This window comes from Streptomyces sp. NPDC048644 (assembly GCF_043199105.1).
GTDB lineage: Bacteria > Actinomycetota > Actinomycetes > Streptomycetales > Streptomycetaceae > Streptomyces.
The window spans coordinates 581,843-637,037 of sequence record NZ_JBICVO010000001.1; the positions used below are offsets into that span (position 1 = coordinate 581,843).

Annotated in this window: 56 protein-coding genes, 1 tRNA gene and 1 riboswitch (2 of these 58 cut by a window edge); of the genes, 27 read left to right on the forward strand and 30 right to left on the reverse strand. The window is 70.8% G+C overall.

All coding sequences use genetic code 11. The annotated features are described in order from the left end of the window. On the forward strand, positions 1–1,293 hold the 3' portion of the coding sequence (locus tag ACGFNI_RS02595; protein WP_393679876.1) for an ABC transporter permease. The gene continues 1,245 nt to the left of window position 1, outside the view; only the last 1,293 of its 2,538 coding nucleotides appear in the window; its start codon lies beyond the left edge, outside the window; the stop codon is at positions 1,291–1,293. 114 nt (positions 1,294–1,407) lie between these two features. Further along, positions 1,408–2,124, forward strand: a complete 717-nt coding sequence (locus ACGFNI_RS02600; RefSeq protein WP_393679878.1) for a hypothetical protein — start codon at positions 1,408–1,410, stop codon at positions 2,122–2,124. 780 nt (positions 2,125–2,904) lie between these two features. Here the strand turns inward: ACGFNI_RS02600 and ACGFNI_RS02605 are convergent. The 3 genes from ACGFNI_RS02605 to ACGFNI_RS02615 are packed head-to-tail and all read right to left on the reverse strand — an operon-like array spanning position 2,905 to position 4,434. Further along, positions 2,905–3,738 carry a helix-turn-helix domain-containing protein gene (locus ACGFNI_RS02605; protein ID WP_393679880.1) on the reverse strand — a complete coding sequence of 278 codons (834 nt, stop codon included), beginning with the start codon at positions 3,736–3,738 and terminating at the stop codon, positions 2,905–2,907. Continuing rightward, positions 3,735–4,259 (reverse strand): DUF6879 family protein, encoded by a 525-nt coding sequence (locus ACGFNI_RS02610; protein WP_393679881.1) that lies wholly within the window; start codon positions 4,257–4,259, stop codon positions 3,735–3,737. The genes ACGFNI_RS02605 and ACGFNI_RS02610 overlap by 4 nt, the downstream gene beginning before the upstream one ends. Continuing rightward, entirely contained in the window at positions 4,243–4,434 is a 192-nt protein-coding gene (locus ACGFNI_RS02615; protein ID WP_393679883.1) for a hypothetical protein, read from the reverse strand. Before ACGFNI_RS02615 ends, ACGFNI_RS02610 begins: the two co-directional genes overlap by 17 nt. A 238-nt stretch (positions 4,435–4,672) precedes the next feature. On the opposite strand from ACGFNI_RS02615, the gene ACGFNI_RS02620 reads away from it, so the two are divergent. After that, on the forward strand, positions 4,673–4,999 hold the full coding sequence (locus ACGFNI_RS02620; RefSeq protein WP_227045611.1) for an antibiotic biosynthesis monooxygenase: 327 nt from the start codon (positions 4,673–4,675) through the stop codon (positions 4,997–4,999). A gap of 47 nt (positions 5,000–5,046) precedes the next feature. Here ACGFNI_RS02620 and ACGFNI_RS02625 read toward each other — a convergent pair whose 3' ends face one another. Beyond that, positions 5,047–5,412, reverse strand: a complete 366-nt coding sequence (locus tag ACGFNI_RS02625) for a hypothetical protein (protein WP_393679884.1) — start codon at positions 5,410–5,412, stop codon at positions 5,047–5,049. Then, positions 5,402–5,575: a hypothetical protein gene (locus ACGFNI_RS02630; RefSeq protein ID WP_393679885.1), complete on the reverse strand. Its 174-nt coding sequence runs from the start codon at positions 5,573–5,575 to the stop codon at positions 5,402–5,404. The genes ACGFNI_RS02625 and ACGFNI_RS02630 overlap by 11 nt, the downstream gene beginning before the upstream one ends. A 367-nt stretch (positions 5,576–5,942) precedes the next feature. Here ACGFNI_RS02630 and ACGFNI_RS02635 point away from each other — a divergent pair, with 367 nt between their 5' ends. From ACGFNI_RS02635 to ACGFNI_RS02655, 5 genes are all read left to right on the forward strand, one after another. Beyond that, positions 5,943–6,782, forward strand: a complete 840-nt coding sequence (locus ACGFNI_RS02635; protein WP_393679887.1) for a helix-turn-helix domain-containing protein — start codon at positions 5,943–5,945, stop codon at positions 6,780–6,782. Beyond that, positions 6,779–6,994 carry a DUF397 domain-containing protein gene (locus tag ACGFNI_RS02640; RefSeq protein ID WP_393679888.1) on the forward strand — a complete coding sequence of 72 codons (216 nt, stop codon included), beginning with the start codon at positions 6,779–6,781 and terminating at the stop codon, positions 6,992–6,994. The genes ACGFNI_RS02635 and ACGFNI_RS02640 overlap by 4 nt, the downstream gene beginning before the upstream one ends. Before the next feature lie 109 nt (positions 6,995–7,103). Continuing rightward, positions 7,104–7,313, forward strand: a complete 210-nt coding sequence (locus tag ACGFNI_RS02645) for a DUF397 domain-containing protein (protein WP_393679889.1) — start codon at positions 7,104–7,106, stop codon at positions 7,311–7,313. A gap of 116 nt (positions 7,314–7,429) precedes the next feature. Continuing rightward, complete coding sequence (locus ACGFNI_RS02650) at positions 7,430–7,960, forward strand: GNAT family N-acetyltransferase (RefSeq protein WP_393679891.1); 531 nt, start codon at positions 7,430–7,432, stop codon at positions 7,958–7,960. A gap of 229 nt (positions 7,961–8,189) precedes the next feature. Then, complete coding sequence (locus tag ACGFNI_RS02655) at positions 8,190–8,720, forward strand: GNAT family N-acetyltransferase (RefSeq protein WP_393679892.1); 531 nt, start codon at positions 8,190–8,192, stop codon at positions 8,718–8,720. On the opposite strand, the gene ACGFNI_RS02660 is transcribed toward ACGFNI_RS02655, so the two are convergent. Beyond that, entirely contained in the window at positions 8,721–10,787 is a 2,067-nt protein-coding gene (locus ACGFNI_RS02660; protein ID WP_393679894.1) for a DHA2 family efflux MFS transporter permease subunit, read from the reverse strand. Between the two features lie 994 nt (positions 10,788–11,781). On the opposite strand from ACGFNI_RS02660, the gene ACGFNI_RS02665 reads away from it, so the two are divergent. Continuing rightward, positions 11,782–12,237 (forward strand): peptidoglycan-binding protein, encoded by a 456-nt coding sequence (locus ACGFNI_RS02665; protein WP_393679896.1) that lies wholly within the window; start codon positions 11,782–11,784, stop codon positions 12,235–12,237. 639 nt (positions 12,238–12,876) lie between these two features. After that, entirely contained in the window at positions 12,877–13,539 is a 663-nt protein-coding gene (locus ACGFNI_RS02670) for an HAD-IA family hydrolase (RefSeq protein WP_393679898.1), read from the forward strand. A gap of 61 nt (positions 13,540–13,600) precedes the next feature. Here the strand turns inward: ACGFNI_RS02670 and ACGFNI_RS02675 are convergent, their stop codons facing one another. Continuing rightward, a complete protein-coding gene (locus tag ACGFNI_RS02675) occupies positions 13,601–14,182 on the reverse strand; it encodes a TMEM165/GDT1 family protein (RefSeq protein ID WP_393679900.1) in 582 nt (193 codons plus the stop codon). A 175-nt stretch (positions 14,183–14,357) separates the two neighbouring features. After that, complete coding sequence (locus ACGFNI_RS02680) at positions 14,358–15,116, reverse strand: ABC transporter permease (protein WP_393679901.1); 759 nt, start codon at positions 15,114–15,116, stop codon at positions 14,358–14,360. A gap of 196 nt (positions 15,117–15,312) precedes the next feature. Here ACGFNI_RS02680 and ACGFNI_RS02685 point away from each other — a divergent pair, with 196 nt between their 5' ends. The 3 genes from ACGFNI_RS02685 to ACGFNI_RS02695 all read left to right on the forward strand — a co-directional run bounded on the left by ACGFNI_RS02685 (position 15,313) and on the right by ACGFNI_RS02695 (position 17,736). After that, positions 15,313–15,957 (forward strand): HNH endonuclease family protein, encoded by a 645-nt coding sequence (locus ACGFNI_RS02685; protein WP_393679903.1) that lies wholly within the window; start codon positions 15,313–15,315, stop codon positions 15,955–15,957. A gap of 324 nt (positions 15,958–16,281) precedes the next feature. After that, a complete protein-coding gene (locus ACGFNI_RS02690; RefSeq protein ID WP_393679904.1) occupies positions 16,282–16,788 on the forward strand; it encodes a DoxX family protein in 507 nt (168 codons plus the stop codon). Positions 16,789–17,088: 300 nt separating this feature from the next. Continuing rightward, positions 17,089–17,736: a DedA family protein gene (locus tag ACGFNI_RS02695; RefSeq protein WP_393679906.1), complete on the forward strand. Its 648-nt coding sequence runs from the start codon at positions 17,089–17,091 to the stop codon at positions 17,734–17,736. 50 nt (positions 17,737–17,786) lie between these two features. On the opposite strand, the gene ACGFNI_RS02700 is transcribed toward ACGFNI_RS02695, so the two are convergent. Further along, positions 17,787–18,701 carry a universal stress protein gene (locus tag ACGFNI_RS02700; protein ID WP_393679907.1) on the reverse strand — a complete coding sequence of 305 codons (915 nt, stop codon included), beginning with the start codon at positions 18,699–18,701 and terminating at the stop codon, positions 17,787–17,789. A 375-nt stretch (positions 18,702–19,076) separates the two neighbouring features. Between ACGFNI_RS02700 and ACGFNI_RS02705 the strand changes: the two genes are divergently transcribed. The 4 genes from ACGFNI_RS02705 to ACGFNI_RS02720 all read left to right on the forward strand — a co-directional run bounded on the left by ACGFNI_RS02705 (position 19,077) and on the right by ACGFNI_RS02720 (position 23,471). Further along, entirely contained in the window at positions 19,077–20,258 is a 1,182-nt protein-coding gene (locus ACGFNI_RS02705; protein ID WP_393679908.1) for a methyltransferase, read from the forward strand. A 63-nt stretch (positions 20,259–20,321) separates the two neighbouring features. Beyond that, positions 20,322–20,984 carry a nucleoside/nucleotide kinase family protein gene (locus ACGFNI_RS02710; protein WP_393679910.1) on the forward strand — a complete coding sequence of 221 codons (663 nt, stop codon included), beginning with the start codon at positions 20,322–20,324 and terminating at the stop codon, positions 20,982–20,984. Between the two features lie 182 nt (positions 20,985–21,166). Then, positions 21,167–22,015 carry an alpha/beta fold hydrolase gene (locus tag ACGFNI_RS02715; protein ID WP_393679911.1) on the forward strand — a complete coding sequence of 283 codons (849 nt, stop codon included), beginning with the start codon at positions 21,167–21,169 and terminating at the stop codon, positions 22,013–22,015. 94 nt (positions 22,016–22,109) lie between these two features. Next, a riboswitch (cobalamin riboswitch) is annotated at positions 22,110–22,328 on the forward strand. Next, on the forward strand, positions 22,326–23,471 hold the full coding sequence (locus ACGFNI_RS02720) for a HoxN/HupN/NixA family nickel/cobalt transporter (RefSeq protein WP_393679913.1): 1,146 nt from the start codon (positions 22,326–22,328) through the stop codon (positions 23,469–23,471). It overlaps the preceding riboswitch by 3 nt. Positions 23,472–23,563: 92 nt before the next feature. Here the strand turns inward: ACGFNI_RS02720 and ACGFNI_RS02725 are convergent, their stop codons facing one another. From ACGFNI_RS02725 to ACGFNI_RS02750, 6 genes are all read right to left on the reverse strand, one after another. After that, positions 23,564–24,064, reverse strand: a complete 501-nt coding sequence (locus ACGFNI_RS02725; RefSeq protein WP_393679914.1) for a VOC family protein — start codon at positions 24,062–24,064, stop codon at positions 23,564–23,566. Between the two features lie 66 nt (positions 24,065–24,130). Continuing rightward, complete coding sequence (locus ACGFNI_RS02730) at positions 24,131–24,682, reverse strand: DoxX family protein (protein WP_393679916.1); 552 nt, start codon at positions 24,680–24,682, stop codon at positions 24,131–24,133. 221 nt (positions 24,683–24,903) lie between these two features. Next, complete coding sequence (locus ACGFNI_RS02735) at positions 24,904–25,494, reverse strand: hypothetical protein (RefSeq protein ID WP_393679917.1); 591 nt, start codon at positions 25,492–25,494, stop codon at positions 24,904–24,906. An 89-nt stretch (positions 25,495–25,583) separates the two neighbouring features. Beyond that, positions 25,584–26,612, reverse strand: a complete 1,029-nt coding sequence (locus ACGFNI_RS02740; RefSeq protein WP_393679919.1) for a hypothetical protein — start codon at positions 26,610–26,612, stop codon at positions 25,584–25,586. A 216-nt stretch (positions 26,613–26,828) separates the two neighbouring features. Beyond that, positions 26,829–27,212: a WXG100 family type VII secretion target gene (locus tag ACGFNI_RS02745; RefSeq protein ID WP_393679920.1), complete on the reverse strand. Its 384-nt coding sequence runs from the start codon at positions 27,210–27,212 to the stop codon at positions 26,829–26,831. A 177-nt stretch (positions 27,213–27,389) separates the two neighbouring features. After that, the gene (locus tag ACGFNI_RS02750; RefSeq protein WP_393679922.1) at positions 27,390–28,073 is read right to left on the reverse strand and encodes a histone deacetylase; all 684 of its coding nucleotides are present in this window, start codon (positions 28,071–28,073) and stop codon (positions 27,390–27,392) included. Positions 28,074–28,414: 341 nt separating this feature from the next. Here ACGFNI_RS02750 and ACGFNI_RS02755 point away from each other — a divergent pair, with 341 nt between their 5' ends. Then, positions 28,415–29,254: an SDR family oxidoreductase gene (locus ACGFNI_RS02755; RefSeq protein ID WP_393679923.1), complete on the forward strand. Its 840-nt coding sequence runs from the start codon at positions 28,415–28,417 to the stop codon at positions 29,252–29,254. A gap of 50 nt (positions 29,255–29,304) precedes the next feature. Here ACGFNI_RS02755 and ACGFNI_RS02760 read toward each other — a convergent pair whose 3' ends face one another. The 5 genes from ACGFNI_RS02760 to ACGFNI_RS02780 all read right to left on the reverse strand — a co-directional run bounded on the left by ACGFNI_RS02760 (position 29,305) and on the right by ACGFNI_RS02780 (position 34,756). Further along, positions 29,305–31,125, reverse strand: coding sequence for a glycoside hydrolase family 15 protein (locus ACGFNI_RS02760; protein ID WP_393679924.1), 1,821 nt, complete (start codon positions 31,123–31,125; stop codon positions 29,305–29,307). Positions 31,126–31,221: 96 nt separating this feature from the next. Further along, positions 31,222–32,436: a cytochrome P450 gene (locus ACGFNI_RS02765; RefSeq protein ID WP_393679926.1), complete on the reverse strand. Its 1,215-nt coding sequence runs from the start codon at positions 32,434–32,436 to the stop codon at positions 31,222–31,224. A 12-nt stretch (positions 32,437–32,448) separates the two neighbouring features. Then, positions 32,449–33,840 (reverse strand): NAD(P)/FAD-dependent oxidoreductase, encoded by a 1,392-nt coding sequence (locus tag ACGFNI_RS02770; RefSeq protein ID WP_393679927.1) that lies wholly within the window; start codon positions 33,838–33,840, stop codon positions 32,449–32,451. Then, positions 33,837–34,064, reverse strand: coding sequence for a ferredoxin (locus ACGFNI_RS02775; RefSeq protein ID WP_393679928.1), 228 nt, complete (start codon positions 34,062–34,064; stop codon positions 33,837–33,839). Before ACGFNI_RS02775 ends, ACGFNI_RS02770 begins: the two co-directional genes overlap by 4 nt. Positions 34,065–34,684: 620 nt before the next feature. Next, positions 34,685–34,756 (reverse strand) — tRNA-Val (locus ACGFNI_RS02780). A gap of 142 nt (positions 34,757–34,898) precedes the next feature. On the opposite strand from ACGFNI_RS02780, the gene ACGFNI_RS02785 reads away from it, so the two are divergent. The 7 genes from ACGFNI_RS02785 (at position 34,899) to ACGFNI_RS02815 (ending at position 41,405) form a co-directional block, all read left to right on the forward strand. Continuing rightward, on the forward strand, positions 34,899–36,278 hold the full coding sequence (locus ACGFNI_RS02785; protein WP_393679929.1) for a hypothetical protein: 1,380 nt from the start codon (positions 34,899–34,901) through the stop codon (positions 36,276–36,278). A gap of 123 nt (positions 36,279–36,401) precedes the next feature. Beyond that, positions 36,402–37,169, forward strand: a complete 768-nt coding sequence (locus ACGFNI_RS02790) for a DUF4383 domain-containing protein (RefSeq protein ID WP_393679930.1) — start codon at positions 36,402–36,404, stop codon at positions 37,167–37,169. Positions 37,170–37,394: 225 nt separating this feature from the next. Continuing rightward, positions 37,395–38,093 (forward strand): FadR/GntR family transcriptional regulator, encoded by a 699-nt coding sequence (locus ACGFNI_RS02795; RefSeq protein ID WP_393679931.1) that lies wholly within the window; start codon positions 37,395–37,397, stop codon positions 38,091–38,093. Positions 38,094–38,273: 180 nt separating this feature from the next. After that, entirely contained in the window at positions 38,274–39,419 is a 1,146-nt protein-coding gene (dgoD, locus tag ACGFNI_RS02800; protein ID WP_393679932.1) for a galactonate dehydratase, read from the forward strand. A 140-nt stretch (positions 39,420–39,559) separates the two neighbouring features. Continuing rightward, positions 39,560–40,180 (forward strand): bifunctional 4-hydroxy-2-oxoglutarate aldolase/2-dehydro-3-deoxy-phosphogluconate aldolase, encoded by a 621-nt coding sequence (locus ACGFNI_RS02805; RefSeq protein WP_393679933.1) that lies wholly within the window; start codon positions 39,560–39,562, stop codon positions 40,178–40,180. Beyond that, entirely contained in the window at positions 40,177–41,169 is a 993-nt protein-coding gene (locus tag ACGFNI_RS02810) for a sugar kinase (protein WP_393679935.1), read from the forward strand. The genes ACGFNI_RS02805 and ACGFNI_RS02810 overlap by 4 nt, the downstream gene beginning before the upstream one ends. Positions 41,170–41,192: 23 nt before the next feature. Continuing rightward, complete coding sequence (locus tag ACGFNI_RS02815) at positions 41,193–41,405, forward strand: zinc ribbon domain-containing protein (RefSeq protein ID WP_393679937.1); 213 nt, start codon at positions 41,193–41,195, stop codon at positions 41,403–41,405. Positions 41,406–41,626: 221 nt separating this feature from the next. Here the strand turns inward: ACGFNI_RS02815 and ACGFNI_RS02820 are convergent, their stop codons facing one another. The 4 genes from ACGFNI_RS02820 to ACGFNI_RS02835 all read right to left on the reverse strand — a co-directional run bounded on the left by ACGFNI_RS02820 (position 41,627) and on the right by ACGFNI_RS02835 (position 46,978). Beyond that, the gene (locus ACGFNI_RS02820; RefSeq protein ID WP_393679939.1) at positions 41,627–42,085 is read right to left on the reverse strand and encodes a hypothetical protein; all 459 of its coding nucleotides are present in this window, start codon (positions 42,083–42,085) and stop codon (positions 41,627–41,629) included. Positions 42,086–42,323: 238 nt separating this feature from the next. Further along, complete coding sequence (locus ACGFNI_RS02825; protein WP_393679940.1) at positions 42,324–43,139, reverse strand: HAD family hydrolase; 816 nt, start codon at positions 43,137–43,139, stop codon at positions 42,324–42,326. Beyond that, positions 43,139–45,706, reverse strand: coding sequence for a phosphoribosyltransferase (locus tag ACGFNI_RS02830; RefSeq protein WP_393680341.1), 2,568 nt, complete (start codon positions 45,704–45,706; stop codon positions 43,139–43,141). The genes ACGFNI_RS02825 and ACGFNI_RS02830 overlap by 1 nt, the downstream gene beginning before the upstream one ends. 99 nt (positions 45,707–45,805) lie before the next feature. Continuing rightward, positions 45,806–46,978 carry an HpcH/HpaI aldolase/citrate lyase family protein gene (locus tag ACGFNI_RS02835; protein ID WP_393679942.1) on the reverse strand — a complete coding sequence of 391 codons (1,173 nt, stop codon included), beginning with the start codon at positions 46,976–46,978 and terminating at the stop codon, positions 45,806–45,808. Between the two features lie 218 nt (positions 46,979–47,196). On the opposite strand from ACGFNI_RS02835, the gene ACGFNI_RS02840 reads away from it, so the two are divergent. Beyond that, on the forward strand, positions 47,197–48,303 hold the full coding sequence (locus ACGFNI_RS02840; protein ID WP_393679944.1) for a TerD family protein: 1,107 nt from the start codon (positions 47,197–47,199) through the stop codon (positions 48,301–48,303). Between the two features lie 19 nt (positions 48,304–48,322). On the opposite strand, the gene ACGFNI_RS02845 is transcribed toward ACGFNI_RS02840, so the two are convergent. The 6 genes from ACGFNI_RS02845 to ACGFNI_RS02870 form a co-directional block, all read right to left on the reverse strand. Then, complete coding sequence (locus ACGFNI_RS02845; RefSeq protein ID WP_393679945.1) at positions 48,323–49,060, reverse strand: Tellurium resistance; 738 nt, start codon at positions 49,058–49,060, stop codon at positions 48,323–48,325. Positions 49,061–49,158: 98 nt separating this feature from the next. Continuing rightward, a complete protein-coding gene (locus ACGFNI_RS02850) occupies positions 49,159–50,298 on the reverse strand; it encodes a DUF475 domain-containing protein (protein WP_393679946.1) in 1,140 nt (379 codons plus the stop codon). Between the two features lie 53 nt (positions 50,299–50,351). After that, positions 50,352–50,927, reverse strand: coding sequence for a TerD family protein (locus ACGFNI_RS02855; protein WP_393679948.1), 576 nt, complete (start codon positions 50,925–50,927; stop codon positions 50,352–50,354). A 158-nt stretch (positions 50,928–51,085) separates the two neighbouring features. Then, complete coding sequence (locus ACGFNI_RS02860) at positions 51,086–51,661, reverse strand: TerD family protein (protein WP_393679949.1); 576 nt, start codon at positions 51,659–51,661, stop codon at positions 51,086–51,088. Between the two features lie 168 nt (positions 51,662–51,829). Continuing rightward, positions 51,830–52,288, reverse strand: coding sequence for a peroxiredoxin (locus ACGFNI_RS02865; protein WP_393679951.1), 459 nt, complete (start codon positions 52,286–52,288; stop codon positions 51,830–51,832). Positions 52,289–52,426: 138 nt separating this feature from the next. After that, on the reverse strand, positions 52,427–52,867 hold the full coding sequence (locus ACGFNI_RS02870; protein ID WP_393679953.1) for a DUF3052 domain-containing protein: 441 nt from the start codon (positions 52,865–52,867) through the stop codon (positions 52,427–52,429). Positions 52,868–53,396: 529 nt separating this feature from the next. Between ACGFNI_RS02870 and aceE the strand changes: the two genes are divergently transcribed. Further along, positions 53,397–55,195, forward strand: partial view of a pyruvate dehydrogenase (acetyl-transferring), homodimeric type gene (gene aceE / locus ACGFNI_RS02875; protein WP_393679954.1) — the 5' portion only. 934 nt of this gene lie beyond the right edge of the window; the window shows 1,799 of its 2,733 coding nt (coding positions 1–1,799); its start codon is at positions 53,397–53,399; the stop codon falls past the right edge of the window.

Genomic DNA, 55,195 nt, shown 5'->3' on the forward strand with positions numbered 1-55,195 from the left:
ACCGGCACCGCCGCCGTGGTGTACGGGGCCCTCACCACGGGCAAGGACGCCAGGACCGTCATCGGTATCGGCGCCGCCCTCACCCTGACCGGGACGAGCGGCTTCATCCCCCTGCTGTCCCGGCCGTTCACTGCCCTGTTCAAGCCGCTGCTGACCCGCCTCTCCCCGGTGCAGGGTGACCTTGCCGCCCGCAACACCGTGCGCGACCCGCGCCGCACCGGCGCCACCGCCGCCGCGCTCGCCATCGCCCTCACCCTCGCCTCGGGCCTGTCCGTCCTGGGGGCCTCCGCCACCCAGTACCTCGACCGCGCGACCACCCACGCCTTCACCGCCGACTACCAGGTCAAGCCCGCCGATGGCGGCCCGCAGCTGACTCGCGCCACCGCCGCGCCCCTCAAGAAGCTGTCGGGCGCCACCTTCAGCCCGCTCAACCAGTCCACCGGCTACCGCCTGGCCGGCACCGAATCCGTCCTGACCGGCGTCGACCCCGCCACCATCGGCCGGCTGCTGCGCTACGACGTGATCGACGGCTCCCTCGACCGCCTCGCCAAGGGCCAGATCGCCGTGGCCGACTTCAAGGCCGACAAGGCGGGCTGGCACGTCGGCCAGACCCTCCCCCTGGAGCGTCAGAACGGCCGGCGCGGCAGCGTCACCATCGGCGCCGTCTACCAGGCGGACGAGCAGAGCGACCTGATGCCCAGCATCACCGCACCCGACTCCCTCGTCGCCCGCTACGACTCCGCCCCGAGCACCTACGCGGTCCTCGTCGCCACGGACGGCGGGCCCAGCAGGGCAGCGCTCGCGGGTGTCACCCACGCTCTCGGCGACAACCCCGCCCTCGCCGTCCTCGACCAGGACGGCATCCGCGCCCAGGACAGCGGCGGCATCGGCGACCAACTCAACGTCTTCTACGCCCTGTTGAGCATGGCCCTGGCCATCGCCGCGCTGGGCATCGCCAACACCCTCGCGATGTCCGTCCTCGAACGCCGCAAGGAGATCGGCACACTGCGCGCCCTCGGCCTGGACCGCGCCGGAGTGACCCGGATGATCCGCCTGGAGGCCCTGCTCCTCGGCGCGCTCGGCGCGACCCTCGGCACAGCCATGGGCATCTTCCTGGGCTGGGCGCTCGGCCGCACCCTCCAGGAGAGCGTCGTGGGCTACGAGTTGGTCCTGCCCTGGGGGCGCCTCGCCATCGGCGTGCTCATCGCCCTGGCAGGCGCGCTGGCCGCCTCACTCTGGCCGGCTCGCAGGGCCGCCCACGTCAACATTCCCACCGCGCTCACGGCCCGGTAACCACCCGTGTTAGCCGGAAGTTAGGGGAGCGGCAGCCCGGCGATAGCGCCCCCGGTCAAAGTGGGTGACGTACCGAGGAAACAACGACACCGACCGCCCCGGGGGGAACCCGAAATGAGCTCCAGCACCACCGTCCGCTCCGCTCGCCGCCGCACCCTGCGTATCGCCGCCGCGGCCCTGACCGCAGTCGCCGGCCTCACCCTGACCGCCTGCTCCGGCTCGGACACCGCCGACGCGAAGTCCGCGGGCCACACGAGCACGAACTCGGCCGCCGCCAACTCCAGCGCCTCGGGCTGGTCCGGAATTCAGAGCGCCGATGACAAGGCGAGCGCCGATGCCAAGACCGGCACCAAGTCGGATGCCGCGGACAAGCCGTCGGGCAACGCGCCCGCCGCCGACGGTGGCAAGGAGGCGTCCCCGGTCCGCACCAAGACCCTGGTGGACGGCAGCAAGGCCGAGATCTACGACCTCGGCTCCCAGCGCTACCGCGCCAAGATCATCAGCGACGGTGCGGTCGTGGCCACGATGGAGACGACGGGGGAGGACGCCGACGCCGGGCTCGACGCCAACGGCATGTACGTCGTACTCACGATGGGCGGCGAGATCCACTCCTGGATGGGCGGCGAGCACCAGGGACCGGGCACCTTCAAGCTCGCGGGCGGCTGGAAGGCCAAGGTCACGAAGATCGGCGAACTGCGGTACCGCGCGCAGATCATCGGCTTCGATGGCGTGGCCGCCACGCTGGAGACGAAGGGGCACGACGTCGGGGTCGACGCCAACGGCGTGTACATCGTGCTCAGCAACGGCGGCGTGATCAGCGCCCACGAGTAAGGGCCCGCCCCTACGCCACGGGGGCAGCGCACGGACGGGGCCTCTGTCACTCAGCGGGCACGACGAGATGGGCTACTCCCCGTCGCCACCACTCGGTTCCGGGGCGCGCGGGGCCTCCGGGGGCATCGGACCTCCGTCGTGCCGACCGCCGTCAACCGCCATCACGTCAGGCATGTCAGCCGGGTACCGGAACGGGACACCGCGCCACCCTTCGGCATCGGGCGTGCGCGTCCCGTACACATCGACGCTCGCACCGCTCATCCACCAACCTCCTCTTTCGCGAGGGGCCATGTCGCCGTACCGTCAGCGGCATGGCCCATGGTCCGCAGGGGTTCCCTGCGGTGTCACCCGCCCCGGCTGCTCGACTGTCCAGGTTTCTGCGGCCGGGGCGGGGGTCTTAGACGCCGGTTATCGCTGCGCACACATGGCATAGCCACATGCCGGGCTCTTTCTCAGCCATCGTGTGGCCCTACCGGCAGAGCATTCACTGACGCCCCTTGGCGCGGCAGTCGAGGCACGGAAACGGGCACGGTGGCACCTTCGCGCCCTGCGGGATTGCCACCACGCCCGAGCGCATATCCAGCCGCCCACCCAACGGGGTCCACCAGGTCTCGACGGTGTCAGCAGCCGGCTTTGTAACCGAGGGCTGGTTCGCCCTCCAACAGCCGGCCGTCGAGTGACAGCTCAACGGCCGGCTGTACCGAAACGGGCTCGTCATTCCTCCGCTGCCTCCCCGGCTGGATTCGTCGAAGCGATGATCCTCCGGGGAGTTGTATGCGCCTAGCCTGTTTCCTGTTCCCTCAAGAGTGCGTCTCGGATGCCCTCAAGCGCGGCCCTCATACTGTCGCCGGAAAGAGCTTGTTCAGCGAATCCATCGAACTTGGCCGCATACAAGGCAACGTCTCTCGGCTCGGTCACCGTCACGTCAGCGTGCACCGTCTCCACTGACACGGCCCGGTCATCCCTGATAACGAAGGCATGGTTGGGGATGTCATTCTTGGGCCCTGCGAGAGGAACGATCCGAATATCGATGTTGGGCATCCGGGACAAGGTAATGAGCCGGTCTACCTGCCCAGCCATGACGAGCGGCGGAGTAATCAACCACCGAAGCACCGGTTCCGTGATCACGAAGCGAAGGGTTTTGCTCACTTCGTACAGCACTTCCTGCCGTTCAAGGCGGGCGCTGATAGTCCGCCGTACTGTCTCTCCGCTCAGGTCTTCGTGCCGGGACAGGATGGCTCGCATGTACTCCGGGGTCTGAAGCAAGCCAGGCACAAGAGCTGGCTGGAAGAGCCTCAGGAGGCTCATACGGCCCTCGATGGCCTGTAGCTGCTTCTGTGCTTTGTGGAGTCCAGCACGCTGGATGAGACGCCACGCCGTGGCCTCCGTGGCTACCGCCCGCGCGGCCTCCATGTACTCCGTCTTCACACCCTCTGAGACGCCGATGGCGGTCAGGATGCGGTCCACGTCATCGACGCTCGGGGCGAGCTTGCCGGTTTCGATCTTGCTAATTTTACTTGCGGACATGACAGAGCCGCGGGCCACAGCTTTTGCCTCCTTACCAGAGGCTTGCCGCAATACCCGCAGCGCTGCACCCAACTCCGAACGGTTCACTTGCCGTGTTCTGCCCACCAGTCCGCGAATGGCACCGCATACCCAAGTGCCCTGTCCCGGTAGGCGACGTACTCAGGGCCCCGGTCGTCGGGGAGTACGTCAGCTCCGAGATACTTCCCATCAGGGCCGTAGCTCATCGGCGCGGCCGTGGCTGAGTCAAAAAGCCAGAAGTCCCCGACGTCAGCTATGGGATTGGGTCGATCCGTGACGTCAAGGATGAAGAACTCTTCTCCTGCCGTCGCGTTCGTGACGTAGCCCCACCCAAGTTCGAATCGTAGGTACGGGGTCAGAGGCCGCGTCAGAATGTGGACGCGGTACAACCGCCGCCCGACGCCCACGTGCCCCTTGATCTCTTCCAGCCAGTCAGCGTTGTAGCCGTCGGGCCGATCCTGGCCGGCCAGGAAGGCTCGATATGCATCGACGCTGCCCAACTGGCTGTAGTCGTCCAGGGTCTCCAGTCGAAACGCTTCGCGGTCGAAGGTGTCGAAGAGGCTGCCTAGAGTCCTAGATGAGGTTGTCACGGATGGCCTTCTGGAACAGTTCGAGCGGGATCTCAACCAAGGTTTCGTGGGCGGGAATCTGAAGCCCGTGATCTACCGGAGTCCCGCCCTGTACCAGTAGGGCGCCCCGATCCGTCTTGTAGATCGTGGGGCAGTCCTTCTTGTCGCATGATGTCGCGAGCATGGTGACTTCCATAGCCTCCCCTTCTTCATGGTCCAGGCTCCTGGTCAATCGTTCCGGCGGTTCCTCGTGTGAGGCAAGGGGGCAGAGTTGCAGGAACGGGAAACCGGCGCTGGGCACCCCCGTACGAACGGAGGAAGTCCACCGGGGCGCACACCACTGTGTGCCCCGGGCCACACCATGAGTGCCGACCCCGTCCCGGCCCCGTGCCCTGCCCCCCGGTACGAAGGCCGCATGGGGCACGATGGGCGGTATGAGCATCGTGAAGATCAATGCACTGACCGTGCCCGCCGAGCAGCGTGAGGTGCTGGAGCAGCGTTTCGGCGCCCGCGCCGGGACCGTCGACTCGTCGGACGGCTTCGAGTGGTTCGAGCTGCTGCGGCCCGTCGAGGGCACCGACCAGTACCTCGTCTACACCCGCTGGCGGGACGAGGAGTCCTTCCAGGCGTGGATGGAGGGCCCGATGAAGGCCGCGCACCAGGGCGGCGGCGAGGGCGGCGAGCGTCCCAAGCCGGCCGCGTCCGGGTCGACCCTGTGGTCCTTCGAGGTCGTTCAGCAGGCCGGCCCGAAGCAGGGCTGACGAACTCCCGGGGCGGGGCGAGCGGATCGCCCCGCCCCGGGCTGCGCTCACCGGGAGCACCGCCCGGAGTGTCCGGCAAACAGCCCGCAGCCATCGGTACGGCGGCAGTCGGGCAGGACGACCAGCTCGGCGAGCGGGCCGAGCCATTTGATCCACACCACCAGACCGCACAGATCCCGCACGACGGCGTAGTGCGGACCGCCGTGGGCCGTGGGCAGGACGCACCACCCGAGATCGAGTTCCGGTTCGGCATGCCGCCCCCCTTCGACCGCCAGCGCGGCCCCCGCCAGGGCGGCGGTGAGGCGGTAGTCCCCTCTCCAGCACGTCGGCGGGACGGCCGCCACGGCTTCCTTGACGTCGAACAGTCGGGGCGGCGCGGGCGCCCCGGCGGCCGGTGCGTTCTCAGCGGTCATCGCTCTCCCGCAGCGCCACCGGGATCTCGTCGTGCTGCGGGTGCCGCCGGAGCAACACCCGGCAATCGACGGCCTTGCTCGCGTCTCCCGCACGTTCGGCGGCGGACAGCTCAGCGGTGAGCCGTGCGCACGTCGGGCAGCCCACCGCATCAAGGCAGCTCATTCCGGCCTCCCCAACGCGCGGAACTGCGCCCGCCGTTGACCGTCCGCACGGACCTGCGCACGGAGGCGGGCGAGAGCCGGACTGTCCGCCGCCCGGTCCCGCTGGACGTTCGGCGGCGCCTTGAGCGAGCAGCCCGGGTCGGGGCACTCGCACGGCCCGTAATCACACGGGTGGGGAGGCAGCGGCTCCCCCTCCGCCTCACCGGCTCCTCCCTCGCCGTGGGCCGGGACACGCGACGGTTCCTGCCCCTCCGGGAGACCGCTCTTTCCACGCACGGCCACTCCTCTCCGTAGTGGTACGACTACTCAGGCGGCTCAGCGTGGCCTAGGCTCGGGCTGTCTTCAAGGTTCCGGAAACGGAGGGCACTTTGGTAAACATCAAGGAGTTGAACCCGGACAGTTCGCCCCAGGCGGCCTTCGGTGCGCGCCTACGCAGCGCGCGCGAGGCACGTAGCTGGAAGCAGGACGAACTCGCCGCGCAGGTCGGCTACTCGGGCCGACACATCTCGGCAGTGGAAACTGGCCGTAAGCCGCCAACTCTTCGGTTTTCGCGGGCCTTAGACGTGATCTTCGGGTTCACCGGGACCGCAGACTCGTTCGAGCGCGCATGGGGAGAGATCCGCAACGGCAGTCTGCTGGAAGGTTTCCCGGAGTACCTGGGGCAGGAGGCGCGTGCGGCAGAGATCCGACTGTTTGACGTAGGGGTGATTCCTGGACTGCTCCAGACGCCGGAGTATGCAAGTGCCATTGAAGCGGGTCATGTAAAACGAGGCACGCTCACCCCCGAACAAGCCTCTGAGCGGGTGGAGTTCCTGGCGGAACGACAAACGGCTCTGGTGCGGCGCACCTCGCCCATCGTGATCGTGGTCCTGGATGAGAGCTGCATCCGGCGGCTGATCGGAGGGGCCGATGTCATGGAGCGCCAGTTGGCCCGTCTGATCGAGTTCGCTGACCAGCCGGACACCACGCTCCAGTTGGCCCCCTACGCCATAGGTGAGCGCCGCCCGTTCAATCGGCTGGTGAATCTGCTGACCCTGCCCGACCGCTCCGTCATGTCCTACGTGGAGTCCGAGACCAACGGGCAGCTGGACAGGGAGATCACTTCCGTACTGCCGCTGGTGAGGGCCTACCATCAGCTACAGGCCGAAGCGCTTTCCCAGGCGGAATCAGTGGCCGTGATCGAGCAGGTACGAAAGGGCACCCCGTGACGACCGACTCCCTCCCCCTCACCTGGTTCAAGTCCTCCTACAGCGGTAGCGGGGGTTCTTGCGTCGAGTGGGCCCCGGCGCAAGCGGCGGCCACCGGCACAGTTCCCGTCCGTGACTCCAAGGACCCGAGCGGCCCCATACTGGAATTCCCCGCCGCCGCCTTCTCCTCCTTCGTCACAGGCGTCAAGGACGGCGAGTTCGGGGCCGTCTGAGCTGGACGAAAGCCCCGCCGCGCCCCCGGACCGGGAGGCGCGGCGGGGCTTTGGTCTTGTCTTGATATGCCGTTCGTACAGCCTCTGTTGCCTACCTAGCATCGGCTACATGACGACCGAATCCCCCCGCTGGTTCAAGTCCTCCTACAGCGACAACGGCGGCCAGTGCATCGAGATTGCCGCCAACCTCCTCGCCCCGCACGGCGTGGTCCCCGTCCGCGACTCCAAGAACCCGAGCGGACCTGTCCTGAACGTCCCCGCCGCCGCCTTCTCCTCCTTCGTCACAGGCATCAAGGACGGCCGGTTCGGGGCCGTCTGACCCGGGTCCACCTCCCGTTCCAGGGACCGCCGACACGGCGAAAGCCCCCATCACGAAACCTAGATTTAAAGTCGGGGGATCTAGCTTTCAGGCCACAGGCTTATCAAAATCAAGCCATGATCACCTCAGCCGGCACGCTCCGGCTTCCCTGGGCCCTCGCCGCCGAGCCGTTCGACTCACCGGACGCCTTGGCCCTGCTGCGCGCGTACTACACCGAACTCGCCGACCGCTACTTCGAGCTGCATGAGCAGCGTCGTTCCACATCTGAGGAGATCGAAAAGGGACTGGCGGCGTACCCGAGCGACAGCCTGGCGCCGCCGGACGGCCTGCTGCTGGTCGCCCGGTACGACGGGACCGCGGCCGGCTGCCTGGGGGTGCGGCTGCTCGACGCGCGGACCGCCGAGCTGAAGCAGATGTTCGTGCGGCCCGATCACCGCGGTCTCGGCGCGGCCCCCCGTCTCCTGGCCGCCGCCGAACGGGCCGCGTCCGAACTGGGCGCCGAACGGATACGCCTGGACAGCCGGCTCGACCTGGTGGAAGCCGTCGCGCTCTACCGCCGGCACGGGTACACCGAGATCGCCCCGTACCACGACGGCCCGTACGTGGAGATCTTCTTCGAGAAGCGGATACCGCGGGCCGCGCCCTGAGCACTTCGTCAGGTCCGGCGGTCGTTGGTCCACCCGTCCGCCGGGCCGGGCGACGCCGAAGCCGTGGTCGAAGGCGGTGACGTACGGACCGCCGACGGCGCTCATGTCTCCAGGCCATGGCCGCTCGCTCCGATCAGGCCACGCCCGGCAGAGTCCGCACAGCGGCCCCCGGGCAGGCGCCGCCCGAAACCCTGGTGTACAGCCCCGCACCACCCGCCACAATGACGCCATGCCCGACCCCGCCGACACCCCCCGGCCCCCCTGGACCCTCGCCGCCGAGCCGCCCGGTTCCCCGGACGCCGCGGCCCTGCTGCGCGACTACTACACCGAAGTCGCCGATCGCTACTACGAGTTGCACGAGCGGCGGCGTTCCACGCCGGAGGAGATCGAGCAGGGGGTGGCGGATTACCCGAGCGGCTGCCTGACCCCGCCGCACGGCCTGCTGCTGGTCGCCCGCCACGGCGGTACCGCGGCCGGTTGCGCGGGGGTGCGGCTGCTCGACGCGCGGACCGCCGAGCTGAAGCAGATGTACGTACGGCCCGGCGGGCGCGGTCTCGGCGTCGCCGCCCGGCTGCTGGCCGCCGCCGAGCGGGCCGCGTCCGAACTGGGCGCCGAGCGGATCCGGTTGGACACCCGGCTCGACCTGGTGGAAGCCGTCGCCCTCTACCGCAGGCACGGATACGCCGAGATCGCCCCGTACCACGTCGACCCGTACGCGGAGATCTTCTTCGAGAAGCGGATACCGCGGGCCGCGCCCTGATCACTTCGCCAGATCCGGCGGGCGCGGGGTGCGCGGGACGCTCTGGCGGGCGTCGCCGTTGTGCGGTTCCTCGGCGTCCGATCCGCACATCTCGGACGTCAACTGCTGGACGAGTTCCGCGAGGTCGTGCGGGCGGTCGTCGGTCCACCAGTTGCCCAGCATCCGCGCCAGCGACTCCTCCCGGGCGGCAGCGAGCCGGGCGGCGACCGCGCGGCCCGAGTCGGTGAGCAGCAGGTCGAGGCCCTCGCGTACGGCGAGACCGCGTTCCTCGACCTGCCGGGTGGCCGCGGCTATCACCCCGAGCGGCACGGATGTGCGCTCGGCCAGCAACGCCGGTTCCACCGTTCCGTGCCGCTGGATGCGCAGCAACAGCCAGCTCGCGGCCGGTTTCAGGTCGAGACCGGCCTGTTCGGTGATCTTCTCGTAGATCCGTCTCCGCCCCTCCATGCTGCCGAGTTTGGACAGGGCGCGGGCGCATTCGTCGTACGAGGAACGCTCGACAGGGTTGGAGGACAGCACCTCGGTGGTGTCCGGCGCGGTGACGCTGCTGCGCAGCGGTTCCTCCCGGAGGAACCAGGCCAGCGCGAAGGCGACCAGGACGACAGGGACCGCGTAGAGGAACACGTCGGTGATCGAGACGGAGTAGGCGTCGAGCACGCCGGTCCGCAGGGATGCCGGGAGCTGGGAGACCACTCGCGGGTCCTCGGCGATGGTGGACGGGGTGACGCCGGGGGGCAGTTGGCGTCCCGCGACGGCGTCGGCGATCCGGGGGCCCAGGTTGTTGGCGAAGATCGTGCCGAAGATGGAGACGCCGAACGAGGCGCCGATGGAGCGGAAGAACGTGGCGCCGGAGGTGGCGACCCCCAGGTCCTTGTAGTCGACGGCGTTCTGCACGATGAGCACCAGCACCTGCATGACCAGGCCGAGCCCGAAGCCGAAGACGAAGAAGTAGACGCTCATGGCCGTGACACTGCTGACCGGGCCGAGTTGGTGCAGCAGCAGGAGGCCGATGGTGGTGACGGCGGTGCCGGCGATCGGGAAGAACTTGTACCTGCCGGTGCGGCTGACGATCTGCCCGGACGCGGTGGACGACACCAGCATGCCCAGCACCATCGGCAGCATGTGGACGCCGGACATGGTCGGCGAAACCCCCTGCACGACCTGGAGGAACGTCGGCAGGTACGTCATCGATCCGAACATCGCGAAGCCGATGACGAAGCCGATGACGGCGGTCAGCGTGAAGGTCCGCATGTGGAAGAGGCGCAGCGGCAGGACGGGCTCGGCGGCCCGCCGCTCCACGTGGATGAACACGGCCAGCAGGACGATGCCGAGCACGCCGAGCCCCACGATCTGCCAGGAGTCCCAGGGGTAACTGACGCCACCGAGCGAGGTCATCAGGACCAGACAGGCGGCGACGGCGGCGATCAGGCCGGTGCCCAGGTAGTCGATCCGGTGCGGGGTGCGGCGGACCGGGATGTGCAGCACGGCGGCGATGACGGCCAGCGCGATGATGCCGATGGGCACGTTGATGTAGAAGACCCAGCGCCAGCTCAGATGGTCCACGAACAGGCCGCCGAGCAGCGGCCCGAGGACGCTCGTGGCGCCGAAGACGGCACCGAACAGGCCCTGGTACTTGCCGCGCTCCCGGGGCGGCACGATGTCGCCGACGATCGCCATCGAGAGCACGATCAGACCGCCGCCGCCCAAGCCCTGAAGGGCACGGAACCCGATCAGCTCCGGCATGTTCTGCGCGATGCCGCACAGCACCGAGCCGATCAGGAAGATCACGATGGCGGTCTGGAAAAGCTTCTTGCGCCCGTACTGGTCGCCGAGCTTGCCCCACAGCGGCGTCGCGGCCGTCGACGCCAGGAGGTAGGCGGTGACCACCCAGGAGAGGTGGTCGAGACCGCCCAGGTCGCTGACGATCGTGGGCAGCGCGGTGGCGACGATGGTCTGGTCGAGTGCGGCGATGAGCATGCCGAGCAGCAGCGCGCCGATCGCGACGAGGACCGCCCGCTGGGAACGGCCATCGCCGGGCACCGCCGGTGCACCGGTGTCCTGCGCCATGAGCGCCTCCCTCTCTCCCGGCCTGCCGCCCGCCGCGCCGCCCACTCGGCCGCGGCCTGGCTCTCGCGGTCGGCCGTCCTTATCCATCCTGGTTGTTTCCTCCCGATATGGCCCGCTGAGTGGGCGGGGCCGCCGGCCGGTGCCGTGCCGCTGCCGTGCCGCTGCCGTCGCACCCTCGTGTCGCTGCCGTATCGATGCGGTATCGCCGGTGATGTCGCATACGAGCCCCCGGGCGCGGTGGGCGGCTGGGACGGATACCTCGCGGATGTCCGTGACTGCCTGCGCGAGGCGGTCCGGCGTCTGGATAATCGCTGCCGGTTCGACGGCTCCGGGGCCGCCGCCGAAACGGTCGTCCCCGGACTTCAGGGAAGGGGCCGCTGTGGCATCGGAGACCTGCCCGGACTGCTGCGCTCCGGTACGGGGCGACGGACGGCCGACGTGCCTGTGCGCCGCGGTCGCCGAGGACGACTTCGATCCGCTGCGGGTGCGGCCGTACGTGTCGTTACCCGATCCCGAGGGGCCGGAGAGCGCGGAGCGGGCGCGGTGGGCGGAGTGGTCGGAGTGGTCACAGCGGGTGGAGCGGGCGCAGGGGGCACAGCGGGCTCAGGGGGCGCAGCGGACGCAGGGGTTGCACCGGGCGCCTGATCCTCCCGGCTTCCCCGGTATCCCTGTCGCCTCTGTCGCCCCCGCCGTCCCCGCCGTCCCCAGCCTCCCGGATCTCCCGGACCTCCCGGATCCCCCGGATCCCCCCGCGTCACGAGAGCTTCACGACCTTCCCGACCTGCGGAATCTCCGCGGGGTCAGGCCCGTCGGCCGGGTCCGCGTACCGCGGGTGCCCCCGAGGTCGAACCGGGCCGCGGGGCCGACGTCCAGGACGGTCGATTCGTCGGAGCCCGGTCCGGCATCCGGTGGCGGTCCGGCCGGTGCCGACGGCGGCGGGGGAACTCACCGGAGCGGCCGGAAGCGCGCACTGCTGGCCGTCGCGGGTGCGGCGGTGGCGGCGAGCGCGGCGCTGGCAGGCGGCGACGCGCTGTTCGGCGGGGCCGAGGAGCGGGCGACCGAGCCCGGCCGGGGCCTGACGGCACCCCTGCCCGCCGCCGACGAGGACCGCCCCTCGGAGAGCGGCATCCCGACGTCCCGCTCCGCCACCCGCTCCCCCGCGCCCGCCCGCCCCCCGGACACGTCGGCGGCTGACGCGTGGGCCCCGGAGGCGCCGGACATCGGCCCTGCGGTGCTGCACCCGGGCTCGGGCGGCGGTGCGGTGGTGGAACTCCAGCACCGGCTGCGGCAGTTGGGGCTGTACTTCGGCGCCGATGACGGCCGGTACGACCCCGCCGTACGCGACGCGGTCACCCACTACCAGTGGCAGTACGGCGTCCAGGGCGACCCCGAGGGCGTCTACGGACCACGGACCCGCGTGTCACTGGAGTACCGCACGCACTCCTCGTGAACGCTGAGCGACCGGGGCGACCGGGGCGACCGGGGCGACCGGGGCGACCGGGGCGACCGGGCAGCATTCCGCCCTGAGCTGCCTTGAGGTGCCTGACGTGCCTTGAGGTGCCTTGAGGTGCCTTGAGGTGCCCGGAATGCCTGCGATGCCCGGGATGCCTGCGGTACCCGAGACGCCCGAGGTGCCATTTCCGTCAGGTCGGCATTTCCTCCCAGGGTGGTATTTCCCACTCTTTCCCCCGGCGCTCCACGAAAAGGCGCCCGCCCCGACGACGGCACGGCCGACGCTCCCGCACCCCGCACAGCGCCACACCCCACCCCATTTCCGCAGGTCACACGGCTACGCCCACCAAACCCCCGGCCCCGCACACCCCGCCGCCCGGCGTCTCCCGCGACGGATCCGGCGACCACGACGGGCCGCCCCACCGACCCCCGTCACCGGGGGCCGGTTGTCGGCGCCCCGACGCGCTTTGTATCGTGTAGGAACAAAGTGGTTCCGCCCGCACTCCCTGACCGGCGGGCGGAGCCACTTGTTTTTCTTCACCTGCGGGCACGGACGCGTCGGCCGCACTCGGCCCCGCACCGCCGCACGCAGATCCGCGTACGCCACCTTCTGCCCGTAGCGCCCAGGAGCCCGCCGATGACGGCAACCACCACGCTCACCGCCCGCGCACTGCTGCTCGACATGGACAGCACGATCGTGAACTCCGAGGCCGTGGTCGAGCGCTGCTGGCGCCGCTGGGCCGCCGAGCAGGGGCTGCCCGCCGCCGACGTCCTTCAGGTCGTGCACGGCAGGCAGGGCTGGGCCACCATGGCCGCGCTGCTGCCGGACCGCCCCATGGAGCTGAACATGGCGGACAACCGGCGGATGCTGGCGCAGGAGACCGCCGACACCGACGGTGTGGTGCCGGTCCCGGGCGCCCCGGCCTTCATGGACGCAATCGCCGCACTGCCGCACGCCCTGGTGACCTCCGCGGACATCGCGCTCTCCGACGCCCGGATGGCCGCCGCCGGGCTGGCCGTGCCCGACGTCCGGATCACCGCCGAGAGCGTCAGCGCCAGCAAGCCCGACCCCGAGGGCTTCCTCAAGGGCGCGGCCGAACTGGGCCACGCACCCGATGACTGCCTCGTGTTCGAGGACTCGGAGGCGGGCATCAACGCGGGCCTTGCGGCCGGTATGCGAGTGGTCGGCGTCGGCGACCGCGCCGCGGCCTTCGCGCCGACGGTGCAGGTCAGCGACCTGACCGGAATCCGCGTCGAGGCCCTGGCCGACGGCCGGATCACCCTGCACTTCCCGGCCTGACGGTCGGCGGGCCGCTCCGTCGTGCACAGACGCCACGGCCCGCCCGCCTGCCGCCCCGGGCTCAGCCCGCAATCGCCTCGTACAGGCTGAAGCCCGCCAGAAGGATCATCACGCACGCCGCGACCTTGGTGATGAGCCGGAGCGGGACGTGCTTCATCAGGGTGCGGCCCCCGATGATGCCCAGGCCCGCCACCGCCCACAGGGCCAGGACGGCGCCGATGCCGACGGACAGCGGGTCGTCGTAACGCGCGGCGAGGTTCGCGGTCATGATCTGGGTCAGGTCGCCGAACTCGGCCACCAGAATCATCATGAAGCCCGCCCCTGAGACCTTCCAGAAGCTCTGGTCCGCGGGCTTCTTGACCTCTTCGTCGTCCTCGTCCTTCTTGAAGAGCAGGACCGCCGCACCGGCCAGGAAGAGCACGCCGACCACACCCTGCACGAGCCGGTGCGGCAGCAGCGTCAGCACGCTGCCCGCGGCGATTGCCAGGGCGACGTGGACGAGGAAGGCCGCGGCGACGCCGACGAAGACGTACGAGGCGCGGTAGCGGGTGCCGAGCATCAGGCCGGCCAATGCGGTCTTGTCGGGCAGCTCGGCAAGGAAGACGACGCCGAAGACGACGGCTGCGACGGTGAGACTGAACACGGGGCTGTATACCTCGATCGGTCGGGCCGCGCCTAGGGGCCCGCCAAGAGGGGTCGCTTCGGCACGGCAGCGTAGAACACTGCGGCCGAAGGTCTCGCTGGCACGGTACGGATACCGGCCTCCGGGCGCCGGCTCGCCACTGGGGCGGGCATTATGTCGACGGTCCGGCGAAGAGCTACTCCCCTTCTGCTGCCGTCAAGGGTACGCGGTGGATGCGCCCGCGCGCGACCAGTTCCAGCACCACCGAGACCGCAACCGCCTGCACCGCCATCAGCGCCACCAGCACGAACAGCTGCACCGCACCTGCCTGTACGGGCGATGCGCCGCCGAGCAGCATGCCGACGAACGCGCCGGGGAGTGTGACCAACCCCACCGTCCGCGTCTGGTCGAGCCCCGGAAGCTGCGCGTCCGCGGCGGCCGGCCTGGCGACCTCCATCCGCGCGTCCCGGTCCAGCAGGCCCAGCGCGAGCCCCGCCTCCACCTCCCCGTGCCGGGTCGCCAGCTCGTCCAGCGCGCGCCGCCCGCCGAGCACGGTGGCGGTCAGCGCTCCGCCGATCAGAATGCCGGCGACGGGGACGAGGGCGAGGCCGCGCGGCGGGACGAGCCCGGTGAGCAGCAGCAGGCCGACCACCGGGACGACGCCGGCGGCGATCGGCACCGCGGCCCACCACCACGTGCCGTTACCGGTGATCCGGCGCCCCGCCGTGCGTACCGCCACGGCGAACATCAGCACGAGGAAGCACAGCAGCCACGGGAGTGCGCCGACGACCCAGCCGATGAGGTAGGAAACGGCGGCGAGTTGGGCCGCGGCGCGCAGCCCCGCCACGGCGATCTGCCGGGCGTGACCGAGGCGCGCGACGGCCGTCACGGCCACGGCGGCGATCAGCAGGACGGCGAGGACGACCCCGAGGGTGGTATTGACCGGCAGGAGCACGCGCTCACTGTAGGGGCGCGTGCGCGGGAGCATCCCAACCCGACTGCCCCGACACGAAGATGGCGTGCCGTCAAGCCCTTGATCTGACGTGGGCATGTCGCCACTCTGTTACGCGGTGCCCATGTACCGGCAACCCCACGTCGCCAACATGGACCCCGCACCGCACCCAACTTCCCCCCACACCAAGGGAGTTCCGATGCCAAAGGTCTACGCGCGTCGCGTCACCGTCGCCGCGGGCTCGGCCGCAGCCCTGGTCTGCACGCTGATGCTGAGCGGCCAGACCGCGCAGGCGGCGCCACCCAGCCCGCCGGACGTGGCCACCGCAAAGACGTACCTCGCCGACATAAAGGAGCAGGCCGAGGGACCGCAGGACGGCTACAGCCGCGACAAGTTCCCGCACTGGATCGACCAGGGCGACGGCTGCAACACCCGCGAGGTGGTGCTCAAGCGCGACGGCACCGACGTACAGACGGACAACAAGTGCGCGGCGACCAGCGGCACTTGGAAGTCGGCCTACGACGACGGCGTGTGGACGAAGTCGTCCGACGTGGACATCGACCACGTCGTCCCGCTGTCCGAGGCGTGGAAGTCGGGCGCCGCGCAGTGGACCACCGCACGCCGCCAGGAACTGGCCAACGACCTGACGCACTCCCAGCTGATCGCCGTCACCGACAACGTCAACCAGGAGAAGGGCGACAAGGACCCGGCGAAGTGGCTGCCGCCGAAGACCTCGTACCACTGCGAGTACGCCCGGATGTGGGTGTGGGTGAAACACGAGTACGGCATGACGGCTGACTCCGCCGAGAAGGCGGCCCTGAAGAAGATCCTCGACGGCTGCTGAGGAGCCGCGGGCACCCGTGGGCCCGTCCGGCGCGACCGCGCGCCGATGCATCGATGCCGAGCGCCCGCCGGCCGGAGCCACCTCCGGCCGGCGGGCGCTCGGCGTTCCCGGGCACTCCCGGGTGCTCCCGGCACTCCAGAGGGCCCGCATGTCCGGTGACCGGTGTTCCGGGTACCGGTGAGCGTGCCTCGCACCCCATCTCGAAATTGGTTCAGACCAAAGGTCCCTTTTGGCCAGAGATTGAACTTGCAAGCATAGTTTAGGTATCCCTAACCTGTGCCTCCATCGGTTGCACGTCCCCCTCGGAACCGAAGGAGTCCCCACATGTCCGATGCAGTCAATCCACTCAATTCCCCACCGAACGCCTCATTCACGGAGAAAGCCGCGCCGCACGTGCTCGCGCTCTACCGGGTGGTCGTCGGGCTGCTCTTCGCCTGCCACGGCGCGTCCACGGTCTTCGGCGTGCTCGGCGGCGCGATGGGCAGCGGCGAGGCCCTCCCGGCTGGCACCTGGCCCGGCTGGTACGCCGGCGCCATCCAGCTCGTCGGCGGCATCCTGGTGCTGTGCGGCCTCGGCACCCGCGCCGCGGCCTTCGTCAGCTCCGGCTCGATGGCGTACGCGTACTTCTCCACCCATCAGGGCACCGCGCTGTGGCCGATCCAGAACGGCGGCGAGGCGTCCGTGATGTTCTGCTGGGCGTTCCTGCTGATCGCCTTCTTCGGTCCTGGCGCCTGGTCGGCCGACCGGCTGCTCTTCGGTTCCCGCGCCGGTCAGCGGGGCCGGGAAGAGGGAGGGCTGGAGACGGGAGACCGCGAGCGAGCTGCCGCCTGACCGGTCCGCCGCCCGCGGATCCACCGCACCACACGGCAGCCGCCCGAAGGCCCACGCTCAGGCCCAGGGCGGACACCCGTGACGCACCACCGGCCCGTACGGCACCCCAGCCGTACGGGCCGCCTTTGGGAGAGGCCGGCTGCTAGCGGTCATCAATGAACGCGAAGTGTGCGTGACACGTACAACATCTGTCCCCCTGGGACAGAACCGGGCAGAGCACAGGCGTACGCTGTATGGCTGTACAGCCGCCCCTGCCGCCCCATGCGACGTCGCGGCGGGGTCCGGACCGGGAGTGGCGCGTTGTTGGAAAGCCTGGGGCACCTCAGTGGCACCCCCTGGGTGTACGTGATCGTCACCCTCTCGGTCGTTCTCGACGTCTTCGTCCCGATCCTGCCCAGCGGCGTCCTGGTGATCACCGCGGCCACCGCCGCCGCGGGCACCGGCACCGCGGCGGGCGCGGTCAGCGCGGTGGGCGCATCCGTGAGCGCCGGGACACACCTGGCCGAGATGTTCTCGCTGGTGCTGTGCGCCGCCTCGGCATCGGTGCTCGGCGACATGGTCGCCTACCGGCTGGCCTGGCGCGGCGGCGACCGCTTCGACCGCGCCATCGGCCGCTCCCGCCGCCTGACCGCCGCGCAGCAACGCCTCGGCACGGCGCTGAACCGGGGCGGCGGCGGCATCGTCGTCCTGGCCCGCTTCGCACCGGCGGGCCGCTCGGTGGTCAGCCTGGGCGCGGGTGTCGCACACCGTACGGTGCGCGAGTTCCTGCCCTGGTCCGCGCTGGCCGGTCTGGCGTGGGCCGCGTACAGCGTGAGCCTGGGCTACTTCGGCGGGCAGTGGCTCGGCACGTCCTGGATCAGCACCGGCCTGTCCGTCTGCGCGCTCTTCATCGCCGGGTCCGCCGCCGCCTTCCTGATGCGCAGGCCGGAGCGGCGCCCCGCGCACTGAGCCCCCGACGGCGGCCGGGCCGGGTGGCCGGGCCGCCGTCCCCGCGTGCGCTACGAAGCGCCCTGCGCCGCCCCGTCCTGATCCACCGGCACCACGGCGATCGGGCAGACCGCGTGCAGCAGCACCGCATGCGTCACCGAGCCGAGCCGCGGCCCCACCGGCAGCCTGCGGCGATGCCGGGCCACGACCACCAGATCGCTCTCCTGCGACGCCTCCACCAGCAGCCCCGCCGCGCTCTCCTCCTGGAGAACCACCTCGACGTCGACCTCCGGATACCGGTCGCGGTGCGGCGCGAGCACCTCCGTCAGCTGCTTGCCGAGCGCGTCCGCGTAGTCCTGCTGTGTGGCCTCGTACGCCGCCGCGTACTCGAAGGCGGGCGGCATCAGCATCGGCCAGGTGTAGCCGGAGAGCACCTTCAGGCGGGCGCCACGGCGGCTGGCCTCGGCGAAGGCGAAGCCGATCGCGCCGGGCTCGTCCGACGACGCGTCCACGCCGAGCGCGACCTGCGGGGTGCCGGGCGGCGCGACCTCGTCCGCCCGCCGGGTGCGGTCGCGGTCCGGGCGCGGGACGACGACGACCGGGCAGGCGGCGTGGGCGGCCGATGCCAGGCCGTTGGAGCCGAGCAGCAGGCTGGCGAAGCCGCCGCGACCGCGCGAGCCGAGCACCAGCAGCCTGGCCTCGGCGCCCAGTTCGGGCAGCACGGTGTCAGGCAGCCCCGCAAGGCCGCGGAACTCGATCTCCGGCAGCCCGGCCCCGCGGCTCTCCTCCGCCGCCAGCTTCGTCCGCAGCTCCGCCAGCACCGGGTCGGCCTCGGCCGCCGCGGCCCGTTCGGCCGTGGCGTACGGCCAGACGTGCACCACCTGCAACACCGCGCCCCGCAGCCGGGCCGCATCGACCGCCCAGCGCAGCGCCCGCTCACTGTCGGCGGACCCGTCCACAGCGACGATGACGGGAAGGGTGTCCATGTGCGCCTCCATACGAACGATTGGTATCCACGGCGCGGTGTGCCGCCGTGGCCGATGCCCCGCACGGCAGGGCAGGGCCGTCCGGCCCGTGCCGCGCGGAACATCAAGATCAGCTGCCTTCATCCTGCCCCGCGCGTACGGCCATCGGCACGGGACGAAAGTCCCGGCTGCCCGCCGGTCACCGGCCGCCCGCCCGGGGCGGCCCCGCACACGGAGTAAAGTCGACCGTCACCACCCCGCCGTACCGCTCCCGCAGACCGCGCCGACCCGCGCCGCCCGGGGAGCGCGCCCGGCACCATCGGCGGCCCCGCAGCGCCACGGCTGAGCGGCGGCGCCCTGGCAGGGGTCCGAACCACTGACACGAGGCACATTTCGGTGAATGCACCGCCGGTCGTCGAATGGACCGAGGCCGACGAGGCCCGCTCCGCCCGTTGGCGCTCCGAAAACGGCGCGCCACCGCCCCGCCGGATCGTGATCGCGGACGACCGGATGAAGGCCGACGCCGCGTACAAGCTCGCCTGCGAGGGCACCGCACTCCTCTGGCGCGGCGATTTCCACAATGCCAGGCAACTGCTGACGGCACTGACCCGCCGCATCGACCGCCGCCCGCGCAAGACGCTCCCCGACGACCCGGCGCAGGCTTTCCACCAGCACCGCGCGGCGCAGAACCAGCGCGCCCGCATCCTGGGCATGCTGCTGATCCCCCTCGACGCGACGCACGCGGTGCCGCTGCACCGCGCCCCCGACGTCCGCGCGGCCTGCGCCCAGGCGTACGGCCCGCCCCCTGCCGACGCCCCGGCCGACGCACCCGCCCCCGCGCAACCCGGCCCGCACCGCACCGCATCCGTGGTCTCCCTCCGGGAACTCCTCGGCCTGATCGGCGCGTACGAATGGCGCAAAAAGGGAGTCGAGATCCCGGCGCTCGGCGGTGACCGGATCCACCCGCACTACGGCGTCTTCTCGCCCGCCCGCGGCGAGTACGTCGACCTCGTGGCCGCCGCGCCGCTGCCCGCGCAGGACCTGGCCTTCGACATCGGCACCGGCACCGGCGTCCTCGCCTCCGTACTCGCGCGCCGGGGTGTGCGCCGGGTGGTGGCCACCGACCAGGACCCGCGTGCGCTCGCCTGCGCCCGCGAGAACACCGAACGGCTCGGTGTGGCGGGCCAAGTGACGGTGGTCGAGGCCGACCTGTTCCCGGAAGGCCGCGCTCCGCTGGTGGTCTGCAACCCGCCCTGGGTGCCGGCGAAGCCGACGACGCCCATCGAGTACGCCGTGTACGACCCGGGCAGCCGGATGCTGCGCGGCTTCCTGAACGGCCTGGCGGAGCACCTCACACCGGGCGGCGAGGGCTGGCTGATCCTGTCCGACCTGGCCGAACACCTCGGCCTGCGGCCACGCTCCGAACTCACCGCCGCCTTCGCATCGGCCGGCCTGGAGGTCGTGGACCGGCTCGACGTCACCCCGCGCCACCCGCGCGCCCGCGACACATCCGACCCGCTCCACGTGGCCCGCGCCGCCGAGGTCACCTCCCTGTGGCGGCTGACGGCCACGCACTGACACCCCGCCAACCCGCCGCACCCGCACCGGCACCGGCACCCGCACCGGCACGAGGGAGCAACCATGGACACGGACCCACCGCACCTCCTGGCCCGCGCCCGCCGGCTCGCCGCATCCGCGGCACCCGGGCGGCGCCGCATCCTGGGCATCGCGGGGCCACCGGGGGCCGGCAAGTCCACCCTCGCCGCCCACCTGGTGGCGCGGCTGGCCGGGCAGGCGGCACTGGTCCCCATGGACGGCTTCCACCTCGCCGAGTCCGAACTGCGCCGCCTCGGCCGCACCCACCGCAAGGGCGCGCCCGACACCTTCGACCCCGACGGCTACGCGGCGCTGCTCGCCCGCCTGCGCTCCCCCGCCCCCGGCGCCGTCGTCTACGCACCCGCCTTCGACCGCCGCATCGAGGAGCCCGTGGCCGGCAGCATCGCCGTCCCGCCCCATCTCCCGCTCGTCATCACCGAAGGCAACTACCTGCTCGTCGACGCACCGCCGTGGGCCCGCGCCCGCGCGCTGCTCGACGAGGTCTGGTACGTGGACCTGGACGGCACGGAGCGGGTACGGCGGCTCGTCGACCGCCACGAACGGTTCGGCAGGCCGCGGGCCGCCGCGGAGCGGTTCGTGCGGACGTCGGACGAGGCCAACGCCCGCCTGGTGGCGGCCACTCGGGAGCGCGCAGACCTCGTCGTCACCTTCACGCCGGGGGCGGCCCCGCGCCCGGACGGCGCCTGACTCCCCTTCCGGACGTGCCGCGCCCGTCCTGATCCGGTGTACTCGACGGACTCGCCGAGGAATTCCGGCACCTCACGGGCGATCCGCACGTTGCATCGAAGGGACGCGGCAGTTCCGGCACTTCAGACGGTTCCGGCACAGCGGACGTGTCCGATGAGTTCACACGAAGGATGGCGGGGAGCATGACCCAGGGAATCAGCACATGGGCCGACATCGAGAACGGCACCGTGCCGATCGACGACGGCGAGCTGTTCTACGAGGCGGCCGGCACGGGCCCCGCCGTGGTCCTGCTGCACGGCGGCATGCTCGACCAGCGCATGTGGGACGAGCAGTTCGCCTGGCTCGTCAACTCCGGCCTGCGCGCGATCCGCTACGACCTCCGGGGCCACGGCCTCTCCTCGTCCGTGACCGGCGACTGGTCCAACCACGACGACCTGCGGGCCCTGCTCGACGCGCTCGCGGTGCCCCGTGCCGTCCTGGTCGGCCTCTCCCACGGCGCCCGCATCGCCCTCGACACCGCGCTGGCCCACCCCGAACGGGTCGCGGCCCTGGCCCTGGCCTCCCCCGGCATCAGCGGTCGCGCCTTCACCGACCCGTTCCTCCTCGCGCACATCAAGGAACAGGTGGCCGCGATCGGCGAACCGTACGCCGCGGAGCGCTACGTCGAGCACTTCCTGCGGATGTGGGTGGACGGCCCGCACCGCGAACCGGCCGCGGTGGACGCCGCGTTGCGCGAACGGCTCCGCGCCTCGGCCCAGGCCAATGCCGAGGTGCACGCCGACGCGATGGGTGCCGGCATCCCCGTCGAAGTCGGGGCCGCCGACCGCCTCGCCGATATCCGGGTGCCGACCGCCGTCCTCGACGGCGACCTCGACAGCATGGACATCTCCGCCAACGCCCACGCGATCACCCTGACCGTGCCGGGCGCCCAGCGGATCCGGATACCCGGCGCCGGTCACATGGTCAACCTGGAGAACAGGGCCGCCTTCGACCACGCCCTGCACGGTTTCCTCTCCTCGCTGCCGTACTGACCCTTTCACGCCCCCCTCACCCGAGGCCCCACACACCCCCACAGGCCCATCAACCAGCACAAACAGGCTCCATGGAGGCCGCCGGGCAGCTCCGTTAGAGTGGCCGGGCCGTGGTGCTCGGGAAGACCGGTGAAGGGCCGAAGGCCCCAGCCCGGAGCGGCCCTCGCCACTGTGATCGGGAGTTTCCGACCCCTTCGGCACGCGCGCTCCGCCGCACGTGCCGGGCCACTGACCGCAGCCCGCGGCCGGGAAGGCCGGGCCCGGACGCGTGCACCCGTAAGCCAGGAGACCGGCCACGGCATCTCACGAAGTGATCCACGAGGTGCTGGAGCGTGACCGCCGTATGGCCCTGTCCACCGATCCCCCGCATATCCCTGACCCGGCCCCGGAGTTCCGCTGGCGCCGGCAGGACACCGTCCGTACCGCCGGACTGATGGCCGTCATAGCCGCCCTGCACGTCGTCGCCTTCGGCGTGCTCTTCCTCCTGGTCGTCCCGTACCACTACACGGTCGGCAGCCAGGTCTTCGGCGTCGGTCTCGGCATCACCGCCTACACCCTCGGCATGCGGCACGCCTTCGACGCCGACCACATCGCGGCGATCGACAACACCACACGCAAGCTGATGGCCGACGGCAAACGGCCCGTCTCGGTGGGCTTCTGGTTCGCCCTGGGGCACTCCAGCGTCATCGTCGCGATGGCGGCACTGGTGGCCGGCGGCGCCCAGCTCGCCGGCACCCTGCTCAACGACGATTCGCGCGCCCACCAGGTACTCGGCACCGTCGGCACCACCGTGTCCGGCAGCTTCCTCTACCTCATCGCCGCGCTCAACCTCATCGCGCTCGCCGGTATCTGGCGGGTCTTCCGCGGCATGCGCGAGGGCAGGTTCGACGAGGCGGAGCTGGCAGCACGGCTCGATTCCCGCGGGTTCATGAACCGCTTCCTGGGACGGTTCACCCGGTCCATCTCCCGGCCCGGCCAGATGTTCCCTCTGGGCTTCCTCTTCGGCCTCGGGTTCGACACCGCGACCGAGGTGACGCTGATGGTGATGGCGGGCAGCGGCGCCGCGGCCGGTCTGCCCTGGTACGCCATCCTGTGCCTGCCGCTGCTGTTCGCCGCCGGAATGAGCCTGTTCGACACCCTCGACGGCACGTTCATGAACTTCGCCTACCAGTGGGCGTTCGCCAATCCGGTGCGCAAGGTCTACTACAACCTCACCATCACCGGCCTCTCGATCGCCGTGGCCTTCTTCATCGGCACCATCGAGCTGGTGACCGTCCTGCACGACAAGCTCGGCCTCACCGACGGCGTCACCGGCTGGATCTCCGGCCTCGACCTGGACAACGTCGGCTTCATCATCGTCGGCCTGTTCGTGGTCGTCTGGGCGGCGGCGCTGGCGTACTGGCGGCTCTCCGGCGTCGAAAAGCGCTGGGCGGACCGCACGGCGACGGAGACCTGACCTGGCGGCTGCCGGCCGCGGCCCCGTCCCGCGAGGCCCGGCCGGCAGCTCCGGCACCGTCGGCCGCCGTGCCGCGCCGCCGTGCCCGTATCTCAGGTGGCGGTGCCCGCCGCCGCGCCCGTTTCCCGGTCAGGGCCCCAGCGACGGAGCGCCGCGGCGAGGTCGAGCGGACGCAGCCGGTCCGGCTCGTCGGGGCCCGGCCAGTCCTCGCGGGGCACCCGCCACATCACCTCGAACTCGTTGCCGTCCGGGTCCTTGGCGTACAGCGACTTGGACACGAGGTGATCGCTGGAGCCGACCAGCGCGCCGCGGGCGGCAAGCCGTTCCTCGGCCGCGACCAGCTCGCCCAGGGTGCCGACCTCCCAGGCCAGGTGGTAGAGCCCCACCCGTCCGGCCTCAGGGCCCGGCGCCTCGGCGCCCACCGCGAAGAGGCCGAGATCGTGATCGTTGAGCGAGCCGGGCGCGGCCAGGAAGGCCGCGCGGCCCGGCACATCTTCGGCCGTCGTGAGCCCCAGGGTCTCCCCGTAGAACGCCACGGACCTGGCCACGTCACGGACGTAGAGCACCGCGTGATTGAGGCGACGTACGGACATCGGCCCCTCCTTCTCCTCCCGGTTTCCCGCCACATACGGACACCGGCCCAGGGCCGGCAGCCGCTCCTAGTCGCGGACCAGCAGCATGATTCCGGCGACGACCACGGCCAGCACCAGCGCGGCAACGCCGTACAGCAGGCGGTGCGACTTCAGGACCGGCAGCAGGCGGTCGACGGCGTACCGGCCGGGGCCGGTCAGGGCGAGGGCAGCCGCGCTGGCGGTCAGCAGCAGTTCGTACTCGACGCCCTTGGGGGCGAAGAAGCCGCCGCCCCACTTGACGGCCAGCGCGTTGATCATCGTGCCGACCAGCGCGGCTGCCGCGAGCGGGGTGAGGAGCCCGAGGACCAGCCCGAGCCCGCCCAGCGTCTCGGTCAGCCCGGCCACCACCGCCATGGCGTGGCCCGCCGGGTAGCCACTCGCGGTGAAGAACTGCCCGGTGCCGTCGAGACCCGGGCCGTCGAACCAGCCGAAGAGTTTCTGCGAACCGTGCGCGGCCATCGTGAGCCCGACCGCCAGCCGCAGCAGGAGCAGGCCGACGTCGTAGCCGTGCGGGGACGGTGCGGACAGCGCCGAAGCGCCGGTGCGCGCGGTCGGGACGGAGCCGAGGGGGGTGGTCATCGAAAGCCGCTCTTTCCGGATCGGGAGTTACTTGAAACTTCAAGTCATTGCTTTCGACCATACACAGCGCCTCCGCCACGAACAACCACGGATACGAGCCACGGAGCCGGCCCGCCCCTACTTCCAGGGTCCACCCATGCCCCGAAAGCAGCAGGGCCGCGGACTCCCGTCACACAGACGAGTCCACGGCCCTGCACCCCGGGCCCGAGTGGGCCCGCAGCTCACGCGTGCCAGACCTCCCGGACGTGCGAGACGTCGCCTGAGCCGTTCACGGTGAGTTCGTAGATGTTGCCCGCACAGGAGAGCGGCGGCTCGACGGGCCGGTGCTTCAGGCAGGCGGTCAGGTGGCCTGCCAGTTCGGCGGTGGGCACCGTCCGGTACGCGGTCGCGCCGGCGCTCAGCTCGACCGTGGCGCCCGCGGCGAGCTGGTAGTGGGCCGCCTTGCCGGTCCCCGCATACCCCCCGCCGTTGGGGTCGCACGCGAACTCCGCCTCCCGCACGGACAGCGCGCCACCGGACGAGGCGGCCGTGACCTGCACCATCCGGTGGCCCGCCGGGATCTTCCGGGGCGTGCAGTCGAACGAGGGCTCGGGGTCGACCGGCTTGTCCCCCGATTCCGGCGCCGAAGCGGACGGGCCGGACGCCTTGGACGGTTCGGACGACGCGGCGGGCTCCGATGCGGCGGACGACGCGGATGCCCCGGGCGAGGCGGTCGCGTCGTCGCTCTTGCAGGAGGTGAGCGTGGCCAGCGCGGCGGCCAGGGCGGCTGCGGCGAGCAGGCGGCGGGTGAGCATGTCGGCGTTCTCTCTCATGTTCGACGGGGGCGATACGGACCTCGGACGGCGCCGGCGCACACCCACGGGGCCGCCCGTGGGTGTGCGCCGGGACTCCGCGGGATCCCTCAGAGACCGTTGCGGCGGTAGGGCAGGTACGGGTGGCCGCCTGCCTTCTCCGACGCGGCGTCGCCCGAGTAGTACGGGTAAGGGATGACGTGCGAGACGGTGCCCTGGGAGCCGTTGTCCTCCAGGGCGATGTACTTGGTGTGCGAGGAGTCGGCCCAGCCGCCGAAGAGGACGGTGTGGTCGCCCGCGACCAGGGCGTCGCCCGGCTTGAGGTCGTCCTTGGTGATCTGGTGGGCGGTGTCGCCGCCCATCAGGCCGTACGTGTTCAGCCCCGGCGGCTTCAGGCCCCAGGCGGCGGAGACGAAGCCCGAGCAGTCGTCCCGGTACCCGTTGGTGGTCGCCGACTGGCTGTAGCCGATCCGGTGTTCCACCCGCTCCAGGGCGCGGTCGATGATGTCCTTGCGCTCCGCCGGGAGCCCCGACGTGTCGGGCCTGTCCTGGACACCGGCGCCGGTGGTCGTGTGGTGCTTGCCCGGTGACCAGGCGTCCCAGTTGCCTTCCGTCTTCCACTTGCCGTCGCCGTGCCCCTCGGCGGGAGCGGGCCCGCCACCGCCCCCGGTACCGCCGCCGCCTCCGCCGGTGCCACCACCGCCTCCGCCACCGCCGGTGCCGCCGCCACCGCCGCCTCCGGTTCCTTGCGGCGTGGGGTGGTCACCCTTCTCCGGGTCCTTGATCTTCTTGAGGTCGTCCTCGGTCTTCTTCTCGTTGGCCTCGTACTCGGCCTTGACCTTCTTGATCTTCTCGGCGTCCGCCGACAGCTCCTCAAGCAGCTGCTTCTTGCTCTCCTCCAGGCGCGCGCTGAGCTCCGCGATCTCCTTCACGTCCGCGAGCACCTGGTAGGCCACGCCGAAGCCGGGGAGATGCGCGAGCGGCGCCGTGGCGAGGTCGATCGCCGCCGCCTTGGCCAGCGTCTCCTTGATCTCCCCGAGCCGCTCGTTCAGCTCCTTCATCCGCCGGCTGGCCGTCTGCCAGTCCTTCTCGATCTTGCCGAGTTCCGCCATCTCGACGCCGAACGTGTCGCCTGCCATCCCTGCAACCCCCGTGATGTCGTGGTGAACCGCACTGCCCGCGGTACACCGGGAAAACGCCGGACCCCGCGGCCACCAACTCCCTTGGCCGCCAGGCCCGGTGGCCACCGCACCCGCTCGGCGCCAAGCCTCAGCGTCGGACCGTACGGCCGTCGCGCGCCACGACCGTCGATCCCAACAGAGGGCGGCCCGCCATCAGTGGACGTTTTCCGGCTGTCAGTAGACCTTCGCCAGCCGGTCGACCGACTTGCCCAGGGTGGACAGGTCGTCGGAGACCTTGTTCATCTCCTTGACGCGGCCGTTGGCGACCTTGGCGAAGGCGTCGGCTGCCGGTCCGTGCCAAGTGAGCTGCCCCAGAGACGAGTTGATCTCCTTGGTCAGCCCGTCCATCTCCGCGCTCAGCTTCGCCAGCTCGGCCGCGATCTTCTGGAGGTCGGCCTCGCCGCCGCCGAACATCTGCGTCAGCACCCAGTGCGCGATCTCGGCCGGCGCCATCATGATGTCCTTGCCGACCTCGACCACGTCGCCGACCAGCTTCTTACCGTCGTCCCAAAGTTCCCCGAGACCCATCGCTACCCCCGTGGTGTGCGCGTGGCTCATACGCTGATGCCCGGTCAAATATTAGCAGTACTACGTGTACCTGACATCTCCTACACGCCACCCTCAGCGGCCTCACGGCACAGCCGCACAACCGCCTCCCCGAGCCCTGCCCGGACCGCCCCCAACACCGGCCACCGACCCCAAAGAACCCATTCCCCCGGCCCGTTCACCCCCAGGTCAGTGCGGGAGCGCCGGCCCCCGGCCGCGGATCAGTTCTCCCACTGCCCGCTCGGTCCAGTGCCCGGCCGCTCCCGGGCAGCTTGCGACGTAGGCGGCCACCGTCGCGGCATCCCACGCCCCCGCGTCAAGGAGCCCCGAGGCCAGAAACCGTACGTACGCCGATGAGGGCGGGGTCCAGGCCACATCGCCGATCCCCCACGGAGCGGTGAAGGTGAGAACGGGAAGGCCCCGCAGCTTCCCGGCGCAGACAAGGGTCTCGTAGCGGCCCTCCCCCATCACCGCCCTGCCCTCCGACAACACGGGGTTCAGATCCAGATCGACACCCGGTTCCCGGTACATCTCCTGCGCGGCGATATCGGCGAACTGCGCCGCCGACACCAGGTGCGCCCGCGCGAGGACGCGCCCCTCCGCCGCGGGGTCGTAGAAGGCGCACCCCCCTCCCCACACCGGCGACCGCGTCGCGAAGTACATCCTCCCGGCCAACTCGACGGGCACCGATTCGGCGGGCATGCGGCGATCCCGGCACCCCGGGTAGACCCTGCTCGCCCCTGGAGGCCGCCCGCCGGCGAGGTAGCAGGCGAGCCGGCCCAGGTGCATGTTCGATCCATAGGACGTGTACCAGACCCGCTGCGGACTGAGGTCGCCGAGCGGTCCCGGCTCAATGGTGTGCACAGTGCTCATACGTACTCGCGCCTCACAGGTGGGAACACCGACCCGTCCGATACGTCGTACCGGATGCCATGCGACCCCCTGGACGGATCGTGGCCATCACCGCAGCGGACGCTCTTCGCGACGCCTGCGGGGGCGTACGGAGCAGGGAGTCCCGTCACGTTCTACCGTCAACGGCCCCGTGGCGGGACCTCAGCGGGGCCGTTGGCCCGACCGGGCGGTGCTGCTCGGCCGTGCGGGCCAATGGCGGCTTGCGCGGGCTGCCCCTCCCCGCCGTCGGTGCTTCCGTGACCATCGGACCCTGCCGGCCCGCAGTCCGGCGGGCCGGCAGGCAGTCGAGGAGGCAGTCGATCGTGAGCTCCACCAAGGATGTGCCGCAGGGTGTGGTCCCCGCTCAACTGCTCAAGGGGCAGCAGGCGATGGTCACCGGTGCCAACTCCGGGATCGGCAGGGCCACGGCCATCGGCCTGGGCCGGGCCGGGGCCGATGTGGTCGTGAACTACGTGGCAGGTCGTGAAGAGGCCGAAAAAGTGGTCGACGAGATCACGGCGTTCGGCGTGCGCGCCGCCGCGTACGAAGCGGACGTGTCGAAGGAAGACCAGGTCGTGGCCATGGTGGACCGGATGGTCCGGGAGTTCGGGACGATCGACATCATGGTCGCCAACGCCGGACTGCAGCGCGACGCCCCGTTCACCGAGATGACGCTCGCCCAGTGGCAGAAGGTGCTCGACGTCAACCTCACGGGTCAGTTCCTCTGCGCCCGGGAGGCGGCGAAGGAATTTCTGCGCCGCGGGGTGGTCCCTGAGGTGTCCCGCTCGGCCGGAAAGATCATCTGTATGAGCTCCGTCCACCAGATCATTCCCTGGGCGGGGCACGCGAATTACGCCTCCTCCAAGGGCGGTGTGCAGATGCTGATGGCGACCCTTGCCCAGGAACTCGCGCCCAAGAAGATCCGTGTGAACGCTATCGCTCCGGGAGCCGTCAAGACGCCCATCAACCGCAGCGCGTGGGAGACCCCCGAGGCTCAGGATGACCTGCTGCGGCTGATCCCGTACAAGCGTGTCGGCGAGCCCGATGACATCGCCCGCGCGGCCGTCGCCCTCGCTTCCGACCTCATGGACTACGTCGTGGGCACCACGCTCTATGTGGATGGCGGGATGACCCTCTTTCCCGGCTTCGACACCGGCGGCTGACCTTCGCCCGGCTGCCCTCCCGAGCGGCAAGGCGCATGCGCGCTACGGGGTCAGCCCCGGTCCTCCGCGTCGAGCGCCTTGTCGAGGGTGATGGCGGCCATGATCAGGGACAGGTGGGTGAACGCCTGGGGGAAGTTGCCCAGTTGCTCCCCGCTCGGACCGATCTCCTCGGCGAACAGCCCGACATGGTTGGCGTAGGTCTGCATCTTCTCGAAGGTGTAGCGGGCCTGGGACAGCCGCCCCGCACGGGCCAGTGCGTCGACGTAGAGGAATGTGCACAGGCTGAAGGTGCCCTCCGAGCCGCGCAGGCCGTCCGGTGATGCCGCCGGGTCGTAGCGGTAGACGAGGCTGTCGGAGACGAGCTTGCGGTCCATCGCGTCGAGCGTGGAGAGCCAGGCCCTGTCCCGAGGAGCGATGAAATCGACCATGGGCATGAGCAGCAGCGAGGCGTCCAGGACCGCGCCGTCGTAGTGCTGGACGAAGGCGCGCTCCTGCTCGCTCCAGCCGCGTGCCATGATCTGCTCGAAGACGGCGTCCCGCGCCGTGCGCCACCGCTCCAGGTCGGCGGGTCTGCGGAAGGACTCGGCCAGGCGCAGCCCGCGGTCGAGGGCGACCCACGACATCACCCGGCTGTAGGTGAAGTCCTGACGGCCGCCGCGGGTTTCCCAGATGCCCTCGTCCGGACGGTCCCAGGATTCTGCGAACCAGTCCAGGGTCCTGGACAGCGCCTGCCATCCCTCGAAGCTGGCCTGCTGCGCGATCTCGGCCCCCTGGGAGACCGCGTAGAGGGCCTCGCCGTAGATGTCCAACTGGAGCTGGTCGGCGGCGCCGTTGCCGATGCGGACGGGGGAGGAGCCGCGGTAGCCGTCGAAGTGACCGAGTGTCTCCTCCGGCAGGTCCGGGTTGCCGTCGATCCGGTACATGGTCTGGAGCGGCTCCCCCTCCTTGCCCTCACGCTCGCGCAGTCTGTCCACCAGCCAGTGGACGAAGGCGGTGGCCTCCTCGACGAAGCCGAGGTCCAGCATGGCCCGCACGGACAGCGAGCCGTCGCGTACCCAGGTGAACCGGTAGTCCCAGTTCCGCTCCCCGCCGACCTGTTCGGGCAGGCCCGTGGTGGCCGCCGCGATCAGTGCGCCGGTGGGGGCGTAGGTGAGGAGTTTGAGGGTGATCGCCGAGCGGTGTACCCGCTCGGGCCACCGTCCCCGGTAGTGGGACCGGCGCAGCCAGTGCCGCCAGAACCGGGCGACCTCCTCGAACTGCCCGATGAGCCCGTCGACCGTGGGGGGTGCGGGCGCCTCGCCGCCGGACGCGCAGACGGTGAACACGGCGCCGCCTGACTCGCCGTCGCGCAGCGTCACCTTTCCGCGCACATCCTGGCCGTCCCGCTCCAGCGGGAAAGTGGCCCGCAGGTGCCCGTCGATCCCGGGTGCCCGGAAGCGAGCGCCGTTCTCGCCGAGTTCGAGTGCGTGCCCGGCCCGCCCGTAGTCGAAGCGCGGCCGGCACTCAAGGGTGAAGTCGACGGTCCCCCGCACGGCACGGATGCCGCGGACCAGGGTGTGCCGGTCGGTGGCGGTGCGGGTCCGGTCCGGGAGCATGAAGTCGACCACCTCGCCCACTCCGTCCGGCGACAGGAACCGGGTGACGAGGACGGCCGTATCGGGGTAATAGAGCTGCTTGCAGGTCGCGTCGGGACGCTCGGGGGCCAGCAGCAGGTACCCGCCGCGGTCGTGGTCGAGCAGGGCGGCGAAGATGCTGGGGGAGTCGAACCTGGGGGCGGCAAACCAGTCGACGACGCCGTGTGACGAGACGAGCGCGGCGGTCTGCAGGTCGCCCACCAGGCCGTGCTCGGCGATGGGTGGGTAGCGGTCCATTACGGCTCCGAAGTCTCGGAAGTCTCGGAAGCCCGCTGTCTGCTCAGCGTCGTGCTGCTGATCGTGCCGGGCGGGCTGACGCTCAGGATCCAGCCGTCAGCTCTGCTCGACGTGCAGATGGATGGGGCCTCGCAGGATGGGGCTCGGCCGGTACGGCGGCGGGTCGGTGACCAGCCGGGGGCGGTCCAGGCGACGCACCAGCGCGTCCAGCGCGATCTGGGTCTCCAACCGGGCCATCGGTCCACCGAAGCACAGGTGGATGCCGCTGCCGAACCCCAGGTGCTGGTTGTCCTGCCGGTCGGGGTCGAAGCGGTCGGGATCGTGGAAGCGCTCCGGATCCCGGCTGCCCGAGGCGAGCATGAGCATGATCTGTGAGCCCTTGGGGATGGTGGTGTCGGCGACGGTGATCTCGCTGTACGCCGCCCGCCACGGAATGATGTGTACGGGGGGCTCGTAGCGCAGCAGTTCCTCGACCAGTCGCACGATCAGGTCCGGTTCCTCGCGCAGCCGTTGCAGCACCTGCGGGTGGCGCAGCAGCGTCAGCATGCCGTTGGCGATGAGGTTGACCGTGGTCTCGTGTCCGGCGATGAGCAGCAGATTGGCGGTGCTGATGATCTCGTCGTCGGTCATCCGCCCGTCGGGCCCGTCATCGTTGGCCAGCCGCGTCAACAGGTCATCGCCGGACCGGCCGTGGCGTTGTTCCAGCAGCCCGCCGAGGTACTGGCGCAGGTCCTTCCTGGCCTGCACGCCGTTGTCCAGTTTCTCCTTCGGGTCGGTTTTGGGGTCGTAGTCGATCGAGTCGATGATGGCGTTCACCCACACGTGGAACCGCGGTTCGTCCTCGCGTGGCACGCCGAGCAGGTGGCAGATCACGGTGACAGGGAACGGGTAGGCGAAGTCGTCGACGATGTCGATCTGCTGCTTTCCTGCGAAGTCGTCGATCAGGCCGTTGACGATGGCGGTCAGGTCCGGCCGCATGCCGTCCACCAGCCCCGGGGCGTGCGGGGGGCCGAAGTGGCGCATCGCCAGGCGCCGCAGACGGTCGTGCTCGGGCGGGTCGAGGTTGATGAACGACGGCGTGGCACCTCCCTCGGTCGCGGGCATCGGCCGCAACAGGTTGCGGACGTCGGAGCTCAGATGCGGGTTGTGCAGGAGGTCCGTGAGCTCGTGGTAGGTGCTGATGACGTAGCTGCCGTCCTCCTGGAGGGCCACCGGTGTTCTGCGCAGCTCGGCGTAGAGCGGGTAGGGGTCGGCGCGGGCGGAGTAGTCGAGGATCCGGCGCAGGATGTCGGGCGTCTCGGTCGTGGTCATGTCGCTTCCCTCCTACCGGTGCTGCCACGCGGCTGTGACGCGCCGCTCTCCGGGGTCGTGGCCGGTGACGACCACCGTGGCACCCTGGGCGAGCAGCGTGGGGCCGGGGAAGTCGACGGCCACCGGCTTCGCGTCGGCGGGCTCGTCGGGCGTCGGGCAGGGCGGCGGGAAGGGCGCGGCCGTCTCGATCAACTGCCGGTAGTGGTCAAGCCACTTGGCGTTGTTGAAACTGACCGCCGCGGTGACGCGGCCCCGGTATCCGTACGCGGCGACGAAGCGGCGGTCGGGCACCGATCCCTGGGTGACGACGACCTCGTCGGCGAAGGTCGGCACACCGACGGACTTGATGTTGACGCCGAACTGGATCGACCAGAACACCGGGATGGACAGGTGCGGCCAGCGGTCCGCCTGGGCGCTGACCATGTTGTGCGCCGCGACCTCGGCCTGCTCCACGGCGTTGGCCCAGTGCTCCAGCGAGATGAGCCGGTACTCGTAGATCGGGTTCGGACAGCGTGCCACGTCTCCGGCGACGAAGATGTCGTCGGTGACCAGGCCGTTGAGGTCGAGGGCTCGGCAGCCCGTGTCGCAGGCGATTCCCCATACGCCTGCCGCCAGTCCCGATTCCCGCAGCCAGTCGGTGTTGCGGATGCCGCCGAGCGCCACCACCGCCACGTCGGCGTCGATGGTGCTGCCGTCGGCGAAGTGAGCGCGGCGAAAGCGCCCCTGCGCGTCGCCCTCCAGCCGGGTGACCTTGACGCCGCAACGCAGGTCGACGCCGTGGGCACGCTGCATGTCCGCCGCGACGTCACCGACCATGGCGCCGAGCGCCCCGACCAGCGGGGCAGGCGCGAGCTCGGCGACGGTCACCGGGATGTCCCGCTCGCGGCAGATGGAGGCGATCTCGGAGCCGGTGAAGCCCGCGCCGATGACCAGTACGCGGGAGGGCCCGGCGGCGAGGGCTCGCTGCAGGCCGTCGGCGTGCTCACGGGTGCGGACGACGAACACCCCGTCCAGGGCTGCCTCGGCCTCGACGAACCACGGCCGGGCCCGTACCCCGGTGCAGATCAGCACCCGGTCGAAGGGGATCTCACGGCCGTCGGCGAGATGCACGTGGTTGCTCGCCAGGTCCAGCCCGTCGGCGGGCACGCCCAGCAGCCACTCCGCATCGATGTCACGACGTCGTGGCAGCGTGGTGTCCCCGGCCGGCACCCACCCGGTCAGCACCTGCTTGGACAGCGGGGGCCGGTCATAGGGCTCACCCACCTCGTCACCGATCATGGTCAACGACCCGGTGAATCCCTCGGCGCGCAGAGCCTCCGCGGCCCGCAGTCCCGCCAGTGACGCCCCGACGATCACGATGCGGCCGTCACGCTTGAACGCTTGCAGGGTGTCAGCGCTGCTCATGACGGCGGCGCCTTCACCGGCGCGTCCCGCTCCTCGGACAGCTCGACCAGAATGGCCTGGACCGGGCAGGCCGCCGCGGCGCGCAGCACCTGTTCGCGCTGGCCGTCGTCGGGGTTCGGGTGGTACATCAGCGCTTCCTCGCCGTGCATCCGGAAGGCTTCCGGAGCCAGGAACGCGCATTGCGCATACCCCTGGCACCGGGAAAGATCAACGGAAACTTTCATCCCGAACTCCATTTCAGGGACTGCGAAGCTGCGGACCCTGAGGCGGCGCCACTACTGCGCCCAAAGCGCGAGGCACGCCTTCGAGGAAGGGATTCGGCAGTTGCTCACCCCTGCGGTAAGGAAGGGGCGCACCGCGCTCGTCAAAGGTCTCCGCAGGAAGATTCGATCATCGCGAATGAGGTCCCAGCGTCTGCAAAACCGCCTGGAGAACCTGACCTTGCCATCAAAAGCCTATCCCGCGCCCGGGTCGTCCGCACCCTGGCCGGCCGGTGTACATCAGGCGCCGTGTACAGCGGCACGTCGAGGCGGTCGATCTCGTGCTGGATGAGGCGGGCGCCCAACTCCGTTCGGAAGGAGGGCTGATGGCACACGTCCGGACTGAGGACCGCACGGGGCACGCGGCGCACGCGCGGGCGGTGGCCCAGACCAAGAGGGCAGAGAAGGAGGCACCCACAGAGGCACGCACAACACAAGGCAGCCAAGGCGCTCGCCGCGCTGAAGCAGGGAATCGGCACTGGAAACGGCGTCCTGACCGCGCCGACGTGTACGGCATGTGCGCTGCCAGGCGGAGGGCCCTCAGCGCATCGACGCAAAGGGCCCTCTGACCTGCTATTCCTCTGTGGGCACAGACGGATTTGAACCGCCGACATCTGCTTTGTAAGAGCAGCGCTCTACCGCTGAGCTATGCGCCCTGGCCGAGCCGACAGACTACCTTGCCGCTGGGGCTGAACTGCAAGCCAGTAGGTGAATCGCGAACTTACCGGCCGGTGTGTTCGTTTCTCCCGAGTGGGAGAATGACAGCCGGTTCTGGGGCGATCCGATCGGGAGAGGGATGTGACGGCGACAGACACGCAGCCGCACGAGCAGCGAGCACGCCGTCGAGCCCGCGGGGGGCCGGTGCGTGACCTGGTGGCGCTCGCGCTGCTGCCGTTGCCGTTGCTGGTGGCGGCGGCTCCGGCGGCGTTCGCCGGGGGCGGTACGCGGCGCTGGTTCGGGCGCGGGGACGGGCAGCGGGCGGAGGCGCAGGCCGCGAAGGATGCCGCCGCGGCGGCGTTCTACGAGCTGGACACCGCGCAGCGGGAGCTGCGGATCTCGATAGAGACCATCACCGCGGTCGACAACTCCCCGCGCGCCAGGAAGGCCGCCGCTGACTATGAGGCGTTCGGCCACCGGATCGACGAGGTCAGCCAGGGCTACATCGCCGCCGTGGACAGCCACGACCTGGACCGTGACGATCTGGACAGCGCGTCGGCAGGGCGTGCGCGGGCCGATCTGACGCGGGCCAAGGAGGAGCTGGAGCGCGTCAAGGGCGAGCTCGAACGGTTCGCGCAGGGGCTGGGGCCGCTGTTGCAGACCGCGGAGACGCAGCTTGCCCGGCTGGCGCCGGCCGTCGAGCGGGGCAGACAGGGGCTGCTCGCGGCGAGCAACGCCCTGGACGAGGTGCGCGCGAAGGGGCTGAAGGCCGACGATCTCGCGGCGCGGCTGGCGTCGCTCGCGCCGGAGCTGACCAAGCTCAACGAAGGCGCGGGCCGGCACGGCGTGCAGGAGACGATCCGGCGGGCCGATGACGTGCTGCGCAAGGCCGAGGAGCTGCGGGCGGAGGCCGAGCGGCTGCCGGAGCGGGCCGCGGAGATCGACAAACGGCTGGTGTCGCTGCGGACCCGCGCGCAGGCGATCACGACCCGTGCCGGGCAGGTCGATCCGGTGCTCAGCGAACTGCGGCGCCGCTACAGCGCGGCCTGCTGGCAGGATCTGCAGCAGGTGCCTGAGCAGGCGGCGCAGTCCGTACGGCAGGCCGAGGTGAAGCTGCGCGAGGCCCAGCAGGCGCGGGACGAGCAGCGGTGGGCGGACGCGACGAGCCGGCTGGCGACGGTCCGTGCGCTGCTGGACACCACGGGGGACGCGGTTTCGGCGGCCGGTGACCGCCTCCAGCGGCTCGACGCGGTGTCGTTCGACCGGCAGCAGGAGGTGGACCGTACGCGCTTCGCCATCCGGGACGCCCAGCGTCTGGCGATGTCCGGGCGCAGCACCCCCGATCCCCGGCACGCCCGCCCCTTGGACGACGCGGTGGCGCGTCTTGACCGTGCGGTGGCGGGCCTGGAGGGCCGGCATCCGGACTGGTGGCACTTCCTGACGGAGACCGAGGCGGTGCGTCTGACCGCGTCACGGGTGGTGCAGGAGATCCGGGAGGAACGGGGCGGCGCGGGCGCCTGAGGGCCTGCGGTCCGGGGGCGGAGGCGTGGGCCGAGAGGCGGCGCGTTGGCGCGGTACGGCATACCGGCGGATCCTGGAGTGGAGTACGGCCCAGGCGGCACATCTGCGCGAGGGAGGCCGGACATGGCTACCACTGGGGCTACCGGGACGACGAGGGTGGGGCCGTCCGGCCTGCACGGACCCTCGAACCTGTTCCACGGAGGCAAACTGCGTCACACCCGTCTCGACGAGCATCTGCCGACGGACCACAGTCTGAGCAAGGTCTACCGCGTCGGCGCGGGCCTGATGGGGCTCGTGCTGGTCGCCTTCGGCATCCTCGGCCTGATCGACAAGATCGGCTTCTTCGACACCGGTGGCGCCACCGTCACCGGGCTCAACACCAACGGTGCGCTGAGCGTCCTGTCCATCGTCGTGGGCGTGGTGCTCTTCGCCGGCATGGTGATCGGCGGGAATTTCGCCTCCACCCTCAACATCGTGCTGGGCGTCCTGTTCCTGCTGAGCGGCTTCGTGAATCTGGCGCTGCTCGAAACGGACGCGAACTTCCTCGCGTTCAAGATCCAGAACGTGCTGTTCAGCTTCGTGGTGGGCCTGATGCTGCTGGTGTTCGGGATGTACGGCCGGGTCAGCGGCGGGTTGTCGCACGACAACCCGTACTGGCGGGCCCGCCATCCCGAAGCGGTACGGGAGGGGACGCATCAGCGGGTGCACCCCGGCACCGCCACCGGCGCTCAGCGGGCCGTGGTGGGGCCCCACCGGGCGGGCCCAGCAGCCGTCGGGGAAGCGACGCCGCAGCAGACAGCCGCCCGGCGCCGGGTCGCGGAGGAGGCGCACGGTACGGAGCGGACGCACGGTGAGGAGCGGACGCACGGGGAGGGCCGCACGCGCGAGTAGGCGGGGCGTGTGAGTAGGCGCGGCGTGTGAGTAGGCGCGGCGTGCGGAGAACGAGCAGGAAGGGCCGTCCGGAGCCCATGCCCCGGGCGGCCCTTCGCTTCGCGCGCCGGGAAACGGATCTCGAAAACAATTGCTAATTAACTATTTCTTGTGCGAATCTGGAGGGGCGTCGGCAGCGGAGGCCGTCGGCGCGCAGGGATCAGCACCGTCGGAGGGGGACGACAGATGCCGCAGTCCGGGGGCCCCGCCGCGTACGCGGGGCGTGGCGTGCATGCCGTGGCGGTGGAAGCGCTGGCGAAGCGGATCTTCAACGGCACCTACGGCGTGGGGGACATCGTCGACCTGCGGAGCCTGATGGCCGAGCTGGACGTCAGCCAGACGGTGCTGCGCGAGGCCATAAAGGTGCTGACCACCAAGGGCCTGCTGGACGCGCGGCAGAAGCGCGGCACCTTCGTCCGCCCCCAGGAGCAGTGGAATCTCCTCGACAGCGACGTGCTGCGCTGGAAGCTGGCGGCGGGCGCCTCGCCCGGCTTCTTCACCGAGCTGCTGGCGCTGCGCCGTTCGATAGAACCGGCCGCCGCCGCGCTGGCCGCGCAGCACCGCACCGAGGACGACCTCGGCTCGCTCGACGCGACGCTCAGCGCGATGGCCGCGACCGACAGCGATCCCGTGCTGCTGGTGCGCGCCGACGCCTCGTTCCACACGGCGCTGCTGGCCGCCTCGCACAATCGCTTCTACGCGCAGATGTACCGGGTGATCGTGCCCGTACTGATCCAGCGCGACCGCACGGTGCACGCCGGCGCGTTCGAGCATCCGCACCCCTCGCACGCCGAGGTCGTCGAGTCCATACGCAGCCGGGACGCCGAGGGCGCATCCCTGTCGATGCACGCACTGCTCGACATGTCCGGCCGCGACCATCCCTGACGGGACGCGACAACCGGCGCCCCGGCCTCCCGGCACCCTCCGCGACGCACCGGCAGATGCGGCGAAGACCGCGACGGCGGCGAGACGAAGACACAGGCGAAGACGAAGACACACGACGCACCACGCAAGACCTACGTAGCGAGCCGGTGCACGGCGCCGGGAGGAAAGGACGGCCGTCCCGTGAAGATCAGCCGCATCGAGACGTTCCTCGCCCCGCCGCGCTGGATGTTCGTGCGCGTGGAGACCGACGACGGCCTGGTCGGCTGGGGCGAGCCCGTGGTCGAGGGGCGGGCGGAACCCGTGCGGGCGGCCGTGGAAGTGCTGGCCGAATACCTGCTGGGCCAGGATCCGGCGCGTATCGAGGACCACTGGCAGGTGATGACCAAGGGCGGTTTCTACCGGGGCGGCCCGGTGCTGTCCTCCGCCGTCGCGGGCCTCGATCAGGCGCTGTGGGACATCAAGGGCAAGCGGCACGGGCTGCCCGTGTACCAGTTGCTCGGCGGGCCGGTACGCGAGAAGGTCCGGGCCTACGCGTGGGTGGGCGGCGACGAGCCGGGGGCGATCCGGGACGCGCTGACCGCGCAGATCGAGGCCGGATTCACCGCCGTCAAGATGAACGGCTGCGGCCGGATGACTCCGGTGGCCACCCGCGCGGAGATACGGGAGTGTCTGCTGCGCGCCGAGACCGCGCGGGAAACGCTCGGCGAGGAACGGGACTTCGGGCTCGACTTCCACGGCCGGGTCTCCCCCGCCAACGCCCGCAGACTGCTGCCGCTGCTCGCTCCGTATGCGCCGATGTTCGTCGAGGAGCCCGTGCTCTCCGAGCAGATGCACGCCGTCCCCGACCTCGTCAACGCCTCCAACATCCCGCTGGCCCTGGGGGAACGCCTCTTCAGCAGGCGCGAGTTCCTGGCCCCGCTGGCGGCGGGGGTGGCGATCGTGCAGCCGGACATCTCGCATGCGGGCGGCATCTCCGAACTCCGCCGGATCGCCGCCCTCGCCGAGATGTACGGCGCCCAGCTCGCTCCGCACTGCCCGCTCGGCCCCGTCGCGCTCGCCGCCAGCCTCCAAGTCGCCTTCACCACACCGAACTTCCTCATCCAGGAGCAGTCCATCGGCATCCACTACAACAAGGGCGCCGAACTGCTGGACTACGTCGCGGATCCGGAGCCGTTCCGCTTCCACGGCGGGTCACTGCTGCGCACCGACCGGCCGGGGCTCGGCGTCGAGGTGGACGAGGCCGCCGTACGCGCGGCCGACGCGAAGGGGCACGCCTGGCGCAACCCCGTCTGGCGGTACGAGGACGGGTCGTTCGCCGAATGGTGACGCACCGGCCCGAGCCCCCACGGCAAAACTGACCCACGCCCGCACCCTCCCCACCCCGCACCCCACACCCCTCGCCCCGCACGACCCGCGCAGCGCACCGGCGCCGGGAGCACGAGAGAAGAGAAGGCAGGAGCCGGACCATGGACTTCAACGCGGCGCTCGACGCCGAGCGGCTGGTGGCCATCATCCGCGGCAAGGACGCCGAGGCGTCCTTCCGTACGGTCATGACCTTGGCCGAGGCCGGGATCCCGCTGATAGAGGTCTCGCTCAGCGGGGCCGACGCGCTCGGCGTCATCCGGCGGGCACGCGCCGAACTGGGCGACACCGCCTGGCTCGGCGCCGGCACCGTACTGACCGCGCAGCACGCCGCCGACGCCGTCGACGCGGGCGCGAACCTGCTGGTCACTCCCGGTCTCGGGGCCGGGGCCGAGGAGGCCGTACGGCTCGGCGTCCCGGTGCTCGCGGGCGTGCTGACGCCGTCCGACGTGATCGCCGCTGATGCGCTGGGCGTGACGGCGCTGAAGCTGTTCCCGGCCTCGGTCGGCGGTCCTTCCTACCTGAAGGCGCTCCGCGCGCCGTTCCCCGGGCTGCCGTTCGTCCCCGTCGGCGGGGTGGACGCGGTCGCGGCGCGCGCCTATCTGGACGCCGGGGCGGTGGCGGTCGGCGTCGGTTCCCCGCTGATCGGCGACGCGGCGGACGGCGGCGATCTGTCCGGACTGCGCCGTCGCGCCGCGGAGTTCACGGCGGTGTGCGCACGATGAGCACGGTGAGGGAGCGCCCGGACGTCTTCACCCTCGGCGAGACGATGGTGGCGCTGCGCGGCAGCGGCCCGCTGAAACTCGGCGGCACGATGGAGGTCTCCGTGGCCGGCGCGGAGAGCAACGTCGCGATCGGCCTGTCCCGCCTCGGCCACGAGGTGCGCTGGGCGGGGGCGGTCGGCGACGACGAGGCGGGGCAGCTCGTGCTGCGGACGCTGCGCGCCGAGGGGGTGGACGTGTCCGGAGCGTCGGTCGACTCCGGTGCGCCGACCGGCCTGCTGCTCTTCGAGCCCCGGCTGCCGGACGTGACGCGGGTGCATTACTATCGCGCGGGCTCGGCCGGCTCCCGGCTCCGGGCGGAGGCCGTCGAGCGGGCCTTCGGCACGGCCCCGCCGCGCGTCCTGCACCTCACCGGCATCACCCCGGCGCTCGGCCCCGCGGCCCGCGAGGCGGCGGAGACCGCCCTCCAACTGGCCGCGCGGCACGGCACGTTGGTCTGCATTGACGTCAACTTCCGCGCCCGCCTGTGGAGTCGCGAGGAGGCCGCGCGGGTGATGCGCGCCTGGGCGCCGCACGCGGACGTCCTGATCGCCTCCGACGACGAACTGCCGCTCTGCCTGCCCCCGGCGGGCGACTCCCCTGCGGCCGGCCCCGCCCTGCCCCTCACGGCGCAGGCCGAGGCGTTGCGGGCGCTGGGAGCCGGCGAGGTCGTGGTGAAACTCGGCGCCGACGGGGCGACGGCCTTCACCTCCGGCGGCCCGCTGCACCGCCGCGCGATACCGGTGCGGGCGGTGGATCCCGTCGGCGCGGGCGACGCCTTCGTGTCCGGCTACCTCTCGGCCCTGCTGGACGGCGCCGGTCCTGACGAACGTCTCGAACGGGCCGTGACCACCGGCGCCTTCGCGGTGGCCTCGCACGGCGACTGGGAAGGCGCGCCGACCCGCGCGGAGCTGAGCATGCTGGGCGCGCCGCCCGGCACCGTCGTGCGCTGACCGTCCCCGGCTAATCTGTGGCCATGCCTCGCTATGAATACCGGTGCCGCCCCTGCGACGTCACCTTCGAGCTGAACCGGCCGATGGCCGAGTCCTCCGCCCCCGCCGTCTGCCCCGATGGGCACGAGGACACCGTGAAGCTGCTCTCCACGGTCGCCGTCGGCGGCTCCGCCAGTGCCCCCGCGCCGTCCGGCGGCGGCGGTGGCGGCTGCTGCGGTGGCGGCTGCTGCGGCTAGCCGCACGGCCCGGCGGGATGCACGAAGAAGACCTCCGGTGTGATGGAGCTGTCCAGGAACACACCACACACGGAGGTCTTCACCTCCCACCGTAGTACCCCGCTGACCTGCCCGGATCCACATCGGCCCGGAACGGGGCCGCGGACCGCCCCGGAAGGCCCCGCGCCGCGCCGTACCCCGTGCCGCGGACGCCGTCGCCCGGGCACCGGATCCGCACCCGCTCAGCCCTGGACGCGCCCCGGGCCTGCGCCGTGGAGCGCGTCGGCGTGGGCGAGGATGCGGCCGACGTCCCAGGCGTGGTGCACACCGTCGTGCGCGTTGTTCCGGCCGACGTCCTCGGCTCGCTGGGGGCCACGCGTGGCGTGCTGGAGCACCACGCGCCGGTCCATCGCGGCCGATACGGACTCCGTCCAGGCGTCGACGGCCCGTTGCAGCGACCACAGGGCCGCCGCGGGCGCGATCTCGTTGTAGCAGCGCGCCCGGCCGACGAGGTCCTGGTCATAGCCCGGCACCTGGGTCGCCCCGGCCAGCCTCGCGCCCGCCAGCCGTTCGGCCCGGGTCCGCAGGTTGTCGGTGACGTGGCTGACGTAACCCGCAGGTGTCCACCCCAGTTCCGGGTGGCGCTCGTGGCCGCTGCGGCCGTCGAGGAGAGCGGAGAATCGGGCGGGGAACTCCCTCACCAGCCCGACCGCGTCATCCGGAGCGAGCGACCGGGCGAAGCCGCACCCCCGGCAAGGATCACCGTAAAGATCTGCACCCATAGCTCCATGGGATGCCAGCCTGACCGCACCCTTCCGCCGCAGCCGGTGCCGGGGTTCCGCACCCGGCATCGGCTGTGCGCAGCGCCGGCCCGGCCCCCCGGCTGCACCGGACGACCGCGCAGGCCGGACGACCGGGCCGGCCGGTGGCCCGTAAGCGTCAGGCGTCCCGGCCCGTCGCCCCGCGCAGGAAGGCGCGCAGGATCTGCTCGCCCGCCGCGGCCCCCCGTGCGGCGAGCGCGGTGACGTGCGGGGCCTGCCAGCCGGTGTCCGCCAACTCGCCGTGTCCCGGACGCCATCCGTGGTCAGCGGCGAGCAGCAGATCGGCGTCCAGCAGCGAGTCCCCCGCCGCGAGGACCTCGGTGGCGCCCGTGCGGCGTACGACCTCCGCGACGGCCGCGCTCTTGGTGAGCGGCTGGGGGACGGCGTAGATCTTGCGGCCCTGGAGGGACACCGTCCAGCCGCGGTCCGCCGCCCAGTCGGTGAGGTCCTTCACCCAGGTGTCGGGCAGCAGCGCCCGCTCGACGACCAGATAGGCGAAGAGGTCTTCCGCGGTCCGCTCCTTGAGCAGCCAGGCCGGGTCGGCCGTGCGGACGAGGTGTTCGCGGACCTCGCCGAGCGGGGCGCACCGCGCGGCGAGGCGGCCGGCGACCGTGCGCTGCCAGTCGGGGTCCGACACGCCGTTGACCAGGAGGTGCCCGCCGTTGGCGCAGATCGCGAACTCCGGTGCGGGGCCCGGCAGATGAATCCGTCCGTACTGCTCACGGGTGCGGGTGGTGGTGGGTACGAAGGTGGTGGATCCGGCCAGTTCGGCGAGGAGTCCGGCCGCCGTCTCCGTCAGGTAGGAGAGTGGCCGCTGCTCGTAGACCTCGACGCAGAGCAGCCGCGGCGCCTGCACGTCCGGCATGGTCAGGCCGAGGGCCGCGGCCGAGTAGATCAGGGTGCGGTCGAGGTCGCTGGCGACGATGGTGCGCATCAGAGGGCCACCGCCTTGCCGTCGGCGCCCGTCGCGCCGCGGGTGAACCGGGGGTGGATCAACCCCACGCAGGTGTAAGGGAGTTCGTCGACTTCGACCACGGGTACGCCGCGCTGTTCCGCCAGGAGGCGCACATGGTCGAGGTCGGGCCCCGCGCCCCGCCGGGCGAGGATCTTCCAGGGCACCCGGCGCAGCAGGACCCGGGTGGTCTCCCCCACGCCGGGCTTGACGAGGTTGACGTCGTGGATGCCGTACTCCTCGCTGATCCGCTCGACCGCGGCCCAGCCCTCCCAGGTGGGGGCACGGTCCTCGGCGGCCAGTTTCGCCACGTCGGCGGCGACGGCTTCGGTGACGTCGCCGAAGCGGGCGGCGACGGCGTCGATGAAGTCCCGCGAGAGGTCGGCGCCGGCCAGTTCGCGGTAGAACTTGGCGCCGTGGAAGTCGTCGGGGCCCACCAGGTCATCGCGCAGGACGGTGCGGGATATCAGCCCGGAGACGGTGGAGTTGAGGCAGGCGGACGGGATGAGGAAGTCGTCCCGGGTGCCGTAGGTCGCCACGCAGCCGCCGGGGTCGGCGAGTACGGCGATCCGCGGGTCGAAGCCGGGGAACTCCTCCAGTGCATCGGCGAGTTCGCTGGTGATGGCGCCCTTGCCCGTCCAGCCGTCGACGAAGACGACGTCCGCCGGGTCGTGGTGGGCGGCCAGCCAGCGCAGCGCCGTGGTGTCGATGCCCCGGCCCCGCACGATCGAGACGGCGTAGTGCGGCAGGTCCAGGCCGTGCGCGTGCTGCGCCCAGCGGCGCATCAGCACGCCGACGGGGGTGCCTGCCCGCGCCAGCGAGACGAGCACCGGGCGTGCGCTGCGCTCGGCGAGCACGGTTTCGGTGACGGCGCCGACGGCTCGGGCGATCCGGCCGGCCGAGGTCTCCAACGCGCTGTGGAACAGCGCCTGGTAGGCGTCCGACGGCTGGTATTCGACGGGCAGCGACTCCGCGTAGTGGGCGCCGCCGCTCTGGATGGCCTCCTCGCGTTCCTCGGTGGGGGCCTCCAGCGTCACCGACGACAGGTCCTGCAGCAGCCAGCCGACCTCGTCGGCGGCGTAGGAGGAGAAGGCGGGGCCGCGCAGCGGCTCGGGGAGGTGCATGGTGCGGGCCTGTCGTTGCGGGGCGTGGGGTGGCTGCTGTGGCGGGACGTACGTGGGGACGACGGCGAACAGCAGCCGGTCGGTGTGCGCGGCGAGGCGGTCCAGCAGCCCGCCGGGTGCGTGCAGTTCGGGCCCTTCGCCGTGCGCGTCGACGACGGCGACGATCGCGTCGAACCGCCGCGCGGGGTCGGCGCCGGGCGCGACGTTGTACGCGTAGCGCTGCCCGGGTCCGTCGGCCGGCCGGTCGTGGGCCGGGAAGGAGAGCCGGGTGCGGATCGCGTAGCCGGGGTCGTCCACGGCGAGCACGGGCGACCGGGTGGTGGTCGAGAAGCGGACCTCGGGGCCGTCGGCGGGCCCTGCGCCGTCGCGGGCCCATGCCTCGGCGGCCTGCTCTGCGGGGAGCGTGCCGATGCCGCCCGCCGGGGAGAGCTGCGCGTCCAGGGCCTGGGCCAGCCGCAGCGGCGCGTACATCAGCTCTTCGTTGCCGAGTACGAGGATGCGGCGCGCGCCGCCCAGGTGGTCACGGAGGCGGGCGGCCATGGCGGGCAGCGCGGCGTCGAGCCGTTCGCGGTGCGCCGGGGTGAAGCCGTGGCGGCCACCGTCGGGCACCCCCGCGGGCCATTCCAGGGCGACGCGTACGGGCTCGGCGGCGCGCCCGCGGTCCGTCGTCGCGGAGGCGTCCGGGTCCGAAGGCCGCCCGCCGTCCGGGACTTCGTGGGCGGCGACGAGTTCCTGTCCGCGCCTGAGCGCGTCGGCCGGCAGGCAGACGGTGCCCGCGGCCAGGGCGATGAGGTCGACGCGGGCGCCCAGGTCGGCGGCGAACTTCTCCAGGTGCCTGCGGTCGCCTTCGGAGCGCATGTCGACGAGGGCGACGACGACGTACCGCTCGCGCGGGAAGCGCGCGTGCAGGGCCTTGATGGTGTTCAGGACGGTCCTGCCGGTGGAGAACTCGTCGTCGACGAGGACCAGCGGCCCGTCCCCGGCGAGCAGGTCGCGCTCCTCGGGGAGCAGCAGGTGCGAGGTGGCGTGGCTGTGCTCCTCCTCGAAGCCGCCCGCCTGCTCGACTCCGGGGACGGGGCGGCGTGTGGAGTGCAGGTACGGGGCGAGCGCCAGCCCGTCGGCGACGGAGTGGCCGAGGCCCGTCGCGGTCTCGGCGTAACCGAGCACGACGGAACGGGCCGCGGCCTCGTCGCCGAGCAGTTCGCGCACTCTGCGGCCGAGTCCGACGCCGACGCCGTGCACCACCGCGGGACGCTGCGGTACGTGCTTGCCGAGCACGTGCGACACGAGCAGATGGGCCCGCTTGGGGTTGCGCCGCAGCGCAAGACCCAGCAGTCCCGGCAGCTGGTCCCCGCCGCTCAGCGAGACTCCGAGCCGCCGAGCGACCCATTCTCCCGTCCACACCACGCGTTCTCTCTCCTCCATCGTGTCGTCGGCCGGTGTCCTCACCGGCTTCCCGCCGCTTCCCCGGCCGGGTCGGTCCTCGGTTCTTCGCGCCCCGGGTAGCGGGGCGTTCCGGCCGCCCTACGTGTGCGGCAGGCTCGCGGCGAGCAGTTCCACGAAGCCGATGCCTTCGCGTGCCACGCCGAACACCTCGGCCCGCAGCAGCGTCCGCTCGGCCCAGGCCCGGTGGGGTTTCACCTCGTTCATCTTGTTCGTGTAGGCGGAGCGCAGGACGCCGCCGTCGCCGCGCTCGGGCCTGAGGATGTCGGCGGCGTCGCTGAACTCCTCGTGGCTGACCACGGAGAGGGCGTGCACGGGCGCGACGTGTGAGGGGTGGATGCAGGTCTTGCCCTGGAGGCCGTTGGCCCGGTCCAGTTCGATCTCCCGCAGCAGGCCGTCCATGTCGTGCTCGATCAGGGCCGTCCGCAGCTCCTCGGCCCGCCCCAGGAACGGGCTTTGGCGCAGCTGCGGCTTGAACATCCGCTCGTGCAGCCGGAAGTACTCCCACACGGGCCCGGTGACCGTGAATCCGGTGCCGTCGGCCCGCCCTAGGACATTCACGACATCGGCTATCACGGAGGCGACGATCTGGACGTCGTAGGCCGTCATGTCGGGTGCGCGGCGCAGCCCGTAGGCCGAGCAGAAGTCCGTGACGCCCAGGCGCAGGGCGAGCACCCGGTCCCGGTGCGCGCCGACGATCCTGGCGACGCCCCTGAGGGTCTCGCCGCGGGTCTCCAGATGCAGCAGCTGCGGGGATTCCAGGACCGGCATCGCGTAGAGCCGCTGCCCGCACTCGGCCTCGGCGGCGGCCAGCGCCGTCAGGAACGCCGTCCCGCGCTCCTCGGTGAACTTGGGGAGCACGAAGCCGGAGAGCCTGCGGACGGCCGGACCCATCCGGCGCGCCAGGTCCGGTATCTGGTCCGGTGTGCGGACGCGGACGAACAGCAGCGGGAGATCGGCGCCTTCGGCGGCTGCCGCGTCGAGCAGGGCGAACTGCCGGACGAGGTTCTCCTCGCCCGCCTCGACGTCCGCGTCGCCGATGGAGTCCTCCAGGCAGAGCACCATCGACACGACGCCGCAGCCGGCCTGCTTGACGACGTCGTCGGCGAGCCGCGGCCGGGTGGCCGGGCTGTAGAGCGTGGCGCCGAGAGCGACCGCGAGCAGGCGGGCAGGCGATCCGGCGGTGAACTCCACCGGCTCCTGGTGGAACAGCGTCTTCCGAATGTCGGGCGCAAGATGCCCAAAATGCCGCATACAACTCCCCGCATACAGGCGCGAACCAGGCATACCTGCCGTGTCCCACCCTCTGGATCCAGCCGATAATCGTACGTGCGCGTGGGTGTCAATAGTTCCCCCGTGCGCGAAAATTTCATGATGTGCACGAAGCGTCGAGGTGTCCTGACGGTGCACACGCGCCCCGCCGCCAGGGCCCCGCGTTGTCCCTCCGACCTCCGGGAAGGCAGGATTGCGACATGACGCACGCGATGCTGAAAGGGTCGAACGTACCCCTCGACACCACGGCGGTACGGGCCGTGCTGCGCTGGACCCCCGGCGCCGGCGTCCCCGATGTCGACGCCTCGGCCCTGCTCGTGGGCCCCGATGGCCGCGTGCGCTCCGACGAGGATTTCGTCTTCTACAACCAGCCGCAGCATCCCGGCGGACACGTCAGGCACCTGCCCAAGAGCCCGCTGGCCGACCAGCTCGCCGACACCGTCGAGGTGGACCTGTCCACGCTCGACCCGTCGGTGGACCGCGTGGTGCTGGCCGCATCGTCGGACGGCGGGCCCTTCGCCGGCGTACGGGATCTGCGCGTCCTGCTGTACGACGCGACGGCGGCCGGCGGCGATCCGCTGCTGACCTTCGACGTGGTGCCCGACACCGGCGAGGAAACGGCCCTGATCTGCGGCGAGCTGTACCGCCGCGGCGACGGCTGGAAGTTCCGCGCGCTGGGCCAGGGGTACGACAGCGGACTGGTGGGCCTGGCCACCGAGTTCGGGATTTCGGTGGACGACGGGGACGCCCCACGGCCCGGCCCCGCACCGCAGCCGGCCGCCGCGCCTCCCGCGGACGGCACTCCCCCGCAGCCGTCCACAGCGGCCCGCCCCGACGGCGCACCGCCGCCCGCCACCGCCTGGCCCGAGCAGGCCGCGGGCCCGCCCGCCGCCGCGGCCGGACAGCCTTCGACCGACCCCGAAGCGGCCACCCAGCACGTGCCCGACCCGCTGCCCGAGCCCTTCTCCGCCGCCCCGCTCCCCCCGGGCCCGCCGCCCACCGGCGGCTACGGCTACCCGCAGCCCACGGGCGGTGGATACGGCTACCCCCAGCCCACCGGCGGCGGCTACGGCTACCCGCAGAACGTTCCGCCGCCGCCCGCCCAGCCGCCGTCCCCGCCCGCGTACGGCTACCCAGGCCCGCCGGTCCCCCAGCAGCCGGGCCCGCCGCCGTACCCGCCGCAGCAGCCCGCTTACGGCTACCCGCAGCAGCCGCAGGCGACGTACGGGTACCCGCAGCAGCCGCCCGCCGCGCCGGACCCGTCCTTCGTCCTGCCGCCCCAGGGCCCGCAGTTCCAGCGCCGCTGAGCCCGGCGGCAGGCGGAGGTCACACCTTCGACTTGTAGCCGCGGCCCCAGTGGAGGCCCCAGCCGTAGAGCCGGTCCAGCTCCGCCTGGAAGCCGTAGACGTACTTGACCTCGCGGCGCACGGTCAGGTCGTCCTTGGTCTTCTCCAGCGTGAAGATGGCGCAGGAACGGGCCTGCGGCGCCCGCTCGTCGAGCCGTATCTGGACCCGCGGCCCGGTGGTCGGGTAGAGCGTCACCACCGCGTGCGTACGGTCGAAGGCGGGGGTGCCGTCGTAGATGTAGACGAAGATCAGCAGCCGCTTGATCTCGTCACGGTGGTCCATGTTGATGTACAGCGTCTCGCCGGAGGGCGAGCCGAACCGGTCGTCGCCGCTCAGCTGCACGTAGGGCGGGGCGTTGAGGTCGCCCAGGAAGTCGCCCAGCGGCTGCACCACGCCCTTGGTGCCGTCCGTCAGCTCGTACATGCAGGCCAGGTCGAGGTCGATCTTGACCACGGCCGGTCCCTGCGCCTGCACCACCTCGGGTTTGAACATCTTGCCCGGGTGCCGCAGCAGGCTGCCCAGGCTCCGCTTGCCGCGGTCCCCCAGATCCGAAGTGCGCATCTGCCAGTGCAGGTTGACCCGCATGTGCCCGCTGTCGGCGCCCTGCTTGGTCAGCGAGACGACCGGATTCCGTTTCGTCAGCTCCACGACGTACGACGCACCGCCGCTGTCGTACTTCGGCGCTCCACCGCGCCACAGGTTCCCCAGGAACGACACCTTGCCCACCCCACTGCTCGGCCCATATGACAACGGGGCGGCCCGAGGTCTGCACCCCATGGCCGCCCCGCTGAGAGCGTTCCTCAATCAGGCCCGCGTCACACGCCGGAGGATACTTCCACCTTCGGTTCGGCACCGCCGCCCGGTTTGCCGTCGCGCCGGTTCTTCCGCACGGACGAGCCGAAGGAGAGGGCGATCAGCGCGATGCCGACGAATCCCGTGACGAGTTCGTGGATCTCGTACCTGATCGTGATGAGCAGGATGACGGCGAGCGCGCCGATCGCGTAGTGCGCGCCGTGCTCCAGGTAGACGTAGTCGTCCAGGGTGCCCTTGCGGACCAGGAAGACGGTCAGGGACCTGATGTACATCGCGCCGATGCCGAGACCCAGCGCCATCTCGAAGATGTCGTTGGTGATGGCGAACGCGCCGATGACGCCGTCGAAGGAGAAGGACGCGTCGATGACCTCCAGGTAGAGGAACATGAAGAACGCGGCCTTGCCGGCCAGGCCCACGGTCGCGCTCGCGCCGGCGCCCTTCTTGGCCGGTGGCTTGGCGCCCTCGGCCCCATCGCCGTCGTCCTCCTCGTCCTCCAGCTTGTCCTCGAAGTAGCCGGAGATGCCGCCGACGACGAGGTACGTGATGAGGCCGGCGACGCCGGAGAGCAGGACCGTGGCGCTCTTGTCACCACCGCCGTGCGCGACGTTCGTGGCGACCGTCATCGAGGCCACCAGGAGGGCGACCAGCGCGATGATCACGGACAGCGTGTCGAGCTTGCCGAGTTTGGCCAGCGGCTTCTCGATCCAGGCCAGCCATTTGTAGTCGCGCTCCTCGAAGATGAAGTCGAGGAAGATCATCAACAGGAAGATCCCGCCGAACGCCGCGATGGCGGGATGCGCCGCGGTGACGAGTTCCTCGTAGTGCGCCTTGTCGTGGATCGCGAGATTGACCGCCTCGATCGGCCCCAGTTTCGCGGTGATCGCGACGATGACGACCGGGAAGACCAGCCGCATGCCGAACACCGCGACAAGGATGCCGATGGTCAGGAAGATCTTCTGCCAGAAGGCGTTCATCTTGCGCAGGATGCCTGCGTTGATGACCGCGTTGTCGAACGAGAGCGAGATCTCCAGGACGGACAGGATCCCGACAATCGCGAGCCCCTGCCACCCCCAGAGGACGCCGGCCAAGGCCAAGCCGAGCACCGTGACGGCGAACGACCAGCCAAAGGTTTTCAGGAGCACTGCCTACCCAATCCCTCGCTGTGTGGGCCCCCCGCGCGCGCAGGGCGGCGGCTTTACGAAACGTTGACCCCGAAGTCTAGAGCGATGCCCCGCAGGCCCGACGCGTACCCCTGGCCCACCGCCCTGAACTTCCATTCGCCGTTGTAGCGGTAAACCTCGCCGAAGATCATCGCCGTTTCGCTGGACGCGTCTTCACTGAGGTCGTAACGGGCGAGCTCGCTGCCGTCCGCCTGATTCACGATGCGGATGAAGGCGTTGCTGACCTGCCCGAAGCTCTGGCCGCGCGCCTCCGCGTCGTGAATCGACACCGGGAACACGATCTTGTCGACCTGCGCGGGCACGCCCGTGAGGTCCACCAGGATCGATTCATCGTCCCCTTCGCCCTCGCCGGTGAGGTTGTCACCGGTGTGCTCGACGGAACCCTCGGGACTCTTGAGGTTGTTGTAGAAGACGAAGTACTCGTCGCCCAGCACCCGGCCCGATGCACACAGCAGCGCACTGGCGTCCAGGTCGAAATCGGCTCCTGTCGTGGAGCGCGCGTCCCAGCCGAGCCCGACCATGATCTGGGCGAGATTCGGAGCGGCCTTGGACAGGGAGACGTTGCCTCCCTTGGCGAGCGTGACGCCCATGATGTTCGCTTCCTCCCCGGTATCGGCGCGGACCGTGCGCGGCCCGCGGCCCCTTCAAGCGCGTCCGGCGCCGCACGTCCCCCGAGGGGGCGTACGGCGCCGGACGCGGAAAACCTGTCTGCTGCACACGGCCGGCACCACCGGCCTGCGCTGCGCGGTCAGACGTTGACGCCGAAGTCCTGCGCGATGCCGCGCAGTCCCGATGCGTAGCCCTGGCCGATGGCCCGGAACTTCCACTCCGCGCCGTTGCGGTACAGCTCGCCGAAGACCATGGCGGTCTCGGTCGAGGCGTCCTCGCTGAGGTCGTAGCGCGCCAGCTCGTTGCCGTCGGCCTGGTTGACCACGCGGATGTACGCGTTGCGCACCTGGCCGAAGCTCTGCTGGCGGTTCTCGGCGTCGTAGATCGACACCGGGAAGACGACCTTGCTGACGTCGGCGGGCACCCCGGCGAGGTTCACCTTGATCGCCTCGTCGTCGCCCTCGCCCTCACCGGTGGTGTTGTCACCGGTGTGCTCGACCGAACCGTCGGGGCTCTTCAGGTTGTTGAAGAACACGAAGTTCTGGTCGTTGGCGACCTTGCCCTGGTCGTTCGCCAGCAGGGCGCTGGCGTCCAGGTCGAAGTCCGTACCGGTGGTGGTACGGGCGTCCCAGCCCAGACCGACGAGAACGGCGGTCAGATTGGGGGCTTCCTTCGTCAGCGAGACGTTGCCGCCCTTGCTGAGGCTGACTCCCACGAGTCCTCCCATAGATTCGAGGGGTACGAAAAATCTTGCGCCCCCATCGTGCATGGCATCGGATCAACGAATCGATCCTAGTGACCGGTTCCCACCGGACGCAGATATCGCCGACGAATGTCGTTGCGGCGGAGATTGCGGCCCGGGGCGCAGCGGAAGAGGGGCGGCTCAGATGGTGTCGAGCGCCTTGAGGTAGTCGTTCAGGTCACGGGCGTCGGGCAGACCGTTGACGACCGTCCAGCGCACGACGCCCTCCTTGTCGATGATGAAGGTGCCGCGCACCGCGCAGCCCTTCTCCTCGTCGAAGACGCCGTACGCACGCGAGGCTTCGCCGTGCGGCCAGAAGTCCGAAAGCAGCGGGTACTCCAGGCCCTCCTGCTCGGCGAAGACGCGCTGCGAGAACGGGGAGTCGTTGGAGACCGCCAGCAGCTGCACGTCGTCGTTGACGAACTTCGGCAGCTCGTCACGGAGCGCACACAGCTCGCCGGTGCACACACCGGTGAAGGCGAAGGGGTAGAAGAGGAGGACGACGGCCTTCTCACCACGGAACTGCGAGAGCGTGACCAGCTCGCCGTGCTGGTTCTTCAGCTCAAAATCCGGAGCCTTCGTACCGACCTCGATCGCCATGGTGCATCCCTTCCGGTCACGCTCAACAGGTACCGGAGCAACCCTACGCGCCGCCCGTCGGCCGTCCCCGGACAGGGCCGAGCCCCCCTCCGGACGGACCGGAGAGGGGCTCGGCTACGGGAATCGAGGAAGAGCGCTTCAGCGCTTGCCGGGCTTCGCCGCCCTCGGCGTGACCAGCCGGCTACCGGACCAGTCCTTGCCCGCGTTGATGCTCCTGGTCTGGGACAGACCCGCGGTCTGCGCGGCATCATTGATGTCGCTCGGCTCGACGTAACCGTCACGGCCGGTCTTGGGGGTCAGCAACCAGACCTGTCCGCCCTCATCGATCAGCCCGATGGCGTCCACCAGCGCGTCCGTGAGGTCACCGTCCTCGTCCCGGAACCACAGCAGAACGACGTCAGCGACATCGTCGTAGTCCTCGTCGACGAGGTCTTGGCCGATCACGGTCTCAATGCCTTCGCGGAGATCCTGATCGACGTCGTCGTCGAATCCGATCTCCTGGACCACCTGTCCGGGCTCGAACCCCAGCTTGGCGGCAGGGTTGGTCCGCTCCTCCGCGTGGTCCGCGGTCGCGCTCACGGATTGCCTCCTGTCATGTTTCGGAAAATGCTCGGAAGGCTCCGCGCGTGCGCGGAGCATTGGGCGTAGTCCACACGGGCGGGACGGATCGCGCAAGTACCCGGCCGTCGAGACCGCCTAAACGGTGACGATTCGAGGCTTCTCGCCGCAACTACGACCCCGCCAGGACAGGACCAAGTGATACGCATCACTCCCTTCTGTCGGGTTTGCGGGGTGGACAGGGACAAGCGGATTCCTTCATGACTTCTGCCCGGCCCTCCGATGCGTATGCGGAATACGCACCGGCGCCCGTCACCCTCTGTCGACATGGGCGTATGGTTGCGGTTTGGCCGACCTGAGAAGTCGGCCTTTGTAGCGCCTGTCTCCGCGGCGGCGGTTACCCATCGGTAGAGATGACGTATCGCGATGCCTCGGTACACGATGGAACACGGCGCGACCCCAGAAGAAACCACAGAGAGACAGCATCCGACCGCGTGCGCAGCAGCTATCGCGTGCAGAGCACGACATGAACCGAACACGAAGGAACAGCGTGGCTTCCGGATCCGATCGAAACCCGATCATCATTGGCGGCCTTCCCAGCCAGGTCCCGGACTTCGATCCCGAAGAGACCCAGGAATGGCTCGACTCGCTCGACGCAGCCGTCGATGAGCGAGGCCGGGAACGAGCTCGCTACCTCATGCTTCGACTGATCGAGCGTGCCCGCGAGAAGCGCGTGGCCGTGCCCGAGATGCGCAGCACGGACTACGTCAACACCATCGCCACCAAGGACGAGCCGTTCTTCCCCGGTAACGAGGAGATCGAGCGCAAGGTCCTGAACGCGACGCGGTGGAACGCGGCCGTCATGGTCTCCCGGGCCCAGCGCCCCGGCATCGGCGTCGGCGGCCACATCGCGACCTTCGCCTCCTCCGCCTCCCTGTACGACGTGGGCTTCAACCACTTCTTCCGGGGCAAGGACGACGGCAAGGGCGGCGACCAGATCTTCTTCCAGGGCCACGCCTCCCCCGGCGTGTACGCCCGCGCGTTCCTGCTGGACCGGCTGTCCGAGTCGCAGCTGGACGCGTTCCGCCAGGAGAAGTCCAAGGCGCCCAACGGTCTGTCGAGCTACCCGCACCCGCGGCTGATGCCGGACTTCTGGGAGTTCCCGACCGTCTCCATGGGTCTCGGCCCGCTGGGCGCGATCTACCAGGCGCGGATGAACCGCTACATGCAGGCGCGCGACATCGCCGACACCTCCGACTCGCACGTCTGGGCGTTCCTGGGCGACGGCGAGATGGACGAGCCGGAGTCGCTCGGCCAGCTGTCCATCGCCGCGCGCGAGGGCCTGGACAACCTCACCTTCGTCGTCAACTGCAACCTCCAGCGCCTGGACGGCCCGGTCCGCGGCAACGGCAAGATCATGCAGGAGCTGGAGTCGCAGTTCCGCGGCGCCGGCTGGAACGTCATCAAGCTGGTCTGGGACCGCAGCTGGGATCCGCTGCTCGCCCAGGACCGCGACGGCATCCTGGTGAACAAGCTCAACACCACGCCGGACGGCCAGTTCCAGACGTACGCCACCGAGACCGGCGCGTACATCCGCGACCACTTCTTCGGTGACGACCAGCGGCTGCGGGCGATGGTCGAGAACATGACCGACGACCAGATCCTGCACCTGGGCCGCGGCGGTCACGACCACAAGAAGATCTACGCGGCGTACGCGGCGGCCAAGGCGCACAAGGGCCAGCCGACGGTGATCCTCGCGCAGACCGTCAAGGGCTGGACGCTCGGCCCGAACTTCGAGGGCCGCAACGCGACCCACCAGATGAAGAAGCTGACGGTCGAGGACCTCAAGGGCTTCCGTGACCGGCTGCACCTCCCGATCGCGGACAAGGACCTGGAGGACGGCCTGCCGCCTTACTACCACCCGGGCCGCGACTCGGAAGAGATCCAGTACATGCACGACCAGCGCAAGGCGCACGGTGGTTACGTTCCCACCCGTGTCGTGCGCGCCAAGCCGCTCCAGCTGCCGGACGACAAGGCGTACGCCGGCGCCAAGAAGGGTTCGGGGCACCAGAAGATCGCCACGACCATGGCGTTCGTCCGCGTCCTGAAGGACCTGATGCGGGACAAGGAGATCGGCAAGCGCTTCGTGCCGATCGCGCCCGACGAGTACCGCACCTTCGGCATGGACGCGTTCTTCCCGTCGGCGAAGATCTACAACCCGCTGGGCCAGATCTACGAGTCGGTCGACCGCGAACTGCTGCTGGCCTACAAGGAGTCGCCGACCGGGCAGATGCTGCACGACGGCATCACGGAGGCGGGCTGCACCGCCTCGCTGATCGCCGCGGGCTC

What these genes read in the sequence shown, in the direction of transcription:
- ACGFNI_RS02600 (WP_393679878.1), top strand. Translation starts at nt 1,408, where the DNA reads ATGAGCTCCAGCACCACCGTCCGCTCCGCTCGCCGCCGCACCCTGCGT.
- ACGFNI_RS02615 (WP_393679883.1), bottom strand. Translation starts at nt 4,434, where the DNA reads ATGGAAGTCACCATGCTCGCGACATCATGCGACAAGAAGGACTGCCCC.
- ACGFNI_RS02620 (WP_227045611.1), top strand. Translation starts at nt 4,673, where the DNA reads ATGAGCATCGTGAAGATCAATGCACTGACCGTGCCCGCCGAGCAGCGT.
- ACGFNI_RS02625 (WP_393679884.1), bottom strand. Translation starts at nt 5,412, where the DNA reads ATGACCGCTGAGAACGCACCGGCCGCCGGGGCGCCCGCGCCGCCCCGA.
- ACGFNI_RS02630 (WP_393679885.1), bottom strand. Translation starts at nt 5,575, where the DNA reads ATGAGCTGCCTTGATGCGGTGGGCTGCCCGACGTGCGCACGGCTCACC.
- ACGFNI_RS02645 (WP_393679889.1), top strand. Translation starts at nt 7,104, where the DNA reads ATGACGACCGAATCCCCCCGCTGGTTCAAGTCCTCCTACAGCGACAAC.
- ACGFNI_RS02650 (WP_393679891.1), top strand. Translation starts at nt 7,430, where the DNA reads ATGATCACCTCAGCCGGCACGCTCCGGCTTCCCTGGGCCCTCGCCGCC.
- ACGFNI_RS02655 (WP_393679892.1), top strand. Translation starts at nt 8,190, where the DNA reads ATGCCCGACCCCGCCGACACCCCCCGGCCCCCCTGGACCCTCGCCGCC.
- ACGFNI_RS02660 (WP_393679894.1), bottom strand. Translation starts at nt 10,787, where the DNA reads ATGGCGCAGGACACCGGTGCACCGGCGGTGCCCGGCGATGGCCGTTCC.
- ACGFNI_RS02670 (WP_393679898.1), top strand. Translation starts at nt 12,877, where the DNA reads ATGACGGCAACCACCACGCTCACCGCCCGCGCACTGCTGCTCGACATG.
- ACGFNI_RS02685 (WP_393679903.1), top strand. Translation starts at nt 15,313, where the DNA reads ATGCCAAAGGTCTACGCGCGTCGCGTCACCGTCGCCGCGGGCTCGGCC.
- ACGFNI_RS02690 (WP_393679904.1), top strand. Translation starts at nt 16,282, where the DNA reads ATGTCCGATGCAGTCAATCCACTCAATTCCCCACCGAACGCCTCATTC.
- ACGFNI_RS02700 (WP_393679907.1), bottom strand. Translation starts at nt 18,701, where the DNA reads ATGGACACCCTTCCCGTCATCGTCGCTGTGGACGGGTCCGCCGACAGT.
- ACGFNI_RS02710 (WP_393679910.1), top strand. Translation starts at nt 20,322, where the DNA reads ATGGACACGGACCCACCGCACCTCCTGGCCCGCGCCCGCCGGCTCGCC.
- ACGFNI_RS02715 (WP_393679911.1), top strand. Translation starts at nt 21,167, where the DNA reads ATGACCCAGGGAATCAGCACATGGGCCGACATCGAGAACGGCACCGTG.
- ACGFNI_RS02725 (WP_393679914.1), bottom strand. Translation starts at nt 24,064, where the DNA reads ATGTCCGTACGTCGCCTCAATCACGCGGTGCTCTACGTCCGTGACGTG.
- ACGFNI_RS02730 (WP_393679916.1), bottom strand. Translation starts at nt 24,682, where the DNA reads ATGACCACCCCCCTCGGCTCCGTCCCGACCGCGCGCACCGGCGCTTCG.
- ACGFNI_RS02735 (WP_393679917.1), bottom strand. Translation starts at nt 25,494, where the DNA reads ATGAGAGAGAACGCCGACATGCTCACCCGCCGCCTGCTCGCCGCAGCC.
- ACGFNI_RS02740 (WP_393679919.1), bottom strand. Translation starts at nt 26,612, where the DNA reads ATGGCAGGCGACACGTTCGGCGTCGAGATGGCGGAACTCGGCAAGATC.
- ACGFNI_RS02745 (WP_393679920.1), bottom strand. Translation starts at nt 27,212, where the DNA reads ATGAGCCACGCGCACACCACGGGGGTAGCGATGGGTCTCGGGGAACTT.
- ACGFNI_RS02750 (WP_393679922.1), bottom strand. Translation starts at nt 28,073, where the DNA reads ATGAGCACTGTGCACACCATTGAGCCGGGACCGCTCGGCGACCTCAGT.
- ACGFNI_RS02760 (WP_393679924.1), bottom strand. Translation starts at nt 31,125, where the DNA reads ATGGACCGCTACCCACCCATCGCCGAGCACGGCCTGGTGGGCGACCTG.
- ACGFNI_RS02765 (WP_393679926.1), bottom strand. Translation starts at nt 32,436, where the DNA reads ATGACCACGACCGAGACGCCCGACATCCTGCGCCGGATCCTCGACTAC.
- ACGFNI_RS02770 (WP_393679927.1), bottom strand. Translation starts at nt 33,840, where the DNA reads ATGAGCAGCGCTGACACCCTGCAAGCGTTCAAGCGTGACGGCCGCATC.
- ACGFNI_RS02775 (WP_393679928.1), bottom strand. Translation starts at nt 34,064, where the DNA reads ATGAAAGTTTCCGTTGATCTTTCCCGGTGCCAGGGGTATGCGCAATGC.
- ACGFNI_RS02790 (WP_393679930.1), top strand. Translation starts at nt 36,402, where the DNA reads ATGGCTACCACTGGGGCTACCGGGACGACGAGGGTGGGGCCGTCCGGC.
- ACGFNI_RS02795 (WP_393679931.1), top strand. Translation starts at nt 37,395, where the DNA reads ATGCCGCAGTCCGGGGGCCCCGCCGCGTACGCGGGGCGTGGCGTGCAT.
- ACGFNI_RS02805 (WP_393679933.1), top strand. Translation starts at nt 39,560, where the DNA reads ATGGACTTCAACGCGGCGCTCGACGCCGAGCGGCTGGTGGCCATCATC.
- ACGFNI_RS02810 (WP_393679935.1), top strand. Translation starts at nt 40,177, where the DNA reads ATGAGCACGGTGAGGGAGCGCCCGGACGTCTTCACCCTCGGCGAGACG.
- ACGFNI_RS02815 (WP_393679937.1), top strand. Translation starts at nt 41,193, where the DNA reads ATGCCTCGCTATGAATACCGGTGCCGCCCCTGCGACGTCACCTTCGAG.
- ACGFNI_RS02825 (WP_393679940.1), bottom strand. Translation starts at nt 43,139, where the DNA reads ATGCGCACCATCGTCGCCAGCGACCTCGACCGCACCCTGATCTACTCG.
- ACGFNI_RS02830 (WP_393680341.1), bottom strand. Translation starts at nt 45,706, where the DNA reads ATGGAGGAGAGAGAACGCGTGGTGTGGACGGGAGAATGGGTCGCTCGG.
- ACGFNI_RS02835 (WP_393679942.1), bottom strand. Translation starts at nt 46,978, where the DNA reads ATGCGGCATTTTGGGCATCTTGCGCCCGACATTCGGAAGACGCTGTTC.
- ACGFNI_RS02840 (WP_393679944.1), top strand. Translation starts at nt 47,197, where the DNA reads ATGACGCACGCGATGCTGAAAGGGTCGAACGTACCCCTCGACACCACG.
- ACGFNI_RS02855 (WP_393679948.1), bottom strand. Translation starts at nt 50,927, where the DNA reads ATGGGCGTCACGCTCGCCAAGGGAGGCAACGTCTCCCTGTCCAAGGCC.
- ACGFNI_RS02865 (WP_393679951.1), bottom strand. Translation starts at nt 52,288, where the DNA reads ATGGCGATCGAGGTCGGTACGAAGGCTCCGGATTTTGAGCTGAAGAAC.